Consider the following 56,002-nt stretch of genomic DNA (forward strand, 5'->3'; position numbering starts at 1 on the left):
GGGCAAGACGGCGCTGGTGTTTCCCGGCCAGGGCTCGCAGCGGTTGGGGATGGGCGCCGCGTTGTATGAACGTTTCCCGGTGTTCGCCAACGCCTTTGACGAATCCGTGCGCGCATTGGACGGGCAGCTGCGGCTGCCGCTCAAGCGCGTGATGTGGGGCGACGATGCAGCGCTGCTGGAAAGCACCGAGTTCGCCCAGCCGGCATTGTTCGCCCTCGAGGTCGCGTTGGCGGCGTTGTGGCAATCGTGGGGTGTCGTACCGGACGTGGTGATGGGTCATTCGGTGGGCGAGCTCACCGCGGCGTATGTTGCAGGCGTGTTGTCGCTGGGGGATGCGGCGAAGGTGGTGGCGGCTCGGGGCCGGCTGATGGCGGGGTTGCCGGCCGGTGGGGCCATGGTCGCGGTGGCCGCTGGGGAAGACGAGGCGGCCGCGCTGCTGCGTGACGGCGTGAGCGTCGCGGCGGTCAACGGCCCGGCGGCAGTGGTGATTTCGGGTGAGCAGGGCGCGGTGGCCGCCATCGCGGATCGGTTCGCGCAGCAGGGCCGCCGCGTGCATCGGCTGGCTGTCTCACACGCGTTTCATTCGCCGTTGATGGACCCCATCCTCGACGAGTTCGGGCGGATGGTGGCGGACGTGTCGGTGCGTCCGCCGCGAATGGGATTGGTATCCAACGTGACTGGGCGGTTGGCGGGCAACGGCTATGGGTCTCCGCGGTACTGGGTGGAGCATGTGCGGCGACCGGTCCGTTTCGTCGACAGTGTGAGGGCAGCCGAGTCGCTCGGGGCCGACGTGTTTGTGGAGGCGGGTCCCGGGGCGGCCCTGACGGCCGCGGTCGAGCAATCGTTGATGGGCGCGCGGGCCAGGGCGGTGGTGACGTTGGCCGACGACCGTCCCGAAATCGATTCGCTGCTCACCGCCGCCGGGCACGTGTTCATCGCAGGTGTGAAGGTGGATTGGTCGGCGGCGTTGGCCGGCACACCGGCCCGTCGAGTGGAGTTGCCGACATACGGATTCGCCCGCCAACGGTATTGGCTGGGCGCGGCCGCGGGGCCGCCGATCGCGAGCCGCTGGGCGGGCCTGGCCGAGCAGCTGCGAGCGCTGCCCCCCGCCGAGCAGCACCGCCGGCTACAGGAGTTGGTGTGCTCGCATGCCGCCGCGGTGTTGGGGCACCCCGCCGGACACGGGATCGAGGCCGACCGCGCCTTCGAAGACCTGGGGTTCGAGTCAATGACCGGCGTCGAACTGCGCAACCGTCTCATGACCGAGACCGGGTTGGCATTGTCGCGCACGCTGATCTTCGACTACCCGACCCCATCGGCATTGGCCGATTACCTTCAACAACTTCTGCACGGCGATCACCGAGAATCGGACGACGAGAAGATTTGGTCGACGTTGCGAAAGATTCCACTGCAGGAGCTGCGCCGAACAGGATTGCTCGACAAGCTTTTACTGCTCGCCGGCGAATCGGAAAGCGGTGTTCCCGATTCCACCGTTAGTGACGACGTCATCGACTCTTTAAGTCCCGATGCGTTGATCGCAATGGCGCTCAATCAAGACGACGACGATGGCATTGATTGACGAAAGCTGCGCTGGCAGAATCGATTACGCGACGGCCCCCGGATAGCTATTCGACAGATGTTGAATAGCAGTGGCTTTGCCGCACGACACGTGACGGCTAAACTTTGGGAACCGGGGAAATCCCATTCGAGCAGAGGGTAGGGCATGAGCGTCATCGCAGGTGTGTTCGGCGCCTTACCGCCGCATCGGTACAGCCAAAGCGAGATTACCGACCAATTCGTCGAGTTCCCCGTATTGAAAGAACACGAGGGCATTGTCCGACGCCTGCACGCGGGCGCGAGAGTGAACAGCCGCCACCTGGTGCTGCCCCTGGAGAAATATCCGTCGCTGACCGACTTCGGCGAGGCGAACGAGGTCTTCATCGAGAACGCGGTGGACCTGGGTTGCGAGGCGCTGCTGGGCGCCCTCGACGAGGCGGGCCTGCAACCGCAGGACATCGACATGATCGCCACGACAACCGTGACCGGCGTTCTGGTGCCGTCGCTGGACGCCAGGATCGTCGGTCGCCTGGGCCTGCGCCCCGACGTGCGGCGGGTGCCGATGTTCGGTCTGGGTTGCGCGGCCGGGGCGGCAGGGCTGGGTCGGCTGCACGAATACCTGCGCGGTGCGCCCGACGGCGTCGCGGTCCTGGTGTCGGTCGAGCTCTGCTCGTTGAGCTTCCCGGCGGTCAAGCCGACCGTGTCGGGTCTGGTCGCCACCGCGATGTTCGGCGACGGGGCGGGGGCGGTGGTCGCCGTCGGCGATCGTCGCGCCGAGCAAATGACGGCAAGTGGCCCCGACATCCTCGATTCGCACAGTCGCCTGTACCCGGATTCGCTGCAGATCATGGGCTGGAACGTGGATTCCGCCGGCCTGCAGCTGGTGCTGTCACCGGAGCTGCCGACCCTCATCGAGCGCTACCTGGCCGACGACGTCAACACCTTCCTCGCCTCGCGCGGCCTGACCAAGGACGACATCGGTGCCTGGGTGGCCCACCCCGGTGGACCGAAGGTGATCGACGCGATCGCCACGAGCGTGGAGCTTCCACCCGAGGCGCTCGAGCTGACGTGGCGTTCGCTCGGCGAAATCGGCAACCTGTCGTCAGCCTCGGTGCTGCACATCCTGCGCGACACGATCGCCAAGCCGCCGCCGAGCGGTAGCCACGGGCTGCTGCTGGCGATGGGCCCCGGATTCTCCTCGGAAATGGTGCTATTGCGCTGGCACTGAGTCGATGACGTCGACGGTCAGGCCCGGCCGCGGTGCCAGTGCGGCGAGGTTGGCCGCGCGAATCCGCTGAGCCGGCAGCCGCAGCCGGGTCCTGGCCACCAGCCGGGCCAGCATGACCGTCATCTCGGTGGTCGCCATCGCCGCCCCGATGCAGCGATGCAAGCCGCCGCTGAACGGGATGAACTCGTGCGGCGCGGGCTTGCGGTAATCGGGTGCATCGGGATCCCAACGGGCCGGCCGGAATTCGTTTGGCTCCGGCCAGATCTCGGGAAGCCTGTGCGTGACGTACGCGCTGAAGATCAGCAACCGCCCGGCACGGATGCGATGGCCGTCGAACCGGAGGTCGCGCATCACCCGCCGTGCGGAGATCACCCCGGGCGAGTACAGCCGAAGCGTCTCGTGCACAACGCCGTTGAGGTAGGTGAGCGCATTCAGATCGGCCGCGGTCGGCGGCCGGTCACCGAGCACACGCGTCACTTCCTCGGCGGCGCTGTCCCACGCGCCGGGCAGGGCGAGCAGCGTGTAGATCGCCCAGGCGAGCGCGCCGCTTGTGGTTTCGTAGCCGGCGGTAATGAGCGAAACGATCTCGTCGCGAATTTCGTTGTTGCTCAAGGCATAACCCTCGTCGCCGCGACCATTGATCAACATGGTCATCATGTGGTCGTCGGGCCTGGGAGCGGCGCGGGCGCAGGCGATTTGGGCGTCGACGAAGTCGTGCAGACGCGAGCGCGCGGCCATTGCCCGTCGCCACCCCCGCAAGTTGAGCCGCCGTTGTAGCGCCACCACCTGCGGCAGGTGGTGGGTCAGGTCCAGCAGCGGTTGCAGTTGCTCCCCGAGGAAGTCGGAGTGCATCGCGATCCGCGGGCCGAACAGGCTCTCCGCGGTGCTATGCCGGACCGCCGAGCGACACTGCCGATAGATGTCCAGCCGTTGCCCGGGCCGCCAGCCGTCGATGACGGTGTCGATCGTGGACACCATGGTCTGCACGTAGTCCTGGATCTGCCGATGCCGCAGGCCCGGCGCCACCACACTGCGGCGACGCCGGTGGTCGTCCCCATCGCTGACGATCAACGCCGTGGGCCCGTCGACGAGCGCCAGGTTCTCGAAGGTTTCGCGCCAACTGAACGCGTCGGCGTTGGCGAAGACGAACTTGTTCGCCTCGGGGCCCAGCAGATAGGTGTAGCCGCGCCGGCCGATGCCGGAGTTGATCACGGTGCCGCGGCGCCGGTACAGCGCGAGCAACGCCTCGCCGGGCAGGTAAGGCACCGGCCGGTAACTCCTCATTCGAGCGCCTCCGATAGTTCGAGCCAGCGCGCTTCCGTCGCCGCCACCTCATTTTCGAGGTCGCGCAACTCTTCGGTCAGTCGGGTCAACGCGACATGGTCGGACTGGTCATGCTCCGCGAGTTCGGTGTGTTTGGCCGCGATTCGGTCGGCGAGGCGGGCCAGCTGGCGATCCGCCGCGGCCAATTCCTTTTCGGTAGCGCGGCGCTGCGCGCCGGGCTTGGCTCGCGGCGGCTCTTCGGTCGTCGTGGTGGTCGTGGAACGGGTTGCCAGCCGCAGGTATTCGTCGATGCCGCCGGGCAGGTGCCGCAACCGGCCGTCGAGAATCGCGTACTGCTGGTCGGTCACGCGCTCGAGCAGATACCGGTCGTGCGAGACGACGATCAAGGTGCCCGCCCACGAGTCGAGCAGATCCTCCGTGGCGGTCAGCATGTCGGTGTCCACGTCGTTGGTCGGCTCGTCGAGCAGCAAGACGTTCGGCTCGGACAACAGGGTGAGCATGAGCTGCAGCCGGCGTCGCTGGCCACCCGACAGGTCGCCAACTCGCGCGGACAGCTGGCCCCGGCCGAATCCGAGCCGCTCCAGCAGTTGTGCCGGGGTGACGTCGCGGCCGTCGACCTGATAGCCGCCGCGCAGCCGGCCCAACACGTCGGCGATCCGGTCGCCCGCGAGCGCGGCAAGGTCCTCACCCCGCTGGTCGAGCACGGCGAGTTTGACGCTCTTGCCGCGCTTAACGCGACCGGTGTCTGGCCGAATCGTGCCGGCGATCAGCCCCAGCAGGGTCGACTTCCCAGCGCCGTTGGCGCCGACGATGCCGGTGCGCTCGCCCGGGGCGATCCGCCATTCGACGTCGCGCAGCACCGCCCGGTCGCCAAACGAGACCGACACGTCGAGCAGATCGACGACGTCCTTCCCGAGCCGCGCGGTCGCCAGCTTGGCCAGCTCGACCCCGTTGCGCAGCGGCGGCACGTCGGCGATCAGCTGGTTGGCGGCCTCGATCCGAAACTTTGGCTTCGACGTCCGCGCCGGCGCCCCCCGCCGTAGCCAGGCCAGCTCCTTGCGCATCAGGTTCTGCCGTTTGGCTTCGGCCGCCGCGGCTAGCCGGTCGCGCTCGACGCGCTGCAGCACGTACGCCGCGTACCCGCCTTCGAATGGCTCGACGATCCCGTCGTGCACCTCCCACGTCATGGTGGCGACCTCGTCGAGAAACCAGCGATCGTGCGTCACCAGCAGCAGCCCGCCGGTGTTGCGCGCCCAGCGCTGTTTCAGGTGGCCCGCCAGCCAGGTGATGCCCTCGATGTCGAGGTGGTTGGTGGGCTCGTCGAGGGCGATCACATTCCATTCGCCGATCAGCAGCCTGGCGAGTTGCACCCGCCGCCGCTGGCCGCCGCTCAGCGTGGCGATCTCCGCGTCCCAGGCGATGTCGGAGACCAGGCCGCCCATCACGTCGCGGACTCGCGGGTCACCGGCCCACTGGTGATCGGCCCGCTCGCCGACCAGCGTCCAGCCCACGGTGCGATCCGCGTCGAGGGTGTCCGCCTGACTCAGCGCGCTGACGCGCAACCCGCTGCGCCGCGTGACCCGGCCGGAGTCGGGCCGCAGCTGGCCGGTCAGCAGGCCCAGCAGGCTGGACTTGCCGTCCCCGTTTCGGCCCACGATGCCGATGCGCGCGCCGTCGTTGACACCGAGCGTGACCGAACCGAACACCACCTGAGTCGGATATTCGAGGTGTACGGCCTCGGCCCCGAGTAGGTGTGCCACGGGGCCGACGTTAGTCTCCGGGAATCCGGAAATTGGGATCGGTAGCGGCCCCAGTCCTGTTTGCTGAGGCAATGGCATATAACAGGACCGCAAAGAAACTCGTTGCCGGGGCGCTGATGTCGGGAGTTGTCGCGCTCACCGGAACGGGGCTCGGCCTAGGTGTCGCACACGCCCAGCCGCTTATTTCGGAGGACGGCCCGGTACCGCCCGGCGCGTCGGGGCCGTACAAATGCTGCCCGGGCGACGAAAAGGGCGGCCTTCACCCACAAACCGGTCGCGGCTGCCCGCCAAACGTCAACTGGGACAAGACTCAATGCCACACGTGGTACGGCGTCGTCTGGGGGCACGGAAACGTCACCCCCGGAGTTTGGGAGGGAACCGACCCGCCGCCCCCCGAAGCGACACAGAAGCCATGGTGCGGGTTTCCCTTTATGTGTTCGGGAACACCGTGATCAACGGCCGGTAGCCCACGAGTGACTTTTTGGAATTGCCAGGCGATTTCACCCAATTACGTCTACTGTTTTCGGCCATGGATATGGCGAAGAATGGTGGCATCATCCGGTCGTTCGGCGCGCGCAGGGGCGCGATAGTCGGTGTCGTCTTCGTGGCCGTCGCGGCTTCGGCCGTCCTGCCCGATGCGAACGCCGATCCGCCACCGGGATGCGTCGTTGGTCCCGGACCGGCTCCGGACTGCGCTATGCGTGCGTTCGAGGCAGACGTCGCCGCCGCGGGTTACCGGGATGCCGGGGGCAGAACGGTGGGATTGGATCAGGCCCTGGATATGTGTGGGCTGATGGACCGAGGCCTCACTCCGCAGGAGACGGCGAGCTATTTCCTGCGGGACAATCCGGGGCTCGGTCCGGACGGGGCGAACCAGATCGTCGGGATCGCCATCAACGACCTGTGCCCGTGGCATCGCTGACAACGAACCCGCGGTCAGCACATCACGTGGCTCAGCGCACGGATGGGCTCGGTCGAGGTGTCGATCTCTCCGGCCAGCTCGCGGCGCGCGAACAACTCGAACGCGAGTTCGTGGGCGATGACTTGGTCGACGATCGGGGCACCATGCCGGCAAAGTACGCCTCGCCCAATACTTCACCCTGGTAAGCCTCCACCCACAGGCGGGCGGCTTCGTCGTTAGTGGCACTGACTGAATCGGTCATCGTCGCCGTTGGACGCGGCGCCAAGCAGGATGGTGATTTCGGCGCCGCCAGTGGGACGGTTGCCCGCGCTGACAGTCCCGCGGTTGCGTCGGGTGAGGGTGTCCACGATTGCGAGCCCAAGTCCGGTGCCGCCCGTGCTACGCGCGGTGTCGGCGCGGGTGAATCGGTCGAACGCGCGTGGGAGGAAATCGGGTGGGAACCCTGCGCCGTGATCGCTTACCTGGATCTCGACGCCATCTGCTGTGGTCCGCTCGACGCTGATGGTGATCGGTGGGGCACCGTGTTGGGCGGCGTTGTCGACAAGGTTGCTCATGATCCGATCGAGGTCCTCGGGGTCGGCACGGACGTGTTGGCCTGCGGGGCAGTCGATGTCGAGTTGACCGCCGAGGTTGTGGCGGTACCGCTCGCGGATAGCCAGTAGGTGGGTGTGTAAGTCAACGGTGGGGGGCTCGGCGGGGCGGCCGGCGTCTGCGACAGTGAGCAGATCGCGCGCCAGACGGGACAGCCGGGTGGTTTCGTTCAGGGCGGAGCGGATTGCGGCGACGAGCTCCGGGTTGCTTCGCGGCCGCCGGAGGGCGAGTTCGAGTTCGGTGATCAGCAAGCTAAGGGGGGTGCGAAGTTCGTGGCCCGCATCGCTGACGAATTGTCGTTCTCTGTCTAGCGCGTCGTGCAGCCGTCGCAGGAGGTCGTTGAATGTTGTTCCGAGATAGTGGATTTCGTCGCGTGCCGATGGGACGGGCAGGCGGGCGCCTAGGTCGGAGGCGCTGATGCTGGCGGCACGGGCGCGCATGCGTTCGACCGGTCGAAGGGCGGCCGCGGCCAGCAAGTACGCGCCTAGGGCGGCAGCCAGCAAGACGATCGGGAAACCGGTGGCCAGTTCGTTGCGCAGGTCCGCCACGGCGGCGTCGCGATCTGCGAGGCTCTGCGCGGCCACCACCACCCGTCCGCCTGGAACCGGGCCAGCCGCCACCCGCACGGGTCCCTCGAGGTTGCCAAGGCGGGGGTGATCAGCGATCAGCTGCCCGCGTCGGGCAGAGGCCAGTTCGCCGGGTGAGAGGGCGATCTGCCCGACGAGATTCGGGGTCGCGGCCAACACCTGACCATCGGGGGCGATGATCTGCTGGGCGGTATCGGGATTGCCGCCCGTCAGCACCGGATCGGTCGCGGCGGCGATCGGGCCAAGGCTGGCTACCCGATACGCCAGGGACTCGGTGATCGCCTCGTCCAGCGATTCCTTCGTGTGGGCAACGGTCAGCGCCCCAACCACCACGAGGACCAGCGCCATCGCGGCGGTGAAGGCGGCGGCGAGCCTGACCCGGATCGGCCAGCGCCGCATCATGTGCCCGTTTTCTCGGGCACGCCGCCGTCGGAGCGCATCCGGTAGCCGATTCCACGCACGGTTTCGATTGAACGCGTCCGGAACGGCCGGTCTATCTTGTCGCGCAGCGCGCGGATGTGGACGTCGACGACATTGGAATGTGACTCGTAGGCAAAGTCCCAGCAGTGTTCCATCAGCAGCTCTCGGGTCAGCACTGTGCCCGGTCGACGCATCAGTAGTTCGAGCACTCCGAATTCCTTGGTAGTCAAGGCGATTTCGACCTCGCCGCGCCAGCACCGGCGGCTGGCGGGATCGGCTCGGAGTGCTCCGACGGCCAACACGGTGGGCCTCGGGGTTGGCCCGCGGCGGATAAGCGATCGGAGCCGGGCGAAGAGCTCATCGAGGTGAAACGGCTTGGTGAGGTAGTCGTCGGCGCCGCCGTCAAGTCCCGCGACGCGATCGGTGACGGCGCCGCGGGCGGTGAGCATCAGCACCGGCACCCAGTGTTGCTGGTCGCGCCATTTGCGGCAGATATCGAAGCCGGATATCCCCGGCAGCATCACGTCCAGTACCACCGCGTCGTAGTCGTAGACCAGCGCGGCCTGGTAGCCGCTGGTGCCGTCGACGGCGACGTCGACGGCGTAGCCGTCTTCGGTCAAGCCGCGGCGCAACAAGTCGGCCATCTTGGGCTCGTCCTCGACGACGAGTACACGCACCGTTGCCACCATCCTTCCCGTGCTCGGCGTCGTGCCCGACTCCATCATCACCTTTATGCGCCGTGAAACCGGTGTAGTTGGCGTTGATGAAGCCACGATGAGGATGCGTGGTCGACCTTCATCGTGACTTCATGAAGAAGCGATAGACCGTGGGCTAACCGATCGACGGGAGAGGGAACGCGCATGGCGGGCACCAAGCTTGTTGCCAGGATCGTCGCGATTGCCGCCGCGGCGGCGCTGGTGCTAGCGGGTTGTAGTTCGGGCTCCAAGGGTGGCGGCGGCAGCGGCAACGGCCAACCCGGCACACCCCGTCCGGCGGTGACCACGACCGATGCCGATTGGAAGCCAGTGGCCGACGCGTTGGGACGTAGCGGCAAGCTCGGCGACAATAACACTGCGTATCGCATCAACTTGCCGCGCAACGATCTTCACATCACGTCCTACGGCGTGGACATCAAACCGGGCCTGTCGTTGGGCGGATATGCGGCATTCGCCCGCTACGACAACAACGAGACGCTGCTGATGGGCGACCTCGTGATCACCGAAGAAGAGTTGCCCAAGGTCACCGATGCATTGCAGGCGCATGGCATCGCCCAGACCGGGCTACACAAGCATCTGCTGCACCAAAGCCCGCCGGTGTGGTGGACGCACGTCCACGGGATGGGTGATGCCACCCAACTGGCCCAAGGGCTCAAGGCGGCGTTGGACGCCACAGCGATCGGTGCGGCGACCCCGCCGGCGGCACAGCAACCCCCGGTCGACATCGACGTCGGCGCGGTGCAACAGGCCTTGGGCCGCAAGGGAACCCAAGATGGCGGGCTGTTCAAGTACAGCATCCCCCGCAAGGACACCATCGTCGAGGACGGGCACGTGCTGCCCGCAGCCTCGCTGAATCTGACGACCGTGATCAACTTTCAGCCCGTCGGCGGCGGTCGCGCAGCGATCAACGGTGACTTCATCCTGACCGCCCCCGAGGTGCAGAAGGTCATCCAGGCATTGCGTGCCGGCAATATCCAGATCGTGGAGTTGCATAACCACGGACTGACCGAGGAGCCCCGCCTGTTCTACATGCACTACTGGGCCGTCGACGACGCGGTCACCCTGGCGCGGGCGCTGCGTCCGGCGCTGGACGCCACCAACTTGCAGGCTCCCTAAGACTGTCAGTCGTTATCCGGCGCCTCGGTGCCTACGAAGTGGAAGCCCTGGTCGAGGTGCACTTCGATCTGTGTGCCGTCGGGTTTCGTGACGAGTACCCCGTAATAGGCGGGGCCCTCGTTGGTTTCCCTTTCTACCTTGCCGGCTTTGCCCGGTACGGCTTGTAGTGCCGCGGCGCGGGCCTGATCCGCGGCCGGTCCGGTGATCTCCTGGTCGTCGGCGGTGGCGACGCCGACGCCGATGCCCGCCATGACGGCGGCGCTGGCTACACCGATGCCGATTTTCGTTCGGAACCTCATCGATCCACCCCTTCCGGTCGTAGCGAAGGCGACGCTAGCGACGGCACATGAAGCCAGGATGAAAGCGATCGCATTCGTTTTGATGCGGGCGAAGGTGTCGGTGGGGCCATCTATGCTCGAACACATGTTCGATACACGGCTCCACGACTACTGGGAGCCTTCTGACACCGGCGAGTCGCGCGCCCTGATAGATCGGATGTGCGCGGCGTGGCGGACCGAGGCGCGGGCGGTCGCCGACCGGTTGGATGCGATCGGGGAGCTGTTCGAGCTGCGCCGGGCCGAACGTGGCGAACACCAAGACTGGGCCGTGGATACGTGGGCGGCGGTCGGTGCCGAGGTGGCAGCGGCATTTCGGATCAGCCTGGCCATGGCCGGCAGCTACCTGCGCTACGCGTTGGCGATGCGCGAGCGGCTTCCGCTGGTGGCCGAGGTGTTTCGGGCCGGCGACATCGACTATCAGTTGTTTCAGACGATGGTGTACCGGACCGATCTGATCACCGATCCCGACGTGTTGGCGCGCGTGGATGGCGAGCTGGCCGTTCGCGCCCCGCGGTGGCCGTCGATGACGCAGGGCAAGCTTGCCGGGGCGGTCGATCGGATCGTGGCCGCGGCGGACCGGGATGCGGTGCGCCGGCACCGCGACCGGATGCGGGACCGCGAGGTGTCAATCTGGGAATCCGAGCGCGGCATGAGCGAATTGCACGGCAGCCTGTTCGCCAGCGACGCCGAAGCGCTGGACAAGCGCCTCGATGCCCTGGCGGCAACGGTGTGCGCGGCCGATCCGCGGTCCAAGGATCAGCGGCGGGCCGATGCCCTGGGTGCCCTGGCCGCGGGCCTCGAAGCCCTGGGCTGCCAATGCGGCAGCTCCGACTGCGTTGCCGGTGGGCGCGCCGCGCCGGGGCCGGTGGTCATCCATGTGGTGGCCGAGCAGGCGACCGTCGAGGGCCGGGGAACCAACCCCGGATCGCTGTTGGGTGCCGACGGGCTGATCTCCGCCGAGCTGGTGGTCGAGCTGGCCAAGACCGCCCGGCTGCAACCGTTGCTTCCGCCGGGCGGCGCCGAACCCCACTACACTCCGTCGGCCAAGCTTGCGGCCTTCGCGCGGGCGCGGGATCTGACCTGCCGGGCGCCGGGCTGCGATCGCCCGGCCACCGAATGCGACCTGGACCATACGATTCCGTTCGCCGACGGTGGTGCCACGCATGCGTCGAACATCAAGTGTCTGTGCAGGTTTCATCATTTACTGAAAACGTTCTGGGGGTGGCGCGACCAACAGCTGCGCGACGGCACGGTGATCTGGAGCATGCCGGACGGGCACACGTACGTCACCACCCCGGGCAGTGCGCTGCTGTTTCCCGCCCTGTGCGCGCCCACCGGTTCGGTCCCCACACCGGATCGCGCAGACCTGGATCGCCGCGGCGACCGCACGGCGATGATGCCGCTCCGCGCGACGACACGGGCCCAGAACAGAGCCCACCGCGTCAACGCTGATCGCGAACGTAATTATCGAAACCGTCAACCTCGTCCGCCGGTATCCGTCGGTGCGCAAGAGATCGACTACGTCCCAACCGATCCCGACCCACCGCCCTTCTAACCGCGACGGCATCGCGCTCGGGCAAAACACCCTGACCAGAACCGCACGGACCGCCGATGTGCCATGATGGCCACGCTGTCAACAGTTCAGGGAGCGCCGGGTGGATCTCAATTTTTCGATGGTCACACGACCGGTCGAGCGCCTGGTCGCCACGGCGCAAAACGGTCTGGAAGTACTGCGGCTGGGGGGCCTGGAAACGGGGACTGTCCCGTCGCCGTCCCAGATCGTCGAGAGCGTGCCGATGTACAAGCTTCGGCGCTACTTCCCACCCGACAGCAGGCCGGGGCACGCGCCGGTGGGCCCGCCCGTGCTGATGGTGCATCCGATGATGATGTCCGCCGACATGTGGGACGTCACCCGCGAGGACGGCGCGGTGGGCATTCTGCACGCCGCCGGACTCGATCCCTGGGTCATCGACTTCGGGTCGCCCGACAAGGTCGAGGGCGGAATGCGCCGCAACCTGGCCGACCACATCGTCGCGCTCGGCCAGGCCATCGACACCGTTAAGGACGCGACGGGCAGCGACGTCCATCTGGTCGGGTACTCGCAGGGCGGCATGTTCTGCTATCAGGCCGCCGCGTACCGGCGTTCGAAGAACATCGCCAGCATCGTGGCATTCGGATCCCCGGTGGACACCCTGGCCGCCCTGCCCATGGGTATCCCGGCGAACTTCGCCGCACCCGCCGCCAACTTCATGGCCGATCACGTGTTCAGTCGGCTGGACATCCCAAGTTGGATGGCGCGCACCGGTTTTCAGATGATGGACCCGCTCAAGACGGCGAAGGCCCGCGTCGACTTCGTACGTCAGCTGCACGACCGGGAGGCGCTGCTGCCGCGCGAGCAACAGCGCAGGTTCCTGGAGCGCGAAGGCTGGATCGCGTGGTCGGGCCCGGCGATCTCGGAGCTGCTGAAGCAATTCATCGCCCACAACCGCATGATGACAGGCGGTTTCGCGATCAACGGGCAGATGGTCACGCTCACCGACATCACCTGCCCGGTGCTGGCCTTCGTCGGGGAGGTCGACGACATCGGACAGCCGGCGTCGGTGCGCGGCATCCGGCGCGCGGCACCCAACGCCGAGGTCTACGAATGCACCATCCGGACAGGGCATTTCGGTCTCGTCGTCGGATCAAAGGCCGCGAGGGAGAGCTGGCCGACCGTCGCCGAATGGGTGCAGTGGCTGTCCACCGGTGGCGACAAGCCCGCGGGCATCGACCTGATGGCCGATCAGCCGGCCGAATCCACCGACAGCGGTGTGGCGTTCAGCTCGCGGCTCGCGCACGGCATCGGCGAAGTCTCCGAGGCGGCGCTGGGCCTGGTCCGTGGCGCGGCCGGCGCCGTCATCGCGGCCAACAAATCGATGCGCACCCTGGCCGTGGAGACCGCACGGACCCTGCCCCGATTGGCTCGCCTGGGACAGATCAACGATCACACCCGAATCTCGTTGGGCCGCATCATCGACGAGCAGGCACACGACGCCCCGCAGGGCGAGTTTCTGTTGTTCGACGGGCGAGTGCACACCTACGAGGCCGTCAACCGGCGCATCAACAACGTCGTTCGCGGCCTGATCGAAGTCGGTGTCCGGCAAGGCGACCGCGTCGGCGTGCTGATGGAGACCCGGCCCAGCGCGCTGGTGGCGATCGCCGCGCTGTCCCGTCTGGGGGCGGTCGCGGTGGTGATGCGCCCCGACGCCGACCTGGCCGCCTCGGTGCGGCTCGGGGGAGTGAGCGAGATCCTGACCGACCCCACCAACCTGGAAGCCGCCCGCGAGATGCCGGGCCAGGTGCTGGTGCTGGGCGGCGGCGAGACGCGCGACCTGCACCTGCCGGAGGACGCTGACGTCATCGACATGGAGCAGATCGACCCGGACGCGGTCGAGCTGCCCGCCTGGTATCGCCCGAACCCGGGATTGGCCCGCGATCTGGCGTTCATCGCGTTCAGCGCCGCGGGCGGCGAGCTGGTGGCCAAGCAGATCACCAATTACCGCTGGGCGGTGTCGGCGTTCGGAACGGCGTCGGCCGCCAACCTGGATCGCCGAGACACGGTGTATTGCCTGACGCCGCTGCACCACGAGTCGGCACTGCTGGTCAGCCTGGGCGGCGCGGTCGTGGGCGGCACCCGCATCGCGCTGTCGCGGGGGCTGCGGCCGGACCGGTTCGTCAAGGAAATACGGCAGTACGGGGTCACGGTGGTCGCCTACACCTGGGCCATGCTGCGCGAGGTGGTCGACGATCCGGCGTTCGTCCTGCACGGCAACCATCCGGTGCGGCTGTTCATCGGGTCGGGCATGCCGACCGGGTTGTGGGACCGGGTCGTCGAAGCGTTCGCACCCGCCCACGTCGTCGAGTTCTTCGCCACCACCGACGGGCAGGCGGTTCTGGCCAACGTGTCCGGCATCAAGGTCGGCAGCGAGGGCCGCCCGCTGCCCGGCGCCGGACGCGTCGAGCTCGGCGCCTACGACGCCGAACACGACCTGATCCTGGAGAACAACCGCGGCTTCGTCCAGGTCGCCGACACCAACGAGGTCGGCGTGCTGCTCGCCCAGTCCAACGGCCCGATCGACCCGACCGCATCGGTCAAACGCGGGGTCTTCGCTCCCGCCGACACGTGGATATCGACCGAGTACCTGTTCCGCCGCGACGAGGACGGTGACTACTGGCTGATGGGCAGGCGCGGCACGGTGATCCGCACCGCGCGCGGGTTGGTCTACGGCGAGCCGGTCACGGACGCGCTGGGCTGTATCAACGGCGTCGACCTCGCGGTGACCTACAACGTGCCGGTCGGTGATCATGAGGCGGCGGTCTCGGCGGTGACGTTGTTGCCCGGGTCCACCATCACCGCGGCGGACCTGACCGAGGCCGTCGCCAACATGCCGATCGGGCTGGGACCCGACTTCGTGTGCGTCGTGCCGGAGATGACGTTGAGCGCGACCTACCGCCCCACCGTCAGCGCCCTGCGGGCCGCCGGAATCCCCAAGGCCGGACGCCACGTCTGGTATTTCGACGTGGACAGCAACGAGTTTCGCCGGCTGACCCCGGGTGTGCGGTCGGAACTGGGCGGCGAGCACTGACGTGGTCGACGATTCGCTGCTGAACATTCTGGTGTGCCCCGCCGACCGGGGCCCGCTGCTGTTAGTCGCCGCGGACGACGGTGCCGAGTTGCTCTACAACCCGCGCCTGAGGCGCGCCTACCGCATCGAGGACGGCATTCCGGTGCTGCTGGTCGACGAGGCCCGTGACGTCGACGACGACGAGCACGCACGGCTTACGGCGCAAGCGCCTCCGGCAGATCCCCGGTGAGGTAACGCTGCAGGTTCGGCGCGATGGTTCGCGCGATCTGTTCGGCCGGCAGCGATGCGAACGGTTCGATCTGCACGATGTAGCGCGCCATGACCACACCCATCAACTGCGACGCGACGAACTGAGCGCGGATCCTTCCCGTCCCGGGTGGCGTGTCGACGCGCGAACCCACCTCCCTGACGACCACCTCCTGCAGGAATGAGCGCGCCAGACTCACGTCGGCGCCGGCAAGCAACGATCGCAGCGTCGCGATCAATCCCGTGCCCATTTCCGAGTCCCAGATCGGCAACAGGATCGACGGCAGCCGTAGCCCGAGTTCCTCTATCGGCGTTTCCCGCATCGGTACCAGCACCGTCATGGGATCGACCGGAAGTTTGATCGCGGCGGCAAACAGCTGCTCCTTGGTGCCGAAGTAGTGATGCACCAGGGCGGAGTCGACGCCGGCCCCCGCGGCCACGGCCCGAATCGACGTCCTGTCAATGCCGTTGCGGGCAAACAGCTCTCGGGCGCTGGCCAGGATCCGCTCCCGCGTGTCGGAAACCCCGGCGGGTCGTCCGGGCCGCCGCCGTCCGGTTTGGGTCGTTGCCACGCTAGGGCGTCCGTCGTCGCAGGGTAGCCGCGGCCAGGCACAACGCGGCGAGCGCGAAACACATGACGACGACGATGTCGCGTACGGCGGTGTACGTCAAATCCGAATGCGCGCCCACCTGCTGCAGCGCCTCGAGCGCGTAGCTTGCCGGCAGCACGTTGCTGATCCATTGCAACCAGTGAGCCATCAACGCCCGGGGGACGATGATGCCGGCCAGCAGCAGCTGCGGCACCATCACCAGCGGGATGAACTGCACCGCCTGAAACTCGGTGCGGGCGAACGCACTACACAGCAGGCCCAGGCCGACGCCCAGCACCGCGTTGACGATCGCTATCACGAACACCCAGACCGGGCTGCCCGCGGTGTCGAAACCGAGGAACCAAAACGACACGCCGCATGCCAGAATCGCTTGCGCCGCAGCGGCGATCGAGAACGCGGTGCCGTAGGCGATCAGCAGGTCGAGCCGGCGCAGGGGAGTGGTCAGGATGCGCTCCAGCGTCCCCGAAGCCCGTTCGCGCTGCATCGTGATCGACGTGATGATGAACATCACGAAAAGCGGGAAAAGGCCCAGCAGGATCAGGCAGGCGTTGTTGAACGGCGTCGGCGTGCCCGGGCGGTGCGGTGCGTTTTCGAACATGAAGTACATCAACGTGATGACCAGGACCGGCACCAGCAGGATCAACGCGACGCTGCGACGATCGGCGACCAGTTGGCGCAAAATCCGCGTCGTCGTCGCCGCGTAGCCCTTGAGGCCTAACCGGCTTGGCGTGTGGTGCTGTGCCTGATGATGGACAGAAACCCGTCCTCCAGTGACGTGCATCCGGTGTCCTCTCGTAGTTGGGTCGGGGTGGTGTGCGCGACCAGATACCCGTCGCGCATCAGCAACAGATCACCGCAGTGGTCGGCCTCGTCCATCACGTGGCTGGAAACCAGCAGCGTGGTGCCGCCGCGAGCCAGGTCGGTGAATTGTTCCCAAAGATCCACCCGCAGCACGGGATCCAGGCCGACGGTGGGCTCGTCGAGCACGAGCAGATCGGGCTGGCAGACCAGCGCGCACGCCAGCGATGCCCGGGTGCGTTGGCCGCCGGAGAGGTTGCCGCAGAAGGCGGTTCGGTGATCGGTCAGCCCGACCCGGTCGATCGCGGTATCGGCGGCGCTGCTGTCGAAGCCATACAGCGACGCCAGGTAGCGAACGTTGTCGACGATCCGCAGATCGTTGTAGAGCGTCGCGTCCTGCGGCATGTACCCGACGCGGCGGCGCAGCGGCGCGGATCCGGCGGGGTGGCCCAGCACCGTCACCGTCCCCGACGTCACGATCTGCGTACCAACGATGCAGCGCATCAGCGTCGTCTTGCCGCAGCCGGAGGGGCCGAGCAGACCGGTGATGCTGCCGCGCGCAATCCGCACCGAGAAATCGTGCAGAGCGGGGCGTTTGCCGCGGATCACCCGCAGGTGGTTGATGTCGACGGCCGGTTCCGCACCGCCCTGCCTTAATTCATCATGCGATGAAATCATCATGTGATGAATATCCGCCGGTGCGGCGGGATTGTCAAGGGGTGGCGGCGCCGGGCCTGGCCGGCGGGGAATTTATCGTTCGCCGGCGCCCGGGCGGCGCTGCGGCAGATGTCCGTGCACGCCTTCGGCGTAGGCGGTCTCGGCGTGCTGAGTGACGTCGACGCCGGCGGTCTCCTCTTCGGCGCTCACCCGGAAACCCATCGCCCGATCGATCAACTTCGCAAGAACGAACGTCACGATGAACGCATAGAGTGCCACCACGACGATCGCCAGCGTCTGCTTGCCCAGCTGGGCGAAGCCGCCGCCGTAGAACAGGCCCTGCGGCCCCGACGTCATGACGGCGGTGGCGAGCAGCCCGATCAACGACACACCGACGACGCCGCCGACGAAGTGCACACCCACCACGTCGAGCGAATCGTCGTAGTTGAAACGGAATTTCGCGCCCACGGCGAAAGAGCACACGATGCCCGCGGCGACGCCGACGACTGCGGCGCCGAGCGTGTTGACGGTTCCGCACGACGGGGTGATGGCGACGAGGCCGGCGACCACGCCGGACGCCGCGCCGAAGGTCGTCGGCCTGCCGTCGCGGAGTTGTTCGACCGATAGCCAGCCGAGCATGCCCAGGCAGCCGGCGACGAGGGTGTTGAGGAAGATGGCCGCGGCAGTTCCGTTGGCGGCCATGGCCGAACCGGCGTTGAACCCGAACCAGCCGAACCACAGCAGCCCGACACCGACAAACAGCAGCGGCAGATTGTGCGGCCGCATGGCGTCCTTCTTGAAGCCGATGCGGGGCCCGAGCACCAGCGCCAGGGCCAGGGCGGAGCAGCCGGAGACGATCTCCACGACGAGCCCGCCCGCGTAGTCGAGCACGCCCAGCTTGGCCAGCCAGCCGCCGGGTCCCCATACCCAGTGTGCGACAACCGAATACACGACGATCGCCCATGTCGGGACGAACACCACCCAGGCCGCGAACTTGGCGCGATCGGCGATCGCGCCGCTCACCAGGGCGGCCGTGATGATCGCAAACGTCAACTGGAATGTCGCATAGAGCAGTTCGGGCACCGCGCCGTGGGCGGTGTCGGGGGTGATGCCGAGCATCCCGATGTGCCGGAGGTTGCCGACAAACCCGCCGGCCCCGTCCTGGGAGAACGCGATGGTGTAGCCGACCAGCAGCCACGCCACGGTGACCAGCGGGATGGAGATGAAGCTCATCATCATCATGTTGAGCACCCCGGTGGTGCGGACCATGCCGCCGTAGAAGATCGCTAGGCCGGGGGTCATCAGCAGAACGAGTGCGGTGCTGGCCAGTAGCCACGCGGTGGCGGCGGGGTCGATCGCATGCATGATGACCGGATACTGCCATGTTCGGGGTGCCGGTAGGTTCGGTGGGTGCGATCCGGTCGCGGCGCGGGCCAGCTGTCAGTCGACCCGGTCGAGGCCGCGCATCGGTTGCTCGGTGCGACCATCACCTGTCGCGGGGTGCGGGCCATCGTCGTCGAGGTGGAGGCCTACGGCGGGGTCCCCGACGGTCCGTGGCCGGACGCCGCGGCCCACTCGTACCGGGGCCGCAATGGCCGCAACGCGGTGATGTTCGGGCCCCCGGGGCGGCTTTACACCTACCGGAGCCACGGGATCCACGTCTGCGCCAACGTCTCGTGCGGCCCCGACGGCGTTGCCGCGGCCGTGTTGCTGCGGGCCGCGGCCATCGAGGACGGGCTCGACGCCGCCCAGGTCCGGCGCGGCGAGGCGGTTCGGCACATCGCGCTGGCACGCGGTCCGGGGAATCTGTGCTCGGCTCTGGGAATCACCATGGCCGACAACGGGGTCGATGTGTTCGACCCGAAGAGCCCGGTGCGGCTGGCGCTCAACGAGGCGCATGGAGCGGTATCGGGCCCGCGCGTGGGGATCAGCCAGGCCGCCGACCGGCCGTGGCGACTGTGGCTGGCCGGCCGGCCGGAAGTCTCCGCCTACCGCCGCAGTCCCCGCGCCCCGGCGCCCGGCGCCAGCGACTAGCCCCCCAAGCCGTCTAGGCGGGTGCGGGTGCCGGTGAGACGGCACGAAACGCGGGGTCCACCCGGCGCGCGAGGAAAATGAACGTCACGGCCAAGAGCGGTGCGACGGCGCTGTAAATCGCTGCCGGCGTGGCCATTTCGGCACTGTTCAGCAACTGCGGACTCAACGCGATACCCATCGCCACCACGGCATTGTGCATTCCGACCTCCAGGCTGACAGCGACGGCCTGCCGCGGGGCCAGCCGCATCAGACGCGGTGCCAGATAGCCGATCGAGAGGCTCACGGTGCAGAACGCGACGACGGCTCCGATCAGCACGCCGAAGTTGTGCCACAGCGTCGTTCGCCCCCCTGCGAAGGCCGCCAACACCGCGAGCACCAAGAGCGCGATCGCGGCCATTCGGACCGGCTTCTGCAGCCGCCGGGCCAGCTCGGGGAAGTGGTGGCGGATTGCCACCCCGATCGCGATGGGGACGAGCACAAGGCCGATCACCGAAAGGAGCTTGTCCAACTGCAGGGGGAGAAACCGCCCTTCGCCGAGGAACCAGGACATCGACACCGCCAGAATCGCGGGCAGGGCCACGACCGACAGCACGGCGTTGATTGCGGTCAGCGTGAGGTTAAGCGCCAGGTCACCGTTGAACAGATGGCTGAGCAGGTTCGCCATCGTTCCGCCGGGTGTGGCCGCCATCAGCATGAGCCCGACCGCGAGATGGGGTTCGAGGTGAAAGACCTCGGCAATCACCAGGCACACGGTCGGCAGCAGCAGCGATTGGCAGGCGAGCGCCAAGACGAGTGGTTTGCGCAGCGTTGCGGCCCGCTTGAAGTCGTCGACCGTGAGTGTCAGCCCGAGCGCGAGCATGATGATGGCGACGACCAACGGCCAGTACTGGTTGTTCATGACGCTCCGGGTTGTCGTGCGCTGACGGGGAAAGCCATAGCGCGACGATGCGCCACCTAGTTAGCTTGCCTTAGATAGCCGCGCGGTAGCGAATCGTGGGCGCGCGACCGACTAAAGTCGTGCGCGATGTCTTCCGGAATCCTCGACGAGCTGGGCTGGCGTGGGCTGATCGCACAGTCCACCGACCTCGACGCGCTGGCGGCCGAGGACCCACCGCTGACGGTGTACGCCGGTTTCGATCCGACCGCGCCGAGCCTGCATGCCGGACACCTGGTGCCGCTGCTGGCGCTGCGGCGCTTCCAGCGCGCCGGCCACCGGCCCATCGTGCTCGCGGGCGGCGCCACCGGCATGATCGGCGATCCGCGGGACGCCGGCGAGCGCACCCTCAACCAAACGGACACGGTCGCCGACTGGACCGAAAAGATCCGCGGACAGCTGGAACGATTCGTCGACTTCGACAGCTCACCCACCGGCGCGATCGTCGAGAACAACCTCGAGTGGACGCGCGAGATGTCGGTGACGGAGTTCCTGCGCGATGTCGGCAAGCACTTCTCGGTGAACGTGATGCTGGACCGTGACACCATCCGGCGGCGCCTGGAGGGCGAGGGAATCTCCTACACCGAGTTCAGCTACATGCTGCTGCAGGCCAACGACTACGTCGAATTGCACCGGCGGCACGGCTGCACACTGCAGATCGGCGGCTCGGACCAGTGGGGCAACATCATCGCCGGGGTCCGCCTGGTCCGCCAAAAACTCGGCGCCACAGTGCATGCGCTCACGGTTCCGCTGGTGACCGCCGCCGACGGCACCAAGTTCGGCAAATCGACCGGCGGTGGCAGCTTGTGGCTCGACCCGCAGATGACCAGCCCCTACGCCTGGTACCAGTACTTCATCAACACCGCCGACGCCGACGTGATCCGCTACCTGCGCTGGTTCACCTTTCTGTCGGCCGACGAACTGGCCGAGCTCGAACTCGCCACGGCCGAACGTCCGCAACAACGCGCCGCGCAGCGTCGGCTCGCAACCGAACTCACCGTGCTGGTGCACGGCGAGGACGCCACCGCGGCCGTCGAACACGCCAGCCGCGCGCTCTTCGGCCAGGGCGAGCTGGACCGGCTCGACGAGGCGACGCTGTCCTCGGCGTTGCGCGAGACGTCGGTCGCCGAGCTCAAGCCCGGCGCCCCGGACGGGATCGTCGATCTGTTGGTGGCCAGCGGACTTTCGGCCAGCAAGGGTGCGGCCCGGCGCACGATCAGCGAGGGTGGCGTGTCGGTCAACAACGTTCGCATCGACAGCGACGAATGGGTACCGCAGAGCTCGGACTTCCTGCACGGCCGCTGGCTGGTGCTGCGCCGCGGCAAGCGCAATGTCGCGGGCATAGAAAGGGTCTAGAACCGCGTCGCGAAACGCGTTAGTGCGCAAAGCTTTATCGCGCCGTGTTTTAAACGTGACTTCCGCTGGCCACTGTTGTCACAGTGATTTACGCGCGGGGGACTCGGCAGGCGGCGGCTCTTCGGTTTATCGCGTTGGCGGCGGGTCTGCTCGCCACGACGACTGTCTCAGCGGCCCCGATCCGGGCCGACATGCTCGGCAACGCGTTTCTCTCGGCGCTGAACAACGCCGGCGTGCCCTACAGCCAGCCGGTCAGCACGACGGCGGCGGGCCAGGCGGTCTGTCCGATGCTGTTTCAGCCGGGTGAGTCTTTCGACGCGGTCGTGCGCGAAATGGCCGTCAGGAGAGGGATGTCCGAGAAGTCGGCCGGCGTATTCACCATCGTCGCCATCGCGACGTACTGTCCGGCGGTATTGGCACCGCTGCTGAACGGGCGGCTGCAGGCCTAGTTCGCCCCGCCGACGACATTCGGCGTGCCCGTATCCTTTGCAGCGTGGTCGACGACAGGCATGGCCGAGACGGGGAGCGACGGCCGCGCTCGGCATCCCGGTGGTCAGGACCGGGGCGGGCGCGCCCGGCCCAACCGCAGAGCGCTGCGGCGGACCGCCCGGCCCAGGACGGCGCATCCCAGGACGGGCCCCCGATACCGCCCGGCGTGGACGCGAGGCAACTCGCACCCGAAATCCGCCGCGAACTGAGCACCTTGGACCGCGCCACCGCCGACGCCGTGGCACGCCATCTGGTCGCGGCCGGCGAACTGCTCGACGAAGACCCCGAAGCCGCCCTCCGGCACGCGCGCGCGGCGCGGTCGCGGTCCAGCAGGATCGCCGCCATCCGCGAAGCCGTCGGAGTCGCCGCGTACCACTGCGGCGATTGGGGCCAGGCGCTCGCCGAATTGCGCGCCGCCCGCAGGATGGGCAGCAAGTCCTCGCTGCTCGCGCTGATCGCCGATTGCGAACGCGGGCTCGGCCGCCCGGAGCGGGCGCTCGAACTGGCCCGCGGGCCGGAGGCGGCCCAGCTCAGCGGAGACGACGCCGACGAGCTGCGCATCGTCGCGGCCGGCGCCCGCTCCGATCTCGGGCAGCTCGAGCAAGCGCTGACCGTCTTGTCCACGCCGCAGCTGGACCCGACCCGTACCGGCTCGACGGCGGCGCGGTTGTTCTACGCGTACGCCGACACGCTGCTGGCCCTGGGCCGCGACGACGAGGCGCTGCGGTGGTTCTTGCGCTCCGCAGCCGCCGATACCGACGGCGTCACCGACGCCGAGGACCGCGTCAGCGAGCTCGGCTGAGAGTTTGGCTGACGTGAAAACCCTTGCGCAGGAATATGATTGCCTGCTGATAGACCTGGACGGGACCGTGTTTCGCGGCGCCCAGCCCACCCGGGGCGCGGTGCAGTCGCTGGACGACGTCCGCAGCCGCAAGCTGTATGTCACCAACAACGCCTCGCGCAGCCCCGACGACGTCGCGGCGCACTTGCGCGAGCTCGGCTTCAGCGTCACCGGCGAGGACATCGTCACCAGCGCCCAAAGCGCCGCCCATCTGCTCGCGGGGGAGCTACCCGCGGAATCGCCGGTCCTGATCGTCGGCACCGACGCCCTGGCCGACGAGGTCGCCGCGGTCGGCCTGCGGCCGGTGCGCAAATACGAGGACAGTCCCGTCGCCGTCGTGCAGGGCCTTTCGACGACCATCGCCTGGCCGGATCTCGCCGAGGCGGCGCTGGCCATCCGGGCCGGCGCGCTCTGGGTCGCGGCCAACGTCGACCCCACGCTGCCCACCGAGCGGGGCCTGCTGCCCGGGAACGGGTCGTTCGTGGCCGCGCTGCGGACGGCCACCGGCGCCGAACCCCGCGTGGCGGGCAAGCCCGCGCCGACGCTGATGACGGACGCGGTGGCGCGCGGCGATTTCCGGGCCGCGTTAGTGATCGGCGACCGGTTGGACACCGACATCGAGGGCGCCAACGCCGCCAAACTGCCCAGCCTGATGGTTCTCACCGGCGTCAACACCGCGCGAGACGCCGTCCACGCCGAACCCGCGCGGCGACCCACCTACATCGGCCACGACCTGCGCGCATTACACGACGACGCGAGCCGGCTCGCGGTCGCGCCGCAGGCCGGCTGGCGCGTCGACGTCGGCGAGCAGGCGGTGACCGTCGCAGCCAACGGCGACGACGACGGGGACGGGCTATCGGTCGTGCGCGCCGTCGCCAGCGCACTGTGGAGCGCACCGGATCCGGATTCCGTACGGATCGAGGCCGCCGACGACTGGGCGCGCGACGCGCTGCGGCGCTGGTCTCTGGTCTAGCGTAGGTACGCGATGACTATCGATCCTGAACAGATTCGCGCGGAAATCGACACCCTGCTGGCCCAGCTTCCCGATCCGGGGGACCAACAGGCCGTGGAAAACGGGCCGTCGCTGGCCGAGCTTGAAGAGATCGCCCGCCGTCTTTCCGAGGCGCACGACGTGCTGCTGCAGGCGCTGGAGTCCGCGGAGAAGGGCTGAGTGCCCCGATGCCTCGACGCGCCCGCGTTGACGCCGAGCTGGTGCGGCGCGGCCTGGCCCGGTCTCGTCAGCAGGCCGCGGAGCTGATCGGCGCCGGCAAGGTCAGCATCGACGGCCTGCCGGCTGTCAAGCCTGGCACCGCCGTCGCACTCACCGCGGCGTTGACCGTCGCCGACGAGGGCGAGCGCACCTGGGTGTCGCGGGGAGCGCACAAGCTCATCGGCGCGCTGGATGCCTTCGACATTCCCGTCGCGGGCCGCCGCTGCCTGGACGCGGGCGCATCGACGGGCGGGTTCACCGAAGTCCTGCTGGACCGCGGGGCTACGCAGGTGGTGGCCGCCGACGTCGGGTACGGCCAGCTGGCCTGGTCGCTACGCTCCGATTCGCGGGTGGTGGTCGTCGAGCGGACCAACGCCCGCGAGCTATCCCCCGAGGCGATCGGCGGCCAGGTCGACCTGGTGGTGGCTGACCTGTCGTTTATCTCGCTGGCCACCGTGTTGCCCGCGCTGGCTGGATGCGCTTGCCCCAGCGCGGATATCGTTCCCATGGTGAAGCCACAGTTTGAGGTGGGGAAGGGTCAGGTGGGCGCCGGCGGGGTGGTCCGCGATCCCGGGCTGCGTGCCGACTCGGTGCTCGGCGTCGCGAGGCGCGCCGGGGAGTTGGGCTGGCACACCGTCGACGTCATGGCCAGTCCGCTACCGGGACCGGCGGGCAATGTCGAATACTTCTTGTGGTTGCGCGCCGAGACCGATCGGGGGCTGTCTGCTGATCGGCTGGTGGAAGCGGTGCGGCGCGCCGTCGCGGAGGGCCCGCAATGACCACTGAGCGTACCGTCCTGCTGATCGTCCACACCGGGCGCGACGAAGCGACCGAGACCGCGCGGCGTGTGCAGAAAGTGCTGGGCGACAACGGCATTGCGCTTCGCGTCCTGTCCGCCGAGGCCGTCGACCGGGGATCGTTGCACCTGGCGCCCGACGACATGCGGGCGATGGGCGTCGAAATCGAAGTGGTCGACGCCGACCCGCACGCCGCCGAGGGCTGCGAGCTGGTGCTGGTGCTCGGCGGCGACGGCACTTTCCTGCGTGCCGCCGAATTGGCCCGCAACGTCGGCATTCCGGTGCTGGGCGTCAACTTGGGCCGCATCGGCTTCCTGGCCGAGGCCGAGGCCGAGGCCATCGACACGGTGCTGGACCATGTCATCGCGCGGACCTACCGGGTCGAGGAGCGCCTGACGCTCGACATCGTCGTGCGCCAGGGTGGCCGCATCATCGACCAGGGGTGGGCGCTCAACGAGGCCAGCCTCGAAAAGGGCCCGCGGCTGGGCGTGTTGGGCGTCGTCGTCGAAATCGAGGGACGGCCCGTGTCGACGTTCGGCTGCGACGGGGTGTTGATCTCCACGCCGACCGGATCCACCGCCTATGCGTTCTCCGCCGGCGGTCCCGTGCTGTGGCCCGACCTCGAGGCGATCCTGGTGGTGCCCAACAATGCTCACGCGCTGTTCGGCCGACCGATGGTCACCAGCCCGGACGCCACCGTCGCGATCGAGATCGAGGCGAGCGGCAATGACGCCCTCGTGTTCTGCGACGGCCGCCGCGAAATGCTAATACCGGCCGGCGGGCGGCTCGAGGTAACCCGTTGCGGCACACCGGTGAAATGGGCGCGCCTGGACAGCGCGCCGTTCACGGACCGCCTGGTGCGCAAGTTCCGGTTGCCGGTGACCGGGTGGCGCGGGAAGTAACGGCGCTGCAACGGTGCTGATGCAATGCTGACTGAAATCCGCATCGAGTCGCTGGGCGCCATCAGCGTCGCGGTCGGAGAGTTCGGCCGCGGTCTGACCGTGTTGACCGGCGAGACGGGTACCGGCAAGACGATGGTGGTGACCGGGCTGCACCTGCTCGGCGGAGCCCGCGCCGACGCCACCCGGGTGCGATCCGGAGCGGACCGCGCGGTTGTCGAAGGCCGTTTCACGACAACCGATTTCGATGACGAGACGGCCGCGCAACTGGACAGCGTGCTGGAATCCTTGGGCGCGGAGCGCGACGAGGACGGCAGCGTGATCGCGCTGCGCTCGGTCAGCCGCGACGGGCCGTCGCGGGCGTATCTCGGCGGTCGCAGTGTGCCCGCGAAGTCGCTGGGCGACTTCACCGCCGAGCTGCTCACCTTGCACGGGCAGAACGACCAGCTGCGGCTGATGCGGCCCGAGGAGCAGCGCGGCGCGCTGGATCGCTTCGCGGCCGCGGGCCCGGCGCTGGAGCGGTATCGCAAGCTGCGCGAGGCGTGGCTGTCGGCGCGACGCGACCTCATCGAACGCCGCGACCATGCCCGCGAACTCGCGCAAGAGGCCGACCGGCTCAAATTCGCGCTCAACGAGATCGACAGCGTCGACCCGCAACCCGCCGAGGACGAGGCGCTGGTCGCCGACATCCGACGGCTCTCCGAGCTGGACACGCTGCGGGAGGCCGCCGCCGCGGCCCGCACGGCGTTGTCCGCGGACGACACGGACGCGTTCGGCTCCAGCGCGGTCGACAGCCTGGGGCGCGCGCGAACCGCGCTCGAATCCGCCGACGACGCCACGCTGCGGGCGCTGGCCGAGCAGATCAGTCAAGCGCTCACCGTCGTCACGGACGCGGGGCAGGAACTGGGCGACTATCTGGAGCAGCTGCCCGTGGACGCCAGCGCGCTGGAGTCCAAGTTGGCACGTCAGGCCCAGCTGCGCACGCTGACCCGCAAGTACGCCGCCGACATCGACGGGGTGCTGCGATGGGCGCAGGAATCCCGGGAACGGTTGGCGCAAATCGACGTCTCCGAGGAGGGCATCGCTGCGCTGGAACGCCGGGTCGACGAGCTGGCGCGCGAACTATGCGATGCCGCAGTCGATCTCAGCAATCTTCGCCGCAAGGCCGCCAAGCGGCTCGCCAAAGCGGTGACGGCCGAACTGGCCGGGCTGGCGATGGGCGACGCCGAATTCACCATCGGCGTGACCACCGATGTCGCGTCCGACCAGGACGATCCCGCCACCCTGACGCTGCCGTCGGGCGAGCTGGCCCGTGCCGGCGGCGATGGTGTCGACCAGGTCGAGTTCGGATTCGCGGCACACCGCGGCATGACGGTGTTGCCGCTGGCGAAGAGCGCATCCGGCGGCGAGTTGTCGCGGGTGATGCTGGCGCTGGAGGCGGTGCTGGCAGCGTCGGCGGCGGGCACCACCATGGTGTTCGACGAGGTCGACGCCGGCGTCGGGGGCCGCGCGGCGGTTCAGATCGGGCGACGGCTCGCGCGGCTGGCGCGCACCCATCAGGTCATCGTGGTGACGCACCTGCCGCAGGTCGCTGCCTACGGCGATGTGCACCTGGTGGTGCATGCCGCCGGGCCACGGGGGACAAGTGTGGTGCAGCGTGTTACCGGCGACGATCGGGTGGCCGAGCTGGCGCGGATGCTGGCCGGGCTCGGCGAATCCGACAGCGGCCGCGCACACGCCCGCGAACTGCTGGACGCCGCTCAAAACGACGAGATCTGATTTCGGCCCGGGTGCGACCAAGCTGTTATGAGCTTGTGACAGATGTGACTCTAGATAACTTGTGAGGCTGATGTTACGGCGCGCCTCCTCGCCTCGGCCGGGCTTCACCGACAGAATCGCCCCCATGAAGATGTCAGGCCTGCTAACTCGTAATGCCTCCCGACCGGGCCTTACCGGCACCGCGCGGGTTGACCGCAATATCGACCGACTGCTGCGCAGGGTGTGTCCCGGCGACATCGTGGTGCTCGACGTCCTGGATCTGGACCGCATCACCGCGGACGCGCTCGTGGAAGCCGACATCGCGGCCGTCGTCAACGCATCCCCGTCCGTCTCGGGCCGCTATCCCAACATGGGCCCCGAGGTGCTGGTGAACAACGGGGTGACCCTGATCGACGAGACCGGACCCGACATCTTCAAGAAGGTCAAGGACGGGGCCAAGATTCGCCTGCACGAGGGCGGCGTGTACGCCGGCGACCGCAGGCTGATCCGCGGCACCGAGCGCACCGACCACGACATCGCCGACCTGATGCGGGAGGCCAAGAGTGGACTGGCCGCCCACCTGGAGGCGTTCGCCGGCAACACAATTGAGTTCATCAAGAGCGAGAGCCCGCTGTTGATCGACGGCATCGGCATCCCCGATATCGACGTGGACCTACGTCGCCGGCACGTGGTGATCGTCGCCGACGAGCCGAGCGCCGAGGATGACCTGCGATCTCTCAAACCGTTCATCAAGGAGTACCAGCCGGTGCTCATCGGCGTCGGCAGCGGCGCGGATGTGTTGCGCAAGGCGGGATATCGGCCGCAGATCATCGTCGGCGACCCCGACCAGATCAGCTCCGAGGCGCTGAAGTGCGGCGCCCACGTGGTGTTGCCCGCCGACGCCGACGGGCATGCGCCCGGCCTGGAACGCATTCAGGATCTCGGCGTCGGGGCGATGACCTTTCCGGCCGCGGGCTCGGCGGTCGATCTGGCGCTGCTGCTCGCCGATCATCACGGCGCGTCGCTGCTCGTGACGGCCGGCCACACCGCCAACATCGAGACGTTCTTCGATCGCACCCGCACGCAAAGCAACCCGTCGACATTCCTGACCCGACTTCGGGTGGGGGAGAAGGTGGTGGACGCCAAGGCGGTTTCCACGCTGTACCGCAGCCACATCTCGGCGGGCGCCATCGCGCTCTTGGCGCTGACGATGCTGATCGCCGTCATCGTCGCCCTGTGGGTGTCCCGCACCGACGGCCTGGTGCTGCATTGGATCACCGACTACTGGAACCACTTCACTCTCACCGTGCAGAGGTGGGTGACCTAGAACGGTGCGCACATGATCTCGTTACGCCAACATGCATTCTCACTGGCCGCGGTCTTCCTGGCGCTGGCCGTGGGAGTCGTGCTGGGTTCGGGCTTTCTGTCCGACACCCTGCTGTCCAGCCTGCGTGACGAGAAGCGGGACCTGTTCACACAGATCGGCGGGCTCAACGACCAAAAGAATGTGCTGAACGAGAAGCTCAGTGCGGCAAACAATTTCGACACCCAGCTGGGCGGTCGGATAGTGCACGACGCGCTCGGCGGCAAGTCGGTGGTCGTCTTCCGCACCCCCGACGCGCGGGATGACGATGTCGCCGCGGTGTCGAAAATCGTCGGCCAGGCCGGCGGTACGGTCACCGGGACGGTGTCACTGACGCAGGAGTTCGTCGACGCCAACTCCGCGGAGAAGCTCCGCACGGTGGTCAACTCGTCGGTCCTGCCCGCCGGCCAGCAGTTGAGCACGAAGCTCGTCGACCAGGGCTCGCAGGCCGGCGACCTGTTGGGCATCGCCTTGCTGGTCAACACCAATCCGGCCATCCCGCCGGTGGACGACGCACAGCGCGACACCGTGCTGGCTTCGCTGCGCGACACCGGCTTCATCACGTATCAGCCCAGCGACCACCTGGGCGCCGGGACTGCCGCTCTCGTCGTGACCGGCGGCGGACTGCCCCAGGACGCCGGCAATCAGGGCGTCAGCGTCGCGCGATTCGCCACCGCGCTGGCGCCACACGGCGCCGGCACCCTGCTGGCCGGGCGGGACGGGTCCGCGACGGGCGGCGCCGCGGTCGCGGTGGCCCGCGCCGACGCCGCCATGGTCTCGGCGATCAGCACCGTCGACGACGTCGACACCGCGCCCGGGCGCATCACCGCGATCCTGGGCCTGCATGACCTGATCAACGGCGGCCACGTCGGGCAGTACGGCACCGGTCACGGGGCGACGTCGATCACCGTTCCTCAGTAGCCACTCAGTAGCCGGTCCGCACGCCGGGCGTGTTCCCCGCGGCGCGGCACGGTGGATGTTAGGGTGGATTTCCGTGGGTCGGCAGGCCCAGCTGGTTAAGGCTAGAAAAGTCGAAGCCCTGCCCGTCTTCACGGAGGTCGCCAGTGCGTAAGCACCCGCAAACCGCCACCAAGCACCTCTTCGTCAGCGGTGGCGTCGCGTCGTCGCTCGGCAAGGGGCTGACCGCGAGCAGCCTGGGCCAGCTTCTCACCGCGCGCGGGTTGCACGTGACGATGCAAAAGCTCGACCCGTATCTCAATGTCGACCCGGGCACGATGAACCCGTTCCAGCATGGCGAGGTCTTCGTGACCGAGGACGGAGCCGAGACCGACCTTGACGTCGGCCACTACGAGCGGTTCCTGGACCGCGACCTGTCCGGCTCGGCGAATGTTACTACCGGACAGGTGTATTCGACCGTCATCGCCAAGGAACGACGCGGCGAGTATCTCGGTGACACCGTTCAGGTCATCCCGCACATCACCGACGAGATCAAGCGGCGGATCATGGCGATGGCCGAACCGGATGCCGACGGCAACCGCCCGGACGTCGTGATCACCGAAATCGGTGGCACCGTGGGCGATATCGAGTCGCAGCCCTTTCTGGAGGCGGCCCGCCAGGTCCGCCACGACCTGGGCCGGGAGAACGTCTTCTTCCTGCATGTGTCGCTGGTGCCGTATCTCGCACCGTCGGGCGAACTCAAGACCAAGCCGACCCAGCACTCGGTGGCCGCGCTGCGCAGTATCGGTATCACCCCGGACGCGCTGATCCTGCGCTGCGACCGCGACGTCCCCGAAGCCCTGAAGAACAAGATCGCGCTGATGTGTGACGTCGACATCGACGGCGTCATCTCCACCCCGGACGCGCCGTCGATCTACGACATCCCGAAGGTCTTGCACCGCGAGGAACTCGACGCCTTCGTGGTGCGCCGGCTCAACCTGCCGTTCCGCGACGTCGACTGGACCGAATGGGACGACCTGCTGCGCCGGGTGCACGAGCCACACGAGACGGTGCGAATTGCGTTGGTAGGAAAGTATGTCGAGCTTTCCGACGCCTACCTGTCGGTCACCGAGGCGCTGCGCGCGGGCGGGTTCAAGCACCACGCGAAGGTCGAGATGGTGTGGGTGGCCTCCGACGGGTGTGAGAGCGCCACCGGCGCGGCGGCGGCGCTCGGCGACGTGCACGGTGTGCTGATTCCCGGCGGGTTCGGCATCCGCGGCATCGAGGGCAAGATCGGCGCCATCCAACACGCCCGCTCGCGCGGTTTGCCGGTGTTGGGGCTGTGCCTGGGCCTGCAGTGCATCGTGATCGAAGCCGCCCGCTCCGTCGGTCTCACGGAGGCCAACTCGGCCGAATTCGAGGCGGGTACACCGGATCCCGTCATCTCCACGATGGCCGACCAGGAACAGATCGTGGCCGGCGAGGCCGACCTCGGCGGCACCATGCGGCTGGGCGCGTATCCCGCGGTCCTGGAGGCGGATTCCATTGTGGCCCAAGCGTATGGGACGACGGAGGTATCGGAGCGACACCGGCACCGCTACGAGGTCAACAACGCCTACCGCGACCGGATCGCCGAAAGCGGTCTGCGTTTCTCCGGCACCTCACCGGACGGCCACCTGGTGGAGTTCGTCGAATACCCACGAGACATCCACCCGTTCGTCGTCGGCACCCAGGCTCACCCCGAGCTGAAGAGCCGCCCCACCCGGCCGCACCCGTTGTTCGTCGCATTCGTCGGGGCGGCCATCGACTACAAGAAGGGCGAGCAGCTGCCGGTGGAAATCCCCGAGCACACGTCCAACGGCGATCAGCATCTAGACAGCACGCGGCGGCCGTTACCCGAGCCGGCGACCCGTGGCTGAGCACGTCTTCGAAACGGCGTCATCCGAAACGCTGCATACCGGAAAGATTTTCGCGCTGCGCCGCGACCAGGTCCGGATGCCCGGCGGCAAGGTCGTCACCCGCGACGTCGTCGAGCACTTCGGCGCGGTCGCCGTTTTGGCGATGGACGACGACGGCAACATCCCGCTGGTGTATCAGTACCGCCACGCGTTCGGCAGGCGGCTGTGGGAACTGCCCGCCGGGCTCCTCGACGTCGACGGCGAGCCGGCGCATCTGACCGCCGCCAGGGAGCTGCGGGAGGAGGCCGGGCTGCGGGCCGACACCTGGCGGGTGCTCGTCGACCTGGACTCGACACCCGGGTTCAGCGACGAGTCGGTGCGGGTCTATCTGGCCACCGGGCTGAGTGAGGTGGACCGGCCCGAGGCGCACGACGAAGAAGCCGACATGACGTTGCAGTGGTATCCCCTCGCCGACGCCGCCCGCAAGGTGCTCGGCGGTGAGATCGTCAATGCCATTGCCGTGGCGGGGATTTTGGCCGCCCAGGCGGTGACCAACGGCTTCGCGGACCCGCGTCCGCTGGACAGTCCCTGGATCGACAAGCCGAGCGCGTTCGTCGCGCGAAAGGCCGGGGGATGACGGCGCCGGCGCTAGAGACTCAGATGCAGGGCTATCTCGATCATCTGACGATCGAGCGCGGCGTGGCGCCCAACACGCTGAGCTCGTATCGCCGCGACCTGCGCCGGTACTCGAAACACCTGTCGGACCGCGGAATTCACGATCTGGCGAAAGTCGGTGAGGACGACGTCAGCGAGTTCCTGGTGGCGCTGCGCCGCGGCGACCCCGATTCCGGGACGGCGGCGCTGTCCGCGGTGTCGGCCGCGCGGGCGCTGATCGCGGTGCGCGGTCTGCATCGCTTCGCCGCCGCCGAAGGGCTGGCCGAGCTCGACGTGGCGCGGGCGGTCCGCCCACCGACGCCGGGCCGCCGGCTGCCGAAAAGCCTGACCATCGACCAGGTGCTGGCCCTGCTCGGAGCCGCCGGCGGCGAGAGCCCGGCCGACGGTCCGCTGACGCTGCGCAACCGCGCGCTGCTAGAGCTGTTGTACTCCACCGGATCACGGATCTCCGAAGCCGTCGGCCTCGACGTCGACGACATCGACACCCAGGCCAGGTCGGTGTTGTTGCGCGGCAAGGGCGGCAAGCAGCGGCTGGTGCCGGTCGGGCGTCCCGCCGTGCAGGCGCTGGACGCCTACCTGGTGCGGGGGCGCCCGGAGCTGGCTCGCCGCGGCCGGGGGACGGCGGCGATCTTCCTCAACGTGCGCGGCGGCCGGCTGTCGCGGCAGAGCGCATGGCAGGTGCTGCAGGACGCGGCCGAGCGCGCGGGGATCACCTCGGGTGTGTCGCCGCACATGCTGCGGCATTCCTTCGCCACCCATCTGCTCGAGGGCGGCGCCGACGTTCGGGTGGTGCAGGAGCTGCTCGGCCACGCCTCGGTGACGACGACACAGATCTACACGCTGGTCACCGTGCACGCCCTGCGCGAGGTGTGGGCCGGGGCCCACCCCCGCGCCCAATAAGCCCGCGGGGATTCAGGCCAAGAGCTCGGATTCCAGCACCAGGTCGGAGACCATCGACTGGTATTCGAGGTGCGCCTTGTGCTCGACGGTGTTCCATTGACTGCCCTGCTGTTGGCGCATGTATTCGCGGTATTTCGGTGCGCCCGGCACCCTGACGTTGTCGGCGACCACGATCGAGCCCGGATGCAGCCAGCCCCGGTCGAGGATGCTCTTCAGGTCGTTCAGGTAAGCGTCCTTGTCATGGTCGAGGAACACGAAATCGAGTGCGCCAGAAGTGAATCCATACTCGTTCGCCAGCCGGTCCAGGGTGCGCCCGCCGTCGCCGATGGTGCCGACCACACAGGTCACCCGGTCGGACACGCCGGCGTGTTCCCAGATCTGGCGGGCGTTGATGGCGTTGGCCTCGGCGAGTTCGACGGAGTACACCCTGGCGCTCGGGGCGGCCCTGGCGATCCGCAGCGCCCCGTAGCCGCAGTAGGTGCCCAGCTCCAGCGCGAGCGCGGCATTGGCACGGCGCACTGCGGCGTCCAGCAACAGCCCCTTCTCGTCGCCGACGTTGATCAGGATCGACTTCTCGTAGGCGAACTTGTCGATCGTCGCCAACACGTCGTCGATATCGCCGGCCCTCGCGTTCTTCAGGACGTACTGCACCGCGGCGGCCTCGCGGCCGTCGCCGATCTGGCCCGTCGTCAGGATGTTGCGAGTCCCGGTGGCCATTCGCCAGACCGACCATCGCAGGAGCGGTATGCGTCGCTTGAGATCCATGGGGATCCACGATAGTGGCGCCGGCGGCATGGCCGGCCAATGTTGCTGGTGTGACTAGTGTTAACGCTGCGCGCTATTGTGCCCATTACCAGCGATATTCGGCCATATTCGCTGGTTATCTCGCCCGCGGGTCGCCCGGTTTCTGCGCGTCAACCCGTTAGACTCTGCTGCGATGTTCACCTCCCGAACACTCGACCGGCGATGACCGATCCGTCCGACAGCGATATCGCTATCGGTCTGACCGGGCGTCCGCCGCGGTCGATCCCGGAGCCGCAGCCGCGCACCTCGCACGGCCCGGCCAAGGTTGTCGCGATGTGCAACCAGAAGGGCGGTGTCGGGAAAACCACGTCGACGATCAACCTGGGCGCCGCGCTCGCCGAGTACGGCCGGCGCGTGCTGCTGGTCGACATGGACCCGCAGGGCGCGCTGTCGGCGGGGCTCGGCGTCCCGCACTACGAGCTGGAAAAGACCATTCACAACGTGCTGGTGGAGCCGCGCGTGTCGATCGACGACGTGCTGCTTTCCACCCGGATCAAGCACATGGACCTGGTGCCCAGCAATATCGACCTGTCGGCGGCCGAGATCCAGCTCGTCAACGAGGTGGGCCGCGAGCAGACCCTGGGCCGGGCGCTGCATCCGGTGCTGGACCGCTACGACTATGTGCTGATCGACTGCCAGCCGTCGCTGGGCCTGCTCACCGTCAACGGGCTGGCCTGCTCGGACGGCGTGGTGATTCCCACCGAGTGCGAGTTCTTCTCGCTGCGCGGGCTGGCGTTGCTTACCGATACCGTCGACAAGGTGCGCGATCGACTCAACCCGAAGCTGGAAATCAGCGGCATCCTGCTCACCCGCTACGACCCCCGTACCGTCAACGCGCGCGAGGTGATGGCTCGCGTCGTCGAACGATTCGGCGATCTGGTGTTCGACACGGTGATCACCCGCACCGTGCGTTTCCCGGAAACGAGTGTGGCGGGTGAACCCATCACCACCTGGGCGCCGAAGTCGACGGGCGCCGTTGCGTACCGCACCCTGGCCCGCGAGTTCATCGACCGATTTGGCGCGTGAACGACACCGCTAATGGTGAGGCGCCACCGCAGAACGGCTACGCGGCTGGTTTCCAAGTCCGCCTGACCAACTTCGAGGGGCCGTTCGATCTGCTGCTGCAGCTGATCTTCGCCCACCGGCTCGACGTGACCGAGGTGGCGCTGCATCAGGTCACCGACGACTTCATCGCCTACACCCGGGCTATCGGTTCCCAGCTGGAGCTGGAGGAGACGACGGCGTTCCTGGTGGTGGCCGCGACGCTGCTCGATCTCAAGGCGGCCCGGCTGCTGCCGGCCGGACAGATCGACGACGAAGAGGACCTGGCGCTGCTGGAAGTCCGCGACCTGCTGTTCGCCCGGCTGCTGCAGTACCGCGCGTTCAAGCACGTTGCGGAGATGTTCGCCGAGCTGGAGGCCACGGCACTGCGCAGCTATCCGCGCGCGGTGTCCCTCGAGGACCGGTTCACCGAACTGCTGCCCGAGGTGATGCTCGGCGTCGACGCCGAGCGATTCGCCGAGATCGCCGCGGTCGCGTTCACCCCGAGGCCGGTGCCGACGGTGGCCACCGAGCACCTGCACGAGCTACAGATCTCGGTGCCCGAGCAGGCCCAAAAATTGCTGAGCATGCTCGAGGCGCGGGGCACCGGTCACTGGGCGACGTTTTCCGAGCTGGTCGCCGACTGTCAGGCGCCGATGGAGGTGGTGGGGCGCTTCCTGGCGCTGCTCGAACTGTATCGGTCCCGGGCGGTAGCATTCGACCAGTCAGAGCCGCTTGGCGTGCTCCAGATTTCATGGACCGGCGAACGTCCGGCCAGCGAAGCCCTGGTAGAAGTGCAGGACGAATAAGTGACTGAAGAACTGCCCGAGATCGACCTCGGCTACGGCATCCCCGAGATAGCCGAAGCGGCGCCGATGGACGCCGAGGAACTCGGCTCCGTGCTCGAGGCGCTGCTGCTGGTCGTCGACACCCCGGTCACCGTCGAGGCGCTGGCCGCCGCCACCCAGCAGCCCGTCTACCGCATCGCCGCGAAGCTGCAGCAGATGGCCGACGACCTGACCGAGCGCGAGAGCGGCATCGACTTGCGAAAAACCAGCGAGGGCTGGCGGATGTACACCCGGGCGCGCTTCGCCCCCTACGTGGAGAAGCTGCTGCTGGACGGCGCGCGCTCCAAACTCACCCGGGCCGCGCTGGAGACGCTGGCGGTGGTGGCCTATCGCCAGCCCGTCACGCGGGCGCGAGTGAGCGCGGTGCGCGGCGTGAATGTCGACGCCGTCATGCGCACCCTGCTGGCGCGCGGCCTGATCACCGAGGCGGGCGTCGACGACGACACCGGCGCCACGACGTTCGCCACCACCGAGCTCTTCCTGGAGCGGCTTGGTTTGACGTCGCTGGCCGACCTTCCCGATATCGCGCCGCTGCTGCCGGATGTGGACACCATCGAGGACCTCAGCGAATCACTGGACAGTGAGCCACGTTTCATCAAACTCGCGGGCGGTCAGGCGCCGGAGCAGTCACTGTCGTTCGACGTGGATCGGGATTGATGGTCCAGCCGGAGGAGCCCCGGGGAACGCGTCTACAAAAAGTGTTGTCCCAGGCCGGGGTCGCGTCGCGGCGGGCCGCGGAGAAGTTGATCATCGACGGCCGGGTCGAGGTCGACGGGCAGGTGGTGACCGAGTTGGGCACCCGGGTCGACCCGGACGTTTCGGTGATCCGCGTCGACGGCGCTCGGGTGGTCCTCGACGACTCGATGGTGTACCTGGCGCTGAACAAGCCGCGCGGCATGCACTCGACGATGTCCGACGATCGCGGCCGGCCCTGCATCGGCGACCTGGTCGAGCGCAAGGTGCGCGGCACCAAGAATCTCTTTCACGTCGGGCGGCTCGATGCCGACACCGAGGGGCTGATCCTGCTCACCAACGACGGCGAGCTGGCGCACCGGCTGATGCATCCCTCCCATGAAGTGCCCAAGACGTACCTGGCGACGGTGACGGGTTCGGTCCCGCGCGGGCTGGGCAAGAAGTTGCGCGCCGGCCTCGAATTGGAGGACGGCGTCGCGCGCGTCGACGATTTCGGTGTGGTGGACGCCATCCCGGGAAAGACGTTGGTGCGGTTGACGTTACACGAGGGCCGCAATCGCATTGTGCGCCGGCTGTTGGGGGCCGCGGGCTTCCCGGTGGAGTCGCTGGTGCGCACCGACATCGGCGCGGTATCGCTGGGCAAGCAGCGTCCGGGCAGCATCCGGGCGTTGCGGCTTGACGAGATCGGGCAGCTGTACAAAGCGGTGGGCCTGTGAGCGCGGACGTCGTCGTCGCTATCGACGGGCCGGCGGGAACCGGAAAATCCTCGGTATCAAGGGGATTGGCGCGGGCACTGGGTGCACGCTACCTGGATACGGGGGCGATGTATCGAATCGTGACGCTGGCCGTTCTGCGCGCCGAGGTCGAGCCCGTGGACGCCGAGGCCGTCGGAGAGATCGCCTCTAAGGTGCAGTTGTCGGTGAGCTACGACCCCGAACGCATCACGTGTTACCTTGACGGAGAAGATGTTTCGATCGAGATCCGCGGTGACGAGGTAACTCGAGCGGTTTCGGCGGTGTCGTCGGTTCCCGCGGTGCGTACCCGGCTCGTCGAGCTGCAGCGGGCCATGGCCGCGGGTCCGGGCAACGTCGTAGTCGAGGGCCGAGACATCGGCACGGTGGTGTTGCCCGACGCACCGGTGAAGATCTTCCTGACCGCGTCGGCCGAAACCCGCGCCCGGCGGCGCAACGACCAGAACGTCGCGGCGGGCCTGGTCGACGACTACGAGGGTGTTTTGGCCGACGTGCGGCGCCGCGACCACCTGGATTCCACCCGGGCGGTGTCGCCGCTGCGCGCGGCCCCGGACGCGCTGATCGTCGACACCAGCGACATGACCGAGGCGCAGGTCATCGCGCACCTGCTGGAGTTGGTCAAGCAGCGAAGCGGGGCAGTGCGGTGACCCAGGACGGCACCTGGACCGACGAAAGCGATTGGGAGTTCGTCGAATCCGGCGTCGAGGAAGCAGCGGGCCCCGCGCCGGTCGTCGCGGTGGTGGGCCGCCCTAACGTCGGGAAGTCGACGCTGGTGAACCGGATCCTGGGCCGGCGCGAAGCGGTGGTGCAGGACGTCCCCGGCGTCACCCGGGACCGGGTGTCCTACGACGCGCTGTGGACCGGACGCCGGTTTGTCGTGCAGGACACCGGGGGCTGGGAGCCCGACGCCAAGGGGCTGCAGCAGTTGGTGGCCGAGCAGGCATCGGTGGCCATGCGTACCGCCGACGCGGTGATCTTGGTGGTCGACTCGCTCGTCGGCGCCACCGCCGCCGACGAGGCCGCCGCCCGCATCCTGCTGCGCTCCGGTAAGCCGGTGTTCCTGGCCGCCAACAAAGTTGACAGCGAGAAGGCCGAGGCCGACGCGGCGGCGTTGTGGTCGCTCGGGCTGGGGGAGCCGCACGCGATCAGCGCGATGCACGGTCGCGGCGTCGCCGATCTGCTCGACGAGGTGCTCGCCGCGCTGCCCGAGGTGTCCGAAGCGGCCCCTGCGGCGGGCGGTCCCCGGCGGGTGGCGCTGGTCGGCAAGCCCAACGTCGGCAAGAGCTCGCTGCTGAACAAGCTTGCGGGCGACCAGCGTTCGGTGGTGCACGAGGTCGCGGGGACGACGGTGGATCCGGTGGACTCGCTGATCGAGTTGGGCGACAAGGTGTGGCGGTTCGTCGACACCGCGGGCTTGCGGCGCAAGGTCGGCCAGGCCCGTGGGCATGAGTTTTACGCCTCGGTGCGCACCCACTCGGCGATCGATGCCGCCGAGGTGGTGATCGTGTTGATCGATGCGTCCGACCCGCTGACCGAACAGGATCTGCGGGTGCTGTCGATGGTCGTCGAAGCCGGACGGGCGTTGGTGCTGGCATTCAACAAATGGGATCTGGTCGACGAGGACCGGCGCGAGCTGCTGGAGCGCGAGATCGACCGCGAGCTGGTGCAGCTGCGCTGGGCGCAGCGGGTCAACATCTCCGCCAAGACGGGTCGGGCGGTGCAAAAGCTGGTTCCCGCGATGGAGGCCGCGCTGGCGTCGTGGGACACCAGGATCGCCACCGGCCCGCTGAACGCGTGGATCAAGGAGGTGGTGGCGGCCACGCCGCCCCCGGTGCGCGGCGGCAAGCAGCCCCGCATCCTGTTCGCCACCCAGGCCACCGCGCGGCCGCCGACGTTCGTGCTGTTCACCACGGGCTTCCTCGAGGCCGGGTATCGACGGTTCCTGGAACGGCGCCTGCGCGAGACGTTCGGGTTCGAGGGCAGCCCGGTCCGGATCAATGTCCGGGTCCGCGAAAAGCGGGGCGGCAAGCGCCGCTGAATGCGCACCCACTAGGTTCGCGTGTGCGCCCAGGGCGCCCTGGACGCACACTCGCCGCCCAGGATGCACACCCTTTACTCCTGCCCGGCACGAATCCCACGATGCGGGTGGTGCAAGCTACATCACAGGATAAATCGTTGACTTTGTATCCTGGCGCTCCCTAACGTCTCTTGTATCTCGGGTTGATATACCCGCATCGTGAGAATTACGGAGACAGCGATGAAGCTGTTCAGCCTGCAGGACAAGTCGATACTGATCACCGGCGCGACCGGGGCGCTCGGCAGTGTCGCGGCGCAGGCCCTGGCCGACGCGGGTGCCCGGCTGACCCTGGCGGGCGGTAACGCTGCCCGCCTGTCCGAGCTGGTTGCGCAGCCAGGCCTCGACGACGCCGCGGCGGTCACCCGCCGACCGGACACGCCTGCCGACGCGAAGGCCATGGTCGAGGCCGCCGTCGCCCGGCACGGCCGCCTCGACGGGGTCCTCGTCGCCTCCGGCATGAACCACGTCCAGCCCATCACCGAGATGGCCGTCGAGGACTTCGACAGGGTGATGGACGCGAACGCGCGGGGCGCCTGGCTGATCTGCCAAGCTGCCGGGCGGGTGCTGCTGCAGCAGGGCGGCGGGGGCAGCATCGTCCTCGTCTCGTCGGTTCGTGGCTCGCTTGGCCACCCCGCCGGCTATAGCGCCTACTGCCCGTCCAAGGCCGCCACCGACCTGCTTGCCAAGTCCTTGGCGGCCGAGTGGGGCGCCGAAGGGATTCGGGTAAATGCGCTCGCCCCAACGGTTTTCCGGTCCGAGCTGACCGAGTGGATGTATGCCGGCGACGAGAAGGGGCGCACCACCCGGGAGGCGATGTTCGCACGGATCCCGTTGCGCCGCTTTGCCGAACCGGAAGACTTCGTCGGCGCACTGATCTATCTGCTCAGCGACGCGTCGAGCTTCTTCACCGGCCAGGTGATGTATCTGGACGGAGGCTACACGGCGTGCTGACTGAAAGGGAGATGATGAATATGAACTGGCCGCTCGGCGATGCCGAGTCCACACTCGAGTTCTACGACCTGTCCCATCCATGGGGTCTTGGCGTGCCGGCGTGGCCGTACTTCGAAGACGTCAAGATCGAGCGCCTGCACAACATGGCCAGAAGTCGCGTTCTCACCCAAAAGGTCACTACCGTAATGCATTCCGGCACGCACATCGACGCGCCCGCACACGTCATCGAGGGAACGCAGTTCTTGGACGAGATCCCGCTGAGTGCGTTCTTCGGCACCGGAGTCGTCGTCTCGATCCCGAAGAAGAAGTGGGAGGTCGTCACCGCCGAGGATCTGGAGAACGCCACGCCGCAGATCCGGCCCGGCGACATCGTCATCGTCAACACCGGATGGCATCACAAGTACGCCGACAGCGCCGAGTACTACGCCTACTCGCCGGGTTTCTACAAAGACGCAGGTGAGTGGTTCGCGGCCAAGGGTGTGAAAGCCGTCGGCACCGACACCCAGGCACTAGACCATCCGATGGCCACGTCGATCGGCCCGCACGGGCCTGCCGAACATGCGGGCGGCCTATTGCCTTGGGCCGTACGTGAATACGAAGAGGAGACCGGCCGCAGAGTACTCGACGACTTCCCGGAATGGGAGCCGTGTCATCGGGCGATTCTGTCCAAGGGCATTTACGGTTTCGAGAACGTCGGCGGCGACCTGGACAAGGTCACCGGCAAACGGGTGACATTTGCCGCGTTCCCGTGGCGCTGGGTCGGCGGGGACGGCTGCATCGTGCGGCTGGTGGCGATCGTCGATCCCACCGGAACCTACCGCCTCGAGACGGGTCGGGTGGCGTGATGAGCGTCATCTCAGAAGAGGCCCGCGGCAGCGGTATTCAGGTCATCGCGCGGGCGGCCGAGATGCTGCGGTTGCTGCAGGCTCACCCCGGCGGGCTCAGCCAGGCCGAGATCGGCGAGCGGCTGGGGATGGCGCGTTCCACGGTGAGCCGAATCCTCAATGCCCTGGACGACGAAGGCCTGGTGGCCTCGCGCGTGGCCCGCGGCCGGTATCGGCTGGGCCCCGAGATCGCGCGCATGGCGGCCACCGTGCGCCTCGGCGTAGTGATGGATGTGCACCCGTTCATGGAGGAGCTATCGCGGGAACTGGAGGAGACCGTGGACCTCTCGATTCTCGACGGAGACCGCGCGACGTTTGTCGATCAGGTCGTCTCGCCCCATCGGCTTCGGGCGATTAGTGCGGTCGGCGAATCGTTTCCACTGCACTGTTGCGCCAACGGCAAAGCGCTGCTCGCCAACTTGTCGGCCGACGAGCAGGCGCGGGCCGTGCCGAGTCGAATGGCGCGACTCACCGACAACACGATCACCACTGCGGCCGCCCTGCGCAAGGAGCTCGAGCGCATCCGAGCCGAGGGCATTGCCTATGACCGTGAGGAGCAGACCGAGGGCATCTGCGCGGTGGGCGCGGTGCTAACCCGGGTCCCCGAGCAGATGGTGGCGATCAGCGTGCCGGTTCCGGCCCAGCGGTTCTATCGCCGCGAGGAAGAACTCGCCCGGACCCTGCGGGCCTGGGTCCGCAAGGTCGATGCTCAGATCGCGGCGGCGCGCACCTAGGGACGGCCGGGCGTGCGGTAGGCTTTCGACCTGCTGCCGATGATCTAGGCGGTAACCGGGCTGTGGCGCAGTTTGGTAGCGCACTTGACTGGGGGTCAAGTGGTCGCAGGTTCAAATCCTGTCAGCCCGACACAGGTCAGGGAGGTTTTCATCGCTGACGACCGAGGCCAGTTTCACCGGCGTTGATGGGTAAGGCGTGCCCCTTAAGCGTGTTGACGAATTGCAGCCCGGAGACAGGATCCGCATGAAGATCGGGCACGCCACCGTCATAGCGGTCGCATCTCTTGACGACGAGCGCACGCTGCTCACCTTCGCCTACGGGACCAAGGGCGCCGCCGACAACGATCTCACCGTGGATGTCCTCGACGATGACGAGTGGGGTTGGGAGGAAGACCATGAGTGAGTTGGCTCGCGAGCTTGGCCACCCCGAGGCCCGGAAGCTGCTCGCCGGTTCCATGGCCCGGCTCGCCTACAACGGACACGACGGCTTCCCGCGAGTCATCCCCGTCGGTTTCTACTGGACCGGCGAACGCATCGTCGTCTCCACGGCACCGACCTCCCCGAAAGTCCGCGCGCTTTCATCGCGCCCGCAAGTCGCGTTGACGATCGACACCGGCTCGACTCCAGAAGAGGCGAAGGCGCTCTTGGTGCGTGGGCTCGCAACGCTCGAAACCGTCGACGGCGTGACCGACGAGTACCTCGCGGCGGCGAGGACGTCAATGGACGAGCCTGATCTTGCCGAGTTCGAACGCAACGTGCGATCGACCTACAAGCAGATGGTGCGCATCTCGATCGAGCCGCTATGGGCGCGGTTCTATGACTTTGGCGCTGGCCGGTTACCCGGTTTCCTCGCCGACCTCATCAACGACGGTTAGCGTCTTGCTCGTCGTAATGGCGGGGGCGCTGCTTCTTCTGAACGTTGTGGAAAAATGCCGTTGCCACTAGGGCCAGCAGCACAATTGCCGGGCCAACCCCCACGCCATAGCTAAACAATCCGTCCATTTTTCCCCTCCTGACTGTCGCCAGGGTAATAGTCCGCCGGCTACGCCGTCCCGGGATTGGCGAAGATCACAGACAGGGGGTTCGAAGCCGTCAGAACACGGTCGATATGCGTCGCGCGACCTCGCCGTATCGCTCGAAGCGCTCGGGATCGGCCAGGGCGTTGTACAGGACGATGCGGGTGGCGATTCCTTTGTACTTGTCGACCAGCGCGTCGGCCAGGCCGTCCCACGTCGACTCGGTGGCGAAGGTGGCAATATGGTCGTCGCTGATCTGCGCTGCCATGCCTTTGAAGTCGCCGGCCTTCTGCTTCTCGCGGATCCGCGCGGTCGTCCCCTCGAATCCGGCCTCGTCCATGATGAACGCGTAGTTGGGTGTGCTTGCGTAAAAGCTGAGGCTGGCTCGCACGAGCTCGCGTTCGGTGTGGCGTGCCTCTTCGGTGTCGCCGACGATCGTGATGACCGGCACGATGACCGCGATGTCCGATGGTGTGCGCCCCGAATTGGCCGCCCCCGCAGCGATGTTCGGCGTTGCATGGCGCGCGAGATATCCGGGCTCGCCGAGCGGATGAATGTGCACACCGTCGGCCACCTCGCCCGCCATGCGCAGCATCCACGGGTTCACCGCGGCGATGTCGACTTTGGGATCGGGCGCGTCGATGGGTCCCGGGCTCCACTGCGGAGTGATGAAGTCCAGCTCGTAGAAGTCCCCGTGGTGGTCCAGTGTCGCCGATCGGAAGGCGGTGAAGCACGCTTTGACGGCGAGCACGTAGTCGCGCAGGCGCGGGCCGGGGCGATCGAAGGGCATCCCGTAGCGGCGCACCACGTGTCTGCGGACCTGCGTGCCGAGGCCCAGCCGGAACTTGCCGTCGGTCGCCTCCTGGAGTTCCCACGCGGTTGCCGCGGTGACGAACGGGCTGCGCGGAAAGGCGACCGCAACCCCGGTCGAGAGTTCGAGACCCGGCGCGGCCTGCGACGCAACCGCGGCGTTGAGGTAGGCGGTACGCCCCGTTTCGGTGAAAAGAAGACCGGAGAATCCCGAGGCCTGCGTGCGTCGGGCAACGTCGGCGATCTGCCCCAACGGCTGCGGAACGGCCATCACATCGACCTGCATCGTCGAAAGGTACCTCGTCGGGATCGCGGGTGTGCCCGCCCACTATTCACTCCACCGCCGCACCCCGGTTGACGTGCATGCGAGGATCACCTGATGGCCCCCCCGCTCACCCTGAACATCGAGCGTGGCCCCGATGGGACGCCGCGGGTGATTGCGACGGGCGAGATCGATCTCAGCAACATCGACCAGTTCATCCGGGCGCTCGACACCGCCAGCGCAGGGAATCGCAAGCCGATCACCGTCGATCTCAGCACCATCAAGTACCTCGACAGCAGGGCGATCAACGCGCTATTCGATCAAGCCGACAAAGTCGATGGCCTGCACGTCATCGTGCATCCCCTGCTGGTTCGTGTCCTCACCATCAGCGGTCTCAACAAGGTTGCGACCGTCGAATCCGCGCCGGCAGCTTCGCCCTAGGTCAAATGTGCGCTGCCGTCGTGCAATTCGTCGCGGTGCAGATTCATCGGGGTGACGGCGGGGACATCGCCGCCGGCGATCGCCGCCCGGGCGATCGGGGTGAGCGCCCGAAACAGGGTCTCCACCTCGTCGTCGCCCAGCGCATCCAGCGCCGACAGCGCGAGCGCGTCGGTGCTCGATTCGATGTGGTCCTTCAACTGCCGGCCCGCCGCGGTCAGCGATCCATCGCCGTCGAGCAGGCCTCGCTCGGCGAGCCGTTGCTCGTGGTGACGCCACGCGGCCTCGTCGTAGTCGCGGGTGCGGGCGATGTAGTCACGGGGGACTTTGCCCGCCGCGGCGTGCAATACGTTGGATTCCCGACCGGAGACACCCGCGGCGGCCAGCACCGCCACGTGGCCATCGCCGCGCTGCTCGCGCAATAGCGTCGTCGCGTGCCACAGCGCGGCCAGCGGATCCTCGGGCCACGGCAGCGCGAGGTTCGCGGCGAACAGCGGCCGGCCGTCGACAGGGGCCTGCCGGGCCGCCTTTCCCGCCAATTCGGCTGCGACGCGGACGTTTTCGTCTGCGGTGATGCCGTAGCGACTCAGCGCCGCAACCGCGGATTCCTGCCGGGCGTGCAGCGCGGCTTCCGGACCCGCGATCTGCCATGCCGTCGGCAGGGCTTTCGCGACCCGCTCGGGCGCGAAGTTGTAGAAGATCGCGGTCACTACCTCTGTCGGCACGATGCCGAGTGGCGCCGACCGGGCGGCGAAGTAGCCCATCCAGAAGCCGCGATAACCCAGCCCGTCCAGAGCCGCCCGCGCCTCCGGCGCGAAGTACGTCACCGCGTGCACGGGCTCGAATCGGTCGTAAAGGCGTCGGGCAAGTCGCGGTTCTCTGGGCATCGCGGGTTACAGCCCCTTGGGCGCGTCGCGAACCGCTTGGACCGCGGGCGGATCGCCCGCGAAGTCGACTCGGGCCTGGCGTCCGACGGCGAACAGCAACAGCTCCTCTGGTGCGCCGGTGACGGTGACGGCCGGGCCACGCCCCGCGGTCAGCACCGTCTTGCCCTCCGGGGTGCGCAATGCGACCCGGCCGGGGACCTTCGCCAGCGTCAGGCGTGCCATCAGCGGCAGGGTGCGACGCAGTTTGGCGGCGAGCGACGGCTCGAGCGCCCGCGGCTCCCAACCCGGCTGCGCGCGCCGGACGTCCTCGTGGTGGATGAACATCTCCGCGACGTTGGCGACCGGATCGAGCAGTTTGAGCGGCGAGTAGACGGGCGGGCCGGATGCGACCTTGTCCAGCAGCTCCTCCCAGTCGCTGCGTTGGATCACGTCCTTTTGCACCTTGTCGGTGCGGGCGGCGAAGAGCGGGATGACGATGCCGGGCGCGGCGTCGAGGCGGTATTCGCGGATCACCAGATGGGCCGCCAGGTCCCGGGTGGTCCAGCCTTCGCACAGGGTGGGCGCGTCGGGCCCGACGCTGCGCATGGTTTCGACGAGGGCGGCACGTTCGCGTTGAGCAACCGACACCCTGTCAGCCTAGAGGCTGGCCTGATCCGCGGAAGTGCCTCAGCGGTCCTTCGTGACGACGGCCGAATTGTGGTTGGGGGCCCAGGCGCGCTCGAACGTCGCGATCGGTACCCGTTCGTCGCGGCCGGTGTCGATCCCGCTGTCGTTGAGGTGCACCACACCGGCCTTGGTGTCGATGCCGGTTACCACGACAAAGTGGTTGGCCCGGTCGTGCCTGCCCGCTCGGTTCCAGATGGTTTCGGCATTGAGGATCACGACGATCTTGCGCCTGTCGGCCAGATCCTGCTCCAGCGCGTTGGTAGTGGTCTGGATGTTCTCGGCCCTGATCCAGTAGTGCCAGAACAGCGCCGGCAGGTCTCGGATATCGGTGTTGCCGGAGGGTCTCCAGATGGGTCCGGGAGCCGCTGTGCTGGGGGCGGTTTCGGCCACCGCCGTGATCTGCTGCTCGGTGGGTTCGCGGCCGGTGATTTGGCCGACCGCGTCGGCCACCGCCATCTCCGCGCAGTCCGAGGAGTGTTGCTTGCGCCAATAGCGCGCGGCCGCACCGGGGTCGCCGTACATCCCCAGCTCGTGGTTGGCGTCCGGGACGGACACGCCGGTTTCGGCATGGACCGCGCCGGCCGATGCGACCCACGACGCGGAGACCGCCCCACACACCAGGGCGACGACGAGGCACGCGGCCGCCGCGACCGTCGCCCCGTTGGTGCGCGCCATGGAGGGATCATCGGCGCAGAACAGGCCAAAACGTTGCAGCGACTCGCGGGATTACCCGATGAGCTTGGTGAGCCAGGTCGCGTCCTGATAGTTGATCGCCTTGGTGCCGTCCCACACGAACGGCGTGCCCGTGGCGTTGAACCCGGCCAATGTCGTGTCTCCGGCTCCGGCCTTCGCTTTGGCGGTGGCGACGTCTTCGCCCGACTTGATGCAGTTGAGCACGCTCGGGTCGACGCCGACGGTTTTGGCCAGCTGGGCCAGTTCGCCGTCGGTGCGATCCTGCGCGGCGTTCTCCGCTGGCTGGAAGTTGCTCGCGAAAAGCCCCGTGTAGAAGGCGCTGTAGAGCTTCGGATCGTTTTGCGCGGCAACGCAATACGTCGCCGCCACCGCCCGGGTCGAGTAGTCCTTACTGTGCGACCTGTCGTCGAGGAAGTTGAGCAGGTGATAGCGCACCGCGAGCTTCTTGTTGTTAACCGCGCTGTCGATATCGCCCGCGTTCGACCGGATGAAGCTGCCGCATGGCGGACAGATGGGCTCGTTGAAGATGTCGATCGTCGTCGATGCCGCCGAGCTGCCGATAAACACGCCGTCATCGAGCACTCGCAACTCGACGGCGTCGGCCGGCTGCGGCGGGGACGTCGGCGCGGGCGGGGACGCCTTCCGCGACGGAAGGGCGACAACGAGGACGACGCCGACGACCGCCGCCGCGACGATGGCGGCGACGCCGACCCAGAGCCAGGCTTTGTAGCTGCGCTGGGGCGGTTGGCCCCATGGCGGGGTACCCGCGCCCAAATCGCCTGGCGCCCAGGCGGGAGCGCCGCCCCATCCCGTCGGCTGTGGCACCGGTCCGCCGGGACCGACCGGTGAGCCCGTGGCCGATCCCCAGCCCGGGACCGGTGTGGGTGGCGTTGGCGGTGCGTGGGCGACAGCGGGCGGCGACGGCGCGACACCACCGGGGGGTTGGCCGGTGAACGCCGCCGGCCGGCCGGCCAGTTGGCTTCGCTGCAGGATGTCGGTGGCGCGATCCTGATCGGGTGTGGCCAGCGCCGCGTACGCGGCCGCCGACAGATCACCGCAGGTGGCATAGCGGTCCGCGGGATCTTTGGCCATGCCGCAGGCGATCACGCTGTCGAAGGCGACCGGAATGCTCGGCCGCGCCGCACTCGGCCGCGGGATCGCCTGGTTCAGGTGGGCACCCATCACGCTGATCTGGTCGCCCCGATACGGCGGCGACCCGGTCAGGCACTCATACAGCACACACGTCAATGCGTAGATGTCGGCCCGGTAGGTCACGTCGGAGTCGGTGAACCGCTCGGGGGCCATGTATTTGAAGGTGCCCACCGTGGTGCCGAACTGCGTCAGCTTCTCGTCGGAGGTGGCGCTGGCGATCCCGAAATCGACGAGGTAGGCGAAGTCATCCGCGCTCACCAGAATGTTCTCCGGCTTCACGTCCCGATGCAGCACTCCAGCGGCATGCGCGGCGTCGAGCGCCGAGCCGATTTGGCGCACAATCGCCACCGCCCGCGGCGGGGACAGCGGCCCGTATCGACTCAACATGGTCGCCACGTCCATGCCGTCGATCAGCCGCATGTCCACGTAGAGCTGCCCGTCGATCTCGCCGAAGTCGTGGATCGGCACGACGTGGGGCTCCTGCAGCCGGCCCGCGGTCCGGGCCTCGCGCTGCATCCGGGAGCGGAACACCGGATCGCTGGACAGGGTCGGTGACATCAGCTTCAGCGCCACGATCCGCTCCCGCACCGTGTCCTCGGCCTCGTAGACGTCGCCCATGCCGCCACGACCGACGAGCCGCCGCAGCCGATACGGCCCGAACTCCGAACCCTCCCGCGAATCCGCGGTCGTGTCACTCATCGCCGACTCCTCACCCGCGGTGGCGTGCCAGGCATAAGGCTAATGGTTTGGGCAACCGCGGGGCACGGTGAATGCGGAGAATTCAGCGCGCCGTATTAGAGGTGGTCTTCGCCGCCGGTTCTGCGTTCGCTGAGGCCCTCCCGCGACAGGGCGCGGACAAATCCGTAGGCGTGCATCCCAGCCGGGCCAGGATTTTGGGTGATCCAGTCGTTGATTTTTCCCAGCGCGTTGGCCAGGTCATCGCGGCGGACCCGGACCAGGTAGGTCTTTCTGTCGTCGTCCGGATCGTCAGTGGCTTCCGCCACGGCGACGGGGTGCTTGAACGCATACGCGATCCCGTGCACCGAGTCATGATTGAGCGCCCAGTGAAGTTCGCTGGGCCGCAGTCGATTCACGGCCAGATTGCGGAAATCCTTGTCGTCGTTAGCGCTGCTCACGCCGATGGCCCTCCTGTAGAACGCCCGCGAGAATTTCGGCGACGTGGACTGAAGGTGATGTCGCGCATGCGATTCGATGAAAGCTTCACCCCGGACCCCCTCATCATAGGAAGGTCGGCGGTTCGTCGCCTGTCGAGCGCGTCCGGCCGGTCAGCGGCCCAGCAGGCGTCGTTTTAGCTCGAGGAATTCCTCTTCGGTCAGCACTCCCGAGTCGCGAAGCTCGGCCAGCTCCCGCAGCTCGGCGGCGATTCCCTTCACGACGCCGCCGCGTTCGAGCGACTCCGTGCCACTGGCAGGTGTTTTGGCGCGTTCCCGCCGGCCCGCGCCGAGGGCGCCGCTGAGGGCTCGGCTGGCCGTTGCTCCGACGGCCATGTCGCCCAGCGGGCTTCCGGTGCCAATGGTCAGCGCGGCGTCGGGCGCGGCGCCGGCGCTGCTCGTCGGCAACCCCAGCGCGGCGGGCCGTACGGCCGGGGTGGTCTCGGCCGTCCAGCCAGCGGGCACCGACAGCGCGCCGATCTTGTTCGCCCCACCGAGGGCCGCCGACGCCGTCGTCCCGCCGGCGAGGTTGGTGATCACCGGGAACGGTGTCGGGGGGACGGGTGCGTTCCCCGGCCAGGCCTGGATGCCAGCCCAGCCACTGACGATCTCGTCGGTGTGGGTACCGGTCAGGGCACTCACAGTATCGAAGGGCAGGGCCACCGTGCCGACGGCAAGCCCCGCCGCGCCGATTTCCGGGTCGACAAAGATCGAGCTCAGGCTGCCCAGCAGGCTGATCACGTCAAACAGCGACAGCGGGGGATCGGCCGCGGCCGGGGCGGCGAGGCCGGTCAGCGCGTTGGGCACCGCGGCCAGCGAAGAGACGGTGCTTTGCACGTTCCCGGCGGCGGTGCCGGTGCTCTGGCCGACGGCCGCGGCCTGGTCGGCCAGCCCAGTCGGGCGAGTGGTCTGCGGCGGCTGGGTGAACGGCGACAGCGTGGTCGCGGACGCCGACGAAAACGCGTAGGCGTACATCGCCGCGGCGTCCTGGGCCCACATCTCGGCATACTCGGCCTCGGTGGTCGCGATGGCCGGAGTGTTCTGCCCGAATATGTTCGTGGCCACCAACATCGCGAGCAAACTGCGGTTGGCCGCGATGGCCGGCGGGGGCACGGTGTCCGCAAACGCGGTCTCGTAGGCGGCGGCCGCCATCTTGGCCTGGACGGAGGTTTGCTCGGCCTGCGCGGCGGTCGCGTCAATCCAGGCCGCGCTGGTGGCAGCGGCGGCCGCCATCGAGGCGGCGGAGGGGCCCAGCCACGGGCCGGCGATCAATCCGGCCATCACCGATTGATACGAACCGGCCGCGGAGCGTAGTTCGGCGGCCAGCGTGTCCCAAGCAGCGGCGGCGGCCAGCATGGGGCCCGACCCGGCACCGGCATACATCCGCCCGGAATTGATTTCAGGTGGCAATGCCGCGAAGTCCATCGCTACACACCCTCCCGCAGGTCGCGTCCGAAGCGGTCCTGCGCCGCCGTGTCTTGCCCCGTTCTTGCTACGTTAATCGCCAGTTAATGTGACTTTTCCAGCGCCAACGGTATACCCATTGCCGCACACCCGATTGCAAATCGCCGCGGCCGTCAGGTATCGGCCTGGCGGAGAAATCTTGTCGAGTTCGCCGGACGAATGGCCGTACAGTAATTGGATCTCACCTTCGGGGGTTGCGAGGAATCATGACCGAACGCATCGAGATCCAACGCATCATCCCGGCACCGGCGCCCGACATCTTCGCGCTGCTGTGTGATCCGCAGGGGCACGTCGCGATCGACTCATCGGGGATGCTTCAGGACGCCGAGGGCGACCCGGTAGCGGCCGCTGGCGACACCTTCGTGGTCCACATGGACCGCGAAGCGCTCAACGATTTTCCGCAGTTCGGCAAATACGACGTCACCGTCAGCATCACCGAGTTCGAGCGGGATCAGCTAATCGCGTGGACCGTGCTGGGCCAGATAAAGCCGCCCATCGGCCATGTCTACGGCTACCGCCTCCAGCCGGCCGACGACGGGACGGGCACCGTGGTCACCGCGTTTTACGACTGGTCGAACATCGATCAGAAGTGGCGCGACGCCGGAATCTTCCCGGTGTTATCCGAGGGCGCGCTTCGGGCAACGCTGGGCATTCTCGATCGCACGGTGCGCCGCGGTTATTAGGCCTCGTGGCCCGGCGGCAAGTGCTGAACGTCGCTGAAGGACACCCAACGCTCGAGCTCGTGCGGCGGGCTGCCGTCCACCGGTTGCAGCAGGTGTCCGACGTGGTCGCCCAGGGAAAAACGATCGAGGATCTCGCCGACGAACCAGGCGGCCGCATCGTCGATGATGGGCATCTGCGCGGGGCCGTGATGCCAGGAACAGCGCTCGAACTTGTTGACCCTGTCGCCGGTTTGGCTGCCGAACAGTTCGACGACGTCGAGGTGCTCGCGGTCGAACACGTGCACCGCCAGGTGCGTGGCTTCGGCGGCCACGCGGAACGTGTGGTTCTGCGTGGACAGGCCGACCAGAAATCGGGGCGGATGGATGCTGGCCTGACTGGCGAAGCCCACCAGACATCCGGCCGCGATGTCGCTGGCCTGCGTGGTGACGACGAACATCGGATAGTTCAGCAGCGCAACCAATTTCTCGAATGCTTGCGTCCCCGGCTCGGCCACGCGCTTTAGTGTTCCCGTTCGGACCGCAATGGAATCGCGTGCTTGTTTTCGCGCACCCCGCGATACATGACCCAGCGAACGATCCACGGCATCACCACCCGGTCGACCGACCACGACGGGAAGCGGAATGCATTGCCGGTGGGGAAGAACACCTCCAGCCCGTTGGGCTGGATACCGAACAGCGATCCCCACCGCCGCCCGGGCGTGCGGAAGGTGCGCAGCTTTCGACCGGCGAACTCGGCGCGGATGTTGTGGGCCACCAGGGCATCCCCACGATTGCGGGCCGAGCTGCGCAGCGGGTCGGTGGCCGCGACGTCGCCGACCGCGAAGACACCGCGATGACCGGGCACGCGCAGGTCGGGTGCCACTCGCACGAACCCGTGTTCGTCGAGCAGTTTCGCCGGCAGCCAGTCGGTATTGGGTCGCACCCGGCCTATCGCCCACAGCACCGCATCGGCGCGAGCCGGGGGTTGTCCTGTGCTCCAGCTGACCGGTTCGCCGGTGATCTCGTTGCCCGCGAAGCCGTCCGGGATCACGGCGCGGTGCCCGGGGTGCACGCCTACACCGAGGTCGGTCAGCCTGCCTCGGATGCGCTGCCAAATCCCCGGGTGGTACGCGGCCAACGCGCGCTCTCCAGGGAAATAGAGGTCAATCCGCTTGGCGGGCCACGTGGTTGCCATGTTGGCGGCGCTGCTGACCGCGGCCGCGCCGCCGCCCAGGATGATCACCGAGTTGGCCGCCGCCAGCCGGTCGTGTGCGGCGCGCAGGCCGGCGCCGATCTCGGCGGCCGACTCCAGTGTCGGCTGCCGCCAGAAGCCGTTGGTGACCCCGGTCGAGATGACCAGCGCGTCGTATGCCTCCGTGATGGTGGTGCCATCGTCGCGCCGCGCGTGAACCGTTCGGGCGGCCAGGTCCACGCCCGTCAGCGTCGCGTGAACGGTCCTTACGCCGTCCAGCCGGCGGAACCTGTCGAACGGAATCCAGTAGTCGCGGGCCCAGTCGTGGGGCCGGGCGAGGCGTACGCCGAGTTCCTGGCCGCTCACCAACGCTGGTTTGACCGAGATTCCGACGACGTCGGCGTGGCCGGCCAGGCGGATCGCGGTCAGCAGACCCACGTCTCCCAAGCCCGCCACGACGACGCGTTTGCGGCTCGGCATCGCAGTCAATTCACTTGGGCCACAGGGCGTTTCGGTGGTCAGGAGGACCGTGGCCAGCGGGGGTGAAATCCATGCGAGCCTCCTTACGCGAAGTCGGCAAACTGTAACACGTTCTAGCAGCGTGCGCGGCCGCCAAATCGGTGGTTCACTATGCCCATCAGCAAAACGGATGCTCGGACCCTCATCGCGACACGCGGCGCCGCGGTCGTCGTTTGCCTTGCCATCGCAACCGCCCCGGCTATGGCAGCGTGCGGCTCGGGCACGTCCTCGACGTCGTTGTCCACCAGCGCCGCATCGTCCCTTGCAACCAGCAATGCGGCGTCCCCGGCCGCCGAGGGAGCGCCCGGCAACTCGCCGTCAATGCCGCAGCCGACCGTCGGCCCCGGCGTCTACGGCGACCCGGGTGCGGCGGTGAAGTTCTGGCGCGCGCAGTCAAAGGAAGACAACTGCGGACTGATGGCGGTGTCGTACATCGTCGGCGAGCGCACCGGTAACCAGCCGAGCGAGCAAGAGATGATCACGCTGGCGCAGAGCACCCCTTCGAGCGTTAACCCGGGGACGATGATCTATGCGGCCTCGAACGATCCGAGCCATGAGGGCGCCAATGGCGGTGTCTCCGTTGAGGATTTGGTTGTGCTGCTCGACCACTTCGGCATCAAATCGGCGATGACCTATGGCGACCAGACCAGTATGGAGCAGCTGCAGCACTATCTCGGCGACGGCCGCAAGGTCATCGCCTGGGTGAATTCCACGATCATCGGCGACCAAACGGGTAATAGCACCGACCAGCGCACCAAGGCCGATCATTACGTTGAAATCACCGCGATCGACACCAACAAGGAGATCGTTCACCTGAGCGACCCCGGCATCGATCACGCCGACGAGCAAATCCCCGTCGCCACCTTCACGAGTGCGTGGCAGACCGGGCAGGACACGATCGTCGCCACCGCGCCGCCCGCCTGAGCGCGCCGAGGCGGCTTGGCGCGGACGCTACGGTGGAGCGGATGTCCGAGGTGAGTAGGCCGAAACGCCAACCCGTGCGCGGCGCGCTGCGCGCCGCGATGAATGCATCGCCTGGTCACCGCGTGGCCGCCGAAAGGGCTGCGGAAGACTTCGAGAAGGGTCCGTGGGCGGCATTGCGGTCCGAAGTTCGCTGGGCGTTCACCCCGCCGCGCATCTGGCTGTCGGGGGTGCTGGCCAACCTGTTGCTCGCCGTGGCGTGGTTGGTGGTGCAACGCCTGACCGCGCCCACCCACCACCCGACCCACTCCCACTACCATCACGCCGGTTTTTACCATCACCATCACTTCGACTGGGTAGTCCTGATCAGCACCTACTTCGCGTCGTTCGTCCTTGCCGACGTCACCACGACCAACCTGCTCGGCGCCGACCACCACCGCGTCGCAAAGGGCTTGTCGGACGGGGTGTCATTTTGGCGGGTGCTCTTGATCAAGAACCTGGCCCTGATTGTGATCGTGGGCCTGCCGACCTTGGCGATGGCGATGGCGTTGACATTGTGGAAGCAAACGCCGGCGCACTTGGCCCAAACGATTCCCAACGTCGCCGTTCCGATCGTGACCTGGCTCGGCGTCGGCAACCTGATCTCCGTGCTGTTCCCGGTGGGTGCCGAGCCGCTGCTGCAGCGGTGGCAGGATCGCCGTGACTGGCGGCGTACCGGCGCCTGGATTCTCGCCCTGACGCTGCCCTATGCGTTGTACTACGTCGCCGACCCGATGGGCGGAATCGAACACAAAGTGTTGTGGACACAGGTCCCCGCCGCAATCGGGCCGGTGTTCGGGCGCGATACGAAAAGCTTCGTGCATCTCGGCATCGCCCTGACGGTCTGGGTGGCGGGAACCGTGTTGGCCGTGCTGTGGGTCCGCAAGCGCGGGCTGCACATCAGGTGAGTCAGCCCGCGGGTGTGATTCCCGAGCTGGAGATCGTGAAGCCGCGGCCCGAGGCGACCGTGCACGTGATCCCGCTGACCTCCGACCGGCAGCTGAACGGGCCGATGCCGGCGGTTTGGCCGTAGGGGAGCGTTGCCTGGCCCAATCCTGGGTTGCCCAAACAGGTTTCACCCGTGCAGACCGTGAACGCGCCGGTGGGATCCATGTGCACGGACCTGTGCGGCGACATGGTCTGGCAATAGGCCTCGTCGGGCATGCCGGCGCCGCGTTGGTAGTCGATCTCGCAGCTGATGTTGTGCGACGGGGAATAGAAGGAGCACACGTTGGCCAAACAGATCGGGTCATCGGCGGCGGCACTGGGCATTCCCGCACAGCCGCCGGCCGCGACGATCCCGGCTACCGCGATTCTCCGCCCCGCCACCGCGATGTTGTGGATCACGAGGCGGTGTCGCTGTGCAGCCGCACCATGCGCGTCGTGCTGCTCTCGTCCAGGTCGACGAGATCGCTGCGCGAACGGAGAAAGTCGCTGAATGACTTGAACCCCAAGGACTTCTCGCTGAACGACGGGTCCATCCGTTTCATCTGGGCCTTGACCGCCGAGTTATGGAGCCAGTCGGCGTCGTCCTTTTCTTGGCCGATGCGCAGCGCGCGCTCGAGTAGTCCGGTGGCGGCGGCTTGCGGGTCGGCGGGCGCCGGTTCGTCGTCCGGCTCGGACGCGTTGGTCTTTCGGCCGCGCCTGCCGTTCTTCGGGGCCGACGCGACGACGGTGGGTATGCCGGGGAGCGCGTCGTAGGTGACGAACTCGTCGCATGCGGCGGCCAGCGAGCGGCTGCTGGCGCCCGCCACGCCGATGCCGACGACGTAGCGGCCGAGGCGTTTGCAGCGCTGGGCGAGGGCGATGTAGTCCGAG

57 protein-coding genes, 1 tRNA gene and 1 pseudogene (1 of these 59 cut by a window edge) are annotated in these 56,002 nt (G+C 67.8%); 37 read left to right on the forward strand and 22 right to left on the reverse strand.

What is annotated here, in order from left to right; genetic code table 11:
* Positions 1-1,579 (forward strand): acyltransferase domain-containing protein (locus ACQI5H_RS18590; protein WP_427080795.1); only part of this gene is annotated, 1,579 nt, incomplete at its 5' end.
* 144 nt (positions 1,580-1,723) lie between these two features.
* Positions 1,724-2,785, forward strand: coding sequence for a type III polyketide synthase (locus ACQI5H_RS18595; protein WP_427080796.1), 1,062 nt, complete (start codon positions 1,724-1,726; stop codon positions 2,783-2,785).
* Here ACQI5H_RS18595 and ACQI5H_RS18600 read toward each other — a convergent pair.
* Together ACQI5H_RS18600 and ACQI5H_RS18605 are read right to left on the reverse strand one after the other, a co-directional pair.
* Positions 2,768-4,051 (reverse strand): cytochrome P450, encoded by a 1,284-nt coding sequence (locus ACQI5H_RS18600; RefSeq protein ID WP_427080901.1) that lies wholly within the window; start codon positions 4,049-4,051, stop codon positions 2,768-2,770. The genes ACQI5H_RS18595 and ACQI5H_RS18600 overlap by 18 nt on opposite strands.
* Before the next feature lie 14 nt (positions 4,052-4,065).
* The gene (locus tag ACQI5H_RS18605) at positions 4,066-5,829 is read right to left on the reverse strand and encodes an ABC-F family ATP-binding cassette domain-containing protein (RefSeq protein WP_427080797.1); all 1,764 of its coding nucleotides are present in this window, start codon (positions 5,827-5,829) and stop codon (positions 4,066-4,068) included.
* A gap of 529 nt (positions 5,830-6,358) precedes the next feature.
* Between ACQI5H_RS18605 and ACQI5H_RS18610 the strand changes: the two genes are divergently transcribed.
* Positions 6,359-6,751 (forward strand): DUF732 domain-containing protein, encoded by a 393-nt coding sequence (locus tag ACQI5H_RS18610; protein WP_427080798.1) that lies wholly within the window; start codon positions 6,359-6,361, stop codon positions 6,749-6,751.
* 215 nt (positions 6,752-6,966) lie between these two features.
* Here the strand turns inward: ACQI5H_RS18610 and ACQI5H_RS18615 are convergent, their stop codons facing one another.
* Together ACQI5H_RS18615 and ACQI5H_RS18620 are read right to left on the reverse strand one after the other, a co-directional pair.
* Positions 6,967-8,331, reverse strand: a complete 1,365-nt coding sequence (locus ACQI5H_RS18615; protein WP_427080799.1) for a sensor histidine kinase — start codon at positions 8,329-8,331, stop codon at positions 6,967-6,969.
* On the reverse strand, positions 8,328-9,026 hold the full coding sequence (locus ACQI5H_RS18620) for a response regulator transcription factor (RefSeq protein ID WP_427080800.1): 699 nt from the start codon (positions 9,024-9,026) through the stop codon (positions 8,328-8,330). Before ACQI5H_RS18620 ends, ACQI5H_RS18615 begins: the two co-directional genes overlap by 4 nt.
* Positions 9,027-9,209: 183 nt before the next feature.
* Between ACQI5H_RS18620 and ACQI5H_RS18625 the strand changes: the two genes are divergently transcribed.
* Positions 9,210-10,181: a DUF1259 domain-containing protein gene (locus tag ACQI5H_RS18625; RefSeq protein ID WP_427080801.1), complete on the forward strand. Its 972-nt coding sequence runs from the start codon at positions 9,210-9,212 to the stop codon at positions 10,179-10,181.
* A 5-nt stretch (positions 10,182-10,186) separates the two neighbouring features.
* Here the strand turns inward: ACQI5H_RS18625 and ACQI5H_RS18630 are convergent, their stop codons facing one another.
* A complete protein-coding gene (locus ACQI5H_RS18630; RefSeq protein WP_427080802.1) occupies positions 10,187-10,480 on the reverse strand; it encodes a PepSY domain-containing protein in 294 nt (97 codons plus the stop codon).
* 124 nt (positions 10,481-10,604) lie between these two features.
* On the opposite strand from ACQI5H_RS18630, the gene ACQI5H_RS18635 reads away from it, so the two are divergent.
* The 3 genes from ACQI5H_RS18635 to ACQI5H_RS18645 all read left to right on the forward strand — a co-directional run bounded on the left by ACQI5H_RS18635 (position 10,605) and on the right by ACQI5H_RS18645 (position 15,373).
* On the forward strand, positions 10,605-12,074 hold the full coding sequence (locus tag ACQI5H_RS18635) for an HNH endonuclease signature motif containing protein (RefSeq protein ID WP_427080803.1): 1,470 nt from the start codon (positions 10,605-10,607) through the stop codon (positions 12,072-12,074).
* Positions 12,075-12,192: 118 nt separating this feature from the next.
* Positions 12,193-15,144 carry an acyl-CoA synthetase gene (locus ACQI5H_RS18640; protein ID WP_427080902.1) on the forward strand — a complete coding sequence of 984 codons (2,952 nt, stop codon included), beginning with the start codon at positions 12,193-12,195 and terminating at the stop codon, positions 15,142-15,144.
* 1 nt (position 15,145) lies between these two features.
* On the forward strand, positions 15,146-15,373 hold the full coding sequence (locus tag ACQI5H_RS18645; protein WP_427080804.1) for a Trm112 family protein: 228 nt from the start codon (positions 15,146-15,148) through the stop codon (positions 15,371-15,373).
* Here ACQI5H_RS18645 and ACQI5H_RS18650 read toward each other — a convergent pair.
* From ACQI5H_RS18650 to ACQI5H_RS18665, 4 genes are all read right to left on the reverse strand, one after another.
* Positions 15,339-15,962 carry a TetR family transcriptional regulator gene (locus tag ACQI5H_RS18650; protein WP_427080805.1) on the reverse strand — a complete coding sequence of 208 codons (624 nt, stop codon included), beginning with the start codon at positions 15,960-15,962 and terminating at the stop codon, positions 15,339-15,341. The two genes, ACQI5H_RS18645 and ACQI5H_RS18650, sit on opposite strands and share 35 nt — an antisense overlap.
* A 1-nt stretch (position 15,963) precedes the next feature.
* Positions 15,964-16,782, reverse strand: coding sequence for an ABC transporter permease (locus ACQI5H_RS18655; protein ID WP_427080806.1), 819 nt, complete (start codon positions 16,780-16,782; stop codon positions 15,964-15,966).
* Positions 16,716-17,480, reverse strand: a complete 765-nt coding sequence (locus ACQI5H_RS18660; RefSeq protein ID WP_427080807.1) for an ABC transporter ATP-binding protein — start codon at positions 17,478-17,480, stop codon at positions 16,716-16,718. Before ACQI5H_RS18660 ends, ACQI5H_RS18655 begins: the two co-directional genes overlap by 67 nt.
* Positions 17,481-17,549: 69 nt before the next feature.
* Entirely contained in the window at positions 17,550-18,821 is a 1,272-nt protein-coding gene (locus tag ACQI5H_RS18665) for an ammonium transporter (RefSeq protein ID WP_427080808.1), read from the reverse strand.
* Positions 18,822-18,866: 45 nt separating this feature from the next.
* Here ACQI5H_RS18665 and ACQI5H_RS18670 point away from each other — a divergent pair, with 45 nt between their 5' ends.
* Positions 18,867-19,490, forward strand: coding sequence for a DNA-3-methyladenine glycosylase (locus ACQI5H_RS18670; protein WP_427080809.1), 624 nt, complete (start codon positions 18,867-18,869; stop codon positions 19,488-19,490).
* 13 nt (positions 19,491-19,503) lie between these two features.
* Here ACQI5H_RS18670 and ACQI5H_RS18675 read toward each other — a convergent pair.
* Positions 19,504-20,394: pseudogene (locus ACQI5H_RS18675) on the reverse strand (bile acid:sodium symporter family protein); the annotation flags it as partial.
* Between the two features lie 120 nt (positions 20,395-20,514).
* Between ACQI5H_RS18675 and tyrS the strand changes: the two are divergent.
* The 13 genes from tyrS (at position 20,515) to xerD (ending at position 33,507) form a co-directional block, all read left to right on the forward strand.
* Positions 20,515-21,780: a tyrosine--tRNA ligase gene (tyrS, locus tag ACQI5H_RS18680; RefSeq protein WP_427080810.1), complete on the forward strand. Its 1,266-nt coding sequence runs from the start codon at positions 20,515-20,517 to the stop codon at positions 21,778-21,780.
* An 83-nt stretch (positions 21,781-21,863) separates the two neighbouring features.
* Positions 21,864-22,229, forward strand: a complete 366-nt coding sequence (locus tag ACQI5H_RS18685) for a DUF732 domain-containing protein (protein ID WP_427080811.1) — start codon at positions 21,864-21,866, stop codon at positions 22,227-22,229.
* 44 nt (positions 22,230-22,273) lie between these two features.
* Positions 22,274-23,071 (forward strand): tetratricopeptide repeat protein, encoded by a 798-nt coding sequence (locus ACQI5H_RS18690; protein ID WP_427080812.1) that lies wholly within the window; start codon positions 22,274-22,276, stop codon positions 23,069-23,071.
* Between the two features lie 13 nt (positions 23,072-23,084).
* Positions 23,085-24,083 (forward strand): HAD-IIA family hydrolase, encoded by a 999-nt coding sequence (locus ACQI5H_RS18695; RefSeq protein ID WP_427080813.1) that lies wholly within the window; start codon positions 23,085-23,087, stop codon positions 24,081-24,083.
* Positions 24,084-24,095: 12 nt separating this feature from the next.
* A complete protein-coding gene (locus ACQI5H_RS18700; RefSeq protein WP_076062180.1) occupies positions 24,096-24,281 on the forward strand; it encodes a hypothetical protein in 186 nt (61 codons plus the stop codon).
* 8 nt (positions 24,282-24,289) lie between these two features.
* Entirely contained in the window at positions 24,290-25,099 is an 810-nt protein-coding gene (locus ACQI5H_RS18705) for a TlyA family RNA methyltransferase (protein WP_427080814.1), read from the forward strand.
* Positions 25,096-26,019 (forward strand): NAD kinase, encoded by a 924-nt coding sequence (locus ACQI5H_RS18710; protein ID WP_427080815.1) that lies wholly within the window; start codon positions 25,096-25,098, stop codon positions 26,017-26,019. Before ACQI5H_RS18705 ends, ACQI5H_RS18710 begins: the two co-directional genes overlap by 4 nt.
* Before the next feature lie 24 nt (positions 26,020-26,043).
* Positions 26,044-27,795 carry a DNA repair protein RecN gene (gene recN / locus ACQI5H_RS18715; protein WP_427080816.1) on the forward strand — a complete coding sequence of 584 codons (1,752 nt, stop codon included), beginning with the start codon at positions 26,044-26,046 and terminating at the stop codon, positions 27,793-27,795.
* Between the two features lie 124 nt (positions 27,796-27,919).
* Positions 27,920-29,101: a putative cytokinetic ring protein SteA gene (gene steA / locus ACQI5H_RS18720; protein ID WP_427080817.1), complete on the forward strand. Its 1,182-nt coding sequence runs from the start codon at positions 27,920-27,922 to the stop codon at positions 29,099-29,101.
* Positions 29,102-29,113: 12 nt separating this feature from the next.
* A complete protein-coding gene (locus tag ACQI5H_RS18725; protein WP_427080818.1) occupies positions 29,114-30,058 on the forward strand; it encodes a copper transporter in 945 nt (314 codons plus the stop codon).
* Positions 30,059-30,201: 143 nt separating this feature from the next.
* A complete protein-coding gene (locus ACQI5H_RS18730) occupies positions 30,202-31,953 on the forward strand; it encodes a CTP synthase (RefSeq protein WP_427080819.1) in 1,752 nt (583 codons plus the stop codon).
* Positions 31,946-32,569, forward strand: a complete 624-nt coding sequence (locus ACQI5H_RS18735; RefSeq protein ID WP_427080820.1) for an NUDIX domain-containing protein — start codon at positions 31,946-31,948, stop codon at positions 32,567-32,569. Before ACQI5H_RS18730 ends, ACQI5H_RS18735 begins: the two co-directional genes overlap by 8 nt.
* A complete protein-coding gene (gene xerD / locus ACQI5H_RS18740) occupies positions 32,566-33,507 on the forward strand; it encodes a site-specific tyrosine recombinase XerD (protein WP_427080821.1) in 942 nt (313 codons plus the stop codon). Before ACQI5H_RS18735 ends, xerD begins: the two co-directional genes overlap by 4 nt.
* Positions 33,508-33,519: 12 nt before the next feature.
* Here xerD and ACQI5H_RS18745 read toward each other — a convergent pair whose 3' ends face one another.
* Entirely contained in the window at positions 33,520-34,272 is a 753-nt protein-coding gene (locus ACQI5H_RS18745) for an O-methyltransferase (RefSeq protein WP_427080822.1), read from the reverse strand.
* Between the two features lie 201 nt (positions 34,273-34,473).
* Here ACQI5H_RS18745 and ACQI5H_RS18750 point away from each other — a divergent pair, with 201 nt between their 5' ends.
* From ACQI5H_RS18750 to ACQI5H_RS18805, 12 genes are all read left to right on the forward strand, one after another.
* Positions 34,474-35,337 (forward strand): ParA family protein, encoded by an 864-nt coding sequence (locus ACQI5H_RS18750; protein WP_427080823.1) that lies wholly within the window; start codon positions 34,474-34,476, stop codon positions 35,335-35,337.
* Complete coding sequence (locus ACQI5H_RS18755) at positions 35,334-36,161, forward strand: segregation/condensation protein A (protein ID WP_427080824.1); 828 nt, start codon at positions 35,334-35,336, stop codon at positions 36,159-36,161. The genes ACQI5H_RS18750 and ACQI5H_RS18755 overlap by 4 nt, the downstream gene beginning before the upstream one ends.
* On the forward strand, positions 36,162-36,857 hold the full coding sequence (scpB, locus tag ACQI5H_RS18760) for an SMC-Scp complex subunit ScpB (RefSeq protein ID WP_427080825.1): 696 nt from the start codon (positions 36,162-36,164) through the stop codon (positions 36,855-36,857).
* Positions 36,857-37,609 carry a pseudouridine synthase gene (locus ACQI5H_RS18765; protein WP_427080826.1) on the forward strand — a complete coding sequence of 251 codons (753 nt, stop codon included), beginning with the start codon at positions 36,857-36,859 and terminating at the stop codon, positions 37,607-37,609. Before scpB ends, ACQI5H_RS18765 begins: the two co-directional genes overlap by 1 nt.
* The gene (cmk, locus tag ACQI5H_RS18770; protein WP_427080827.1) at positions 37,606-38,292 is read left to right on the forward strand and encodes a (d)CMP kinase; all 687 of its coding nucleotides are present in this window, start codon (positions 37,606-37,608) and stop codon (positions 38,290-38,292) included. Before ACQI5H_RS18765 ends, cmk begins: the two co-directional genes overlap by 4 nt.
* Positions 38,289-39,683 carry a ribosome biogenesis GTPase Der gene (gene der, locus ACQI5H_RS18775; RefSeq protein WP_427080828.1) on the forward strand — a complete coding sequence of 465 codons (1,395 nt, stop codon included), beginning with the start codon at positions 38,289-38,291 and terminating at the stop codon, positions 39,681-39,683. Before cmk ends, der begins: the two co-directional genes overlap by 4 nt.
* Positions 39,684-39,902: 219 nt before the next feature.
* The gene (locus tag ACQI5H_RS18780) at positions 39,903-40,673 is read left to right on the forward strand and encodes an SDR family NAD(P)-dependent oxidoreductase (protein WP_427080829.1); all 771 of its coding nucleotides are present in this window, start codon (positions 39,903-39,905) and stop codon (positions 40,671-40,673) included.
* A 14-nt stretch (positions 40,674-40,687) separates the two neighbouring features.
* Positions 40,688-41,518 (forward strand): cyclase family protein, encoded by an 831-nt coding sequence (locus ACQI5H_RS18785; protein ID WP_427080903.1) that lies wholly within the window; start codon positions 40,688-40,690, stop codon positions 41,516-41,518.
* Complete coding sequence (locus ACQI5H_RS18790) at positions 41,518-42,291, forward strand: IclR family transcriptional regulator (protein WP_427080830.1); 774 nt, start codon at positions 41,518-41,520, stop codon at positions 42,289-42,291. Before ACQI5H_RS18785 ends, ACQI5H_RS18790 begins: the two co-directional genes overlap by 1 nt.
* Positions 42,292-42,347: 56 nt before the next feature.
* Positions 42,348-42,421 (forward strand) — tRNA-Pro (locus tag ACQI5H_RS18795).
* A 114-nt stretch (positions 42,422-42,535) separates the two neighbouring features.
* Positions 42,536-42,694, forward strand: coding sequence for a hypothetical protein (locus ACQI5H_RS18800; protein WP_427080831.1), 159 nt, complete (start codon positions 42,536-42,538; stop codon positions 42,692-42,694).
* On the forward strand, positions 42,687-43,166 hold the full coding sequence (locus tag ACQI5H_RS18805; RefSeq protein WP_427080832.1) for a pyridoxamine 5'-phosphate oxidase family protein: 480 nt from the start codon (positions 42,687-42,689) through the stop codon (positions 43,164-43,166). The genes ACQI5H_RS18800 and ACQI5H_RS18805 overlap by 8 nt, the downstream gene beginning before the upstream one ends.
* A 217-nt stretch (positions 43,167-43,383) precedes the next feature.
* Here the strand turns inward: ACQI5H_RS18805 and ACQI5H_RS18810 are convergent, their stop codons facing one another.
* Positions 43,384-44,403, reverse strand: a complete 1,020-nt coding sequence (locus ACQI5H_RS18810; RefSeq protein WP_427080833.1) for a TIGR03617 family F420-dependent LLM class oxidoreductase — start codon at positions 44,401-44,403, stop codon at positions 43,384-43,386.
* A gap of 93 nt (positions 44,404-44,496) precedes the next feature.
* Between ACQI5H_RS18810 and ACQI5H_RS18815 the strand changes: the two genes are divergently transcribed.
* A complete protein-coding gene (locus ACQI5H_RS18815; protein WP_427080834.1) occupies positions 44,497-44,820 on the forward strand; it encodes an STAS domain-containing protein in 324 nt (107 codons plus the stop codon).
* On the opposite strand, the gene ACQI5H_RS18820 is transcribed toward ACQI5H_RS18815, so the two are convergent.
* From ACQI5H_RS18820 to ACQI5H_RS18845, 6 genes are all read right to left on the reverse strand, one after another.
* Positions 44,817-45,704 carry an SCO6745 family protein gene (locus tag ACQI5H_RS18820; protein WP_427080835.1) on the reverse strand — a complete coding sequence of 296 codons (888 nt, stop codon included), beginning with the start codon at positions 45,702-45,704 and terminating at the stop codon, positions 44,817-44,819. The two genes, ACQI5H_RS18815 and ACQI5H_RS18820, sit on opposite strands and share 4 nt — an antisense overlap.
* A gap of 6 nt (positions 45,705-45,710) precedes the next feature.
* Positions 45,711-46,331 (reverse strand): TIGR03085 family metal-binding protein, encoded by a 621-nt coding sequence (locus ACQI5H_RS18825; protein ID WP_427080836.1) that lies wholly within the window; start codon positions 46,329-46,331, stop codon positions 45,711-45,713.
* A gap of 39 nt (positions 46,332-46,370) precedes the next feature.
* The gene (locus tag ACQI5H_RS18830; RefSeq protein WP_427080837.1) at positions 46,371-47,045 is read right to left on the reverse strand and encodes a hypothetical protein; all 675 of its coding nucleotides are present in this window, start codon (positions 47,043-47,045) and stop codon (positions 46,371-46,373) included.
* 51 nt (positions 47,046-47,096) lie between these two features.
* Positions 47,097-48,914, reverse strand: coding sequence for a protein kinase domain-containing protein (locus ACQI5H_RS18835; RefSeq protein ID WP_427080838.1), 1,818 nt, complete (start codon positions 48,912-48,914; stop codon positions 47,097-47,099).
* Positions 48,915-49,009: 95 nt separating this feature from the next.
* Complete coding sequence (locus ACQI5H_RS18840) at positions 49,010-49,351, reverse strand: hypothetical protein (RefSeq protein WP_427080839.1); 342 nt, start codon at positions 49,349-49,351, stop codon at positions 49,010-49,012.
* A 150-nt stretch (positions 49,352-49,501) separates the two neighbouring features.
* On the reverse strand, positions 49,502-50,812 hold the full coding sequence (locus tag ACQI5H_RS18845; RefSeq protein ID WP_427080840.1) for a PPE family protein, SVP subgroup: 1,311 nt from the start codon (positions 50,810-50,812) through the stop codon (positions 49,502-49,504).
* A gap of 245 nt (positions 50,813-51,057) precedes the next feature.
* Here ACQI5H_RS18845 and ACQI5H_RS18850 point away from each other — a divergent pair, with 245 nt between their 5' ends.
* The gene (locus ACQI5H_RS18850; protein WP_427080841.1) at positions 51,058-51,534 is read left to right on the forward strand and encodes a polyketide cyclase; all 477 of its coding nucleotides are present in this window, start codon (positions 51,058-51,060) and stop codon (positions 51,532-51,534) included.
* On the opposite strand, the gene ACQI5H_RS18855 is transcribed toward ACQI5H_RS18850, so the two are convergent.
* Both ACQI5H_RS18855 and ACQI5H_RS18860 read right to left on the reverse strand, forming a co-directional pair.
* Entirely contained in the window at positions 51,531-52,028 is a 498-nt protein-coding gene (locus tag ACQI5H_RS18855) for a flavin reductase family protein (protein ID WP_427080842.1), read from the reverse strand. The two genes, ACQI5H_RS18850 and ACQI5H_RS18855, sit on opposite strands and share 4 nt — an antisense overlap.
* Before the next feature lie 5 nt (positions 52,029-52,033).
* Positions 52,034-53,185, reverse strand: coding sequence for an FAD-dependent oxidoreductase (locus tag ACQI5H_RS18860; RefSeq protein ID WP_427080843.1), 1,152 nt, complete (start codon positions 53,183-53,185; stop codon positions 52,034-52,036).
* Positions 53,186-53,461: 276 nt separating this feature from the next.
* Between ACQI5H_RS18860 and ACQI5H_RS18865 the strand changes: the two genes are divergently transcribed.
* Positions 53,462-54,148 carry a C39 family peptidase gene (locus tag ACQI5H_RS18865; RefSeq protein WP_427080844.1) on the forward strand — a complete coding sequence of 229 codons (687 nt, stop codon included), beginning with the start codon at positions 53,462-53,464 and terminating at the stop codon, positions 54,146-54,148.
* 98 nt (positions 54,149-54,246) lie between these two features.
* The gene (locus ACQI5H_RS18870; protein WP_427080904.1) at positions 54,247-55,092 is read left to right on the forward strand and encodes a hypothetical protein; all 846 of its coding nucleotides are present in this window, start codon (positions 54,247-54,249) and stop codon (positions 55,090-55,092) included.
* Position 55,093: 1 nt separating this feature from the next.
* Here ACQI5H_RS18870 and ACQI5H_RS18875 read toward each other — a convergent pair whose 3' ends face one another.
* Together ACQI5H_RS18875 and ACQI5H_RS18880 are read right to left on the reverse strand one after the other, a co-directional pair.
* Positions 55,094-55,531 (reverse strand): hypothetical protein, encoded by a 438-nt coding sequence (locus ACQI5H_RS18875; protein ID WP_427080845.1) that lies wholly within the window; start codon positions 55,529-55,531, stop codon positions 55,094-55,096.
* Positions 55,528-56,002, reverse strand: partial view of an NYN domain-containing protein gene (locus tag ACQI5H_RS18880; RefSeq protein ID WP_427080846.1) — the 3' portion only. Its footprint extends 401 nt past the window's final position; only the last 475 of its 876 coding nucleotides appear in the window; its start codon lies beyond the right edge, outside the window — the gene reads right to left on this strand; the stop codon is at positions 55,528-55,530. Before ACQI5H_RS18880 ends, ACQI5H_RS18875 begins: the two co-directional genes overlap by 4 nt.

Origin of the sequence: Mycobacterium heidelbergense (assembly GCF_050205645.1) — a bacterium.
Classification (GTDB): domain Bacteria; phylum Actinomycetota; class Actinomycetes; order Mycobacteriales; family Mycobacteriaceae; genus Mycobacterium; species Mycobacterium heidelbergense_A.

What these genes read in the sequence shown, in the direction of transcription:
- ACQI5H_RS18595 (WP_427080796.1), top strand. Translation starts at nt 1,724, where the DNA reads ATGAGCGTCATCGCAGGTGTGTTCGGCGCCTTACCGCCGCATCGGTAC.
- ACQI5H_RS18610 (WP_427080798.1), top strand. Translation starts at nt 6,359, where the DNA reads ATGGATATGGCGAAGAATGGTGGCATCATCCGGTCGTTCGGCGCGCGC.
- ACQI5H_RS18615 (WP_427080799.1), bottom strand. Translation starts at nt 8,331, where the DNA reads ATGATGCGGCGCTGGCCGATCCGGGTCAGGCTCGCCGCCGCCTTCACC.
- ACQI5H_RS18625 (WP_427080801.1), top strand. Translation starts at nt 9,210, where the DNA reads ATGGCGGGCACCAAGCTTGTTGCCAGGATCGTCGCGATTGCCGCCGCG.
- ACQI5H_RS18630 (WP_427080802.1), bottom strand. Translation starts at nt 10,480, where the DNA reads ATGAGGTTCCGAACGAAAATCGGCATCGGTGTAGCCAGCGCCGCCGTC.
- ACQI5H_RS18635 (WP_427080803.1), top strand. Translation starts at nt 10,605, where the DNA reads ATGTTCGATACACGGCTCCACGACTACTGGGAGCCTTCTGACACCGGC.
- ACQI5H_RS18640 (WP_427080902.1), top strand. Translation starts at nt 12,193, where the DNA reads ATGGTCACACGACCGGTCGAGCGCCTGGTCGCCACGGCGCAAAACGGT.
- ACQI5H_RS18655 (WP_427080806.1), bottom strand. Translation starts at nt 16,782, where the DNA reads ATGCACGTCACTGGAGGACGGGTTTCTGTCCATCATCAGGCACAGCAC.
- ACQI5H_RS18660 (WP_427080807.1), bottom strand. Translation starts at nt 17,480, where the DNA reads ATGATGATTTCATCGCATGATGAATTAAGGCAGGGCGGTGCGGAACCG.
- ACQI5H_RS18665 (WP_427080808.1), bottom strand. Translation starts at nt 18,821, where the DNA reads ATGCATGCGATCGACCCCGCCGCCACCGCGTGGCTACTGGCCAGCACC.
- tyrS (WP_427080810.1), top strand. Translation starts at nt 20,515, where the DNA reads ATGTCTTCCGGAATCCTCGACGAGCTGGGCTGGCGTGGGCTGATCGCA.
- ACQI5H_RS18700 (WP_076062180.1), top strand. Translation starts at nt 24,096, where the DNA reads ATGACTATCGATCCTGAACAGATTCGCGCGGAAATCGACACCCTGCTG.
- ACQI5H_RS18705 (WP_427080814.1), top strand. Translation starts at nt 24,290, where the DNA reads ATGCCTCGACGCGCCCGCGTTGACGCCGAGCTGGTGCGGCGCGGCCTG.
- ACQI5H_RS18710 (WP_427080815.1), top strand. Translation starts at nt 25,096, where the DNA reads ATGACCACTGAGCGTACCGTCCTGCTGATCGTCCACACCGGGCGCGAC.
- recN (WP_427080816.1), top strand. Translation starts at nt 26,044, where the DNA reads ATGCTGACTGAAATCCGCATCGAGTCGCTGGGCGCCATCAGCGTCGCG.
- steA (WP_427080817.1), top strand. Translation starts at nt 27,920, where the DNA reads ATGAAGATGTCAGGCCTGCTAACTCGTAATGCCTCCCGACCGGGCCTT.
- ACQI5H_RS18725 (WP_427080818.1), top strand. Translation starts at nt 29,114, where the DNA reads ATGATCTCGTTACGCCAACATGCATTCTCACTGGCCGCGGTCTTCCTG.
- xerD (WP_427080821.1), top strand. Translation starts at nt 32,566, where the DNA reads ATGACGGCGCCGGCGCTAGAGACTCAGATGCAGGGCTATCTCGATCAT.
- ACQI5H_RS18745 (WP_427080822.1), bottom strand. Translation starts at nt 34,272, where the DNA reads ATGGATCTCAAGCGACGCATACCGCTCCTGCGATGGTCGGTCTGGCGA.
- ACQI5H_RS18750 (WP_427080823.1), top strand. Translation starts at nt 34,474, where the DNA reads ATGACCGATCCGTCCGACAGCGATATCGCTATCGGTCTGACCGGGCGT.
- ACQI5H_RS18765 (WP_427080826.1), top strand. Translation starts at nt 36,857, where the DNA reads ATGGTCCAGCCGGAGGAGCCCCGGGGAACGCGTCTACAAAAAGTGTTG.
- ACQI5H_RS18780 (WP_427080829.1), top strand. Translation starts at nt 39,903, where the DNA reads ATGAAGCTGTTCAGCCTGCAGGACAAGTCGATACTGATCACCGGCGCG.
- ACQI5H_RS18785 (WP_427080903.1), top strand. Translation starts at nt 40,688, where the DNA reads ATGAATATGAACTGGCCGCTCGGCGATGCCGAGTCCACACTCGAGTTC.
- ACQI5H_RS18790 (WP_427080830.1), top strand. Translation starts at nt 41,518, where the DNA reads ATGAGCGTCATCTCAGAAGAGGCCCGCGGCAGCGGTATTCAGGTCATC.
- ACQI5H_RS18800 (WP_427080831.1), top strand. Translation starts at nt 42,536, where the DNA reads ATGAAGATCGGGCACGCCACCGTCATAGCGGTCGCATCTCTTGACGAC.
- ACQI5H_RS18805 (WP_427080832.1), top strand. Translation starts at nt 42,687, where the DNA reads ATGAGTGAGTTGGCTCGCGAGCTTGGCCACCCCGAGGCCCGGAAGCTG.
- ACQI5H_RS18810 (WP_427080833.1), bottom strand. Translation starts at nt 44,403, where the DNA reads ATGCAGGTCGATGTGATGGCCGTTCCGCAGCCGTTGGGGCAGATCGCC.
- ACQI5H_RS18815 (WP_427080834.1), top strand. Translation starts at nt 44,497, where the DNA reads ATGGCCCCCCCGCTCACCCTGAACATCGAGCGTGGCCCCGATGGGACG.
- ACQI5H_RS18820 (WP_427080835.1), bottom strand. Translation starts at nt 45,704, where the DNA reads ATGCCCAGAGAACCGCGACTTGCCCGACGCCTTTACGACCGATTCGAG.
- ACQI5H_RS18830 (WP_427080837.1), bottom strand. Translation starts at nt 47,045, where the DNA reads ATGGCGCGCACCAACGGGGCGACGGTCGCGGCGGCCGCGTGCCTCGTC.
- ACQI5H_RS18835 (WP_427080838.1), bottom strand. Translation starts at nt 48,914, where the DNA reads ATGAGTGACACGACCGCGGATTCGCGGGAGGGTTCGGAGTTCGGGCCG.
- ACQI5H_RS18845 (WP_427080840.1), bottom strand. Translation starts at nt 50,812, where the DNA reads ATGGACTTCGCGGCATTGCCACCTGAAATCAATTCCGGGCGGATGTAT.
- ACQI5H_RS18850 (WP_427080841.1), top strand. Translation starts at nt 51,058, where the DNA reads ATGACCGAACGCATCGAGATCCAACGCATCATCCCGGCACCGGCGCCC.
- ACQI5H_RS18860 (WP_427080843.1), bottom strand. Translation starts at nt 53,185, where the DNA reads ATGCCGAGCCGCAAACGCGTCGTCGTGGCGGGCTTGGGAGACGTGGGT.
- ACQI5H_RS18870 (WP_427080904.1), top strand. Translation starts at nt 54,247, where the DNA reads ATGAATGCATCGCCTGGTCACCGCGTGGCCGCCGAAAGGGCTGCGGAA.